The organism is Enterobacter cloacae complex sp. SYL003, assembly GCF_049236925.1.
Taxonomy (GTDB): domain Bacteria; phylum Pseudomonadota; class Gammaproteobacteria; order Enterobacterales; family Enterobacteriaceae; genus Enterobacter; species Enterobacter intestinihominis.
In genome coordinates this window covers 1-50,469 of the sequence record NZ_JBMKJK010000025.1, presented here as the reverse complement: position 1 = coordinate 50,469, position 50,469 = coordinate 1, and the positions used below count along the sequence as shown (strand labels likewise).

Sequence of the window (50,469 nt, the reverse complement as noted above, 5' to 3'; positions counted from 1 at the left end):
GGGCATCGCTGACAGCCCTCAGTCATTTAGAAAGCAACTTTATTGCTTCTGCATAAAAAAATTACTGGGGATCCCTCAGCCCATGGGGAGAGGGAGAAGGACACGTACCGTAGGCCGGGTAAGCGCAGCGTCACCCGGCAGGATTTTAAAAGCGCGTGTCCACGGCTGAAGCCAGCTTCTCCAGCAGCCGTTCGCTGTCTTCCCAGCTCAGGCACGGGTCGGTGATCGACTGGCCGTACACCATTTGCTGTCCGGCGACGATCTTCTGCGTGCCTTCTTTGATAAAGCTCTCCGCCATAATTCCTGCAATGGCGGTCGAGCCGCTGCGGATCTGCTGGCAGACTTCATCGCAGACGTCCAGCTGGCGGCGGTGCTGTTTCTGGCAGTTGCCGTGGCTGAAATCCACCACCAGATGCTCCGGCAGGTCAAATTCCGCCAGCGTTTCGCAGGCGGCGGCAATATCTTCTGCATGGTAATTCGGTTTTTTACCGCCACGCATAATGATATGTCCGAACGGGTTGCCGCTGGTCTGGTAGATGGTCATCTGGCCGTTTTTATCCGGGGAGAGGAACATATGGCTGGCGCGTGACGCGCGGATGGCATCAACGGCGATGCGGGTATTGCCGTCCGTTCCGTTTTTGAAGCCCACCGGGCAAGAGAGCGCCGACGCCATTTCACGGTGGATCTGGCTTTCGGTGGTACGCGCGCCAATCGCGCCCCAGCTAATGAGGTCGGCAATAAACTGTCCGGTCACCATATCCAGAAATTCGGTAGCGGTCGGCACGCCCAGCTCGTTAACCTGTAACAGCAGCTTGCGCGCCAGCGCAATGCCGTGATTCACCCGGTAACTACCGTTCAGATCGGGATCGGATATCAATCCTTTCCAGCCCACGACAGTACGCGGTTTTTCAAAGTAGGTACGCATCACGATCTCCAGGCGATCCTGATACGTGCCGCGCAGCGTCTGAAGGCGTTGTGCATAATCCATCGCCGCGTCCAGGTCGTGGATGGAGCAGGGGCCAATTACTACCAGAAGACGTTTGTCTTCACCATTGAGAATTTTTTCGATGCGGCGACGGGAGGCCGTCACATGGTCCGCCACCTCGGCGGAAACGGGGTGCAGCCGGGCCAGTTCAGCCGGGGTGACCAGGCTATCAATGCGCGCGGTGCGCAGTTCGTCGGTTTTGTTCATGGAATGTCTCAGAAATTTTTTGCTTCATCGGCAGACTACCGGGAAGTGATGGGCATCACCTTAAACCAATCCCTGCTGATTTCAAGTTCGGGGCACGTCGCCCCGAGGATGGCATGATAATAACTGAAACTGGATTAATGTACTAGCATATTAGTACATGCGGCGATTCAGTCCCATGATATCGAGGATCTTGGTGGCAATTTCTTCTACTGAATAGTTGGTACTGTTCAGCCAGGGGATCTGATTTTTCCGGTACAGCGCTTCGACTTCGGAGACTTCCATTCGGCACTGGCGCATTGAGGCGTAGCGGCTGTTCTCGCGACGTTCTTCGCGGATCGCCGCCAGTCGTTCCGGGTTGATGGTCAGCCCAAACAGCTTATGCTGAAGCGGCTTGAGCGCGGCAGGCAGCACCAGGTTGTCCATATCATCGGCAATAAAGGGGTAGTTGGCGGCGCGAATGCCAAACTGCATTGCCAGGTAAAGGCTGGTGGGGGTTTTACCGCAGCGCGACACGCCAAGCAAAATGACCTGCGCCTGGTCCAGATTGCGCAGCGAGATCCCGTCGTCGTGCGCCAGAGTGTAGTCAATGGCGGCAATACGCGCATCGTATTTGGTCAGGTTGCCGGGGTTCAGCCCGTGGGTACGGTGAGCGATCGGCGTCGGGTCGAGCTTCAGCTCGCTTTGCAAGGGTGCAACCAGCGCCTGCACGATATCCTGACAGAAGCCCTCGCTTTGCAGAATGATGTTGCGGATCTCAGGGATCACAATGGAATAGAACACCAGCGGACGAACACCGGTCTGCTGGTAAATGGCGTCGATCTGGTCCTTGACCGCTTTGGCCCGGCTCTCGTTTTCCACGAACGGCAGCGTGATGCTGTTTATCGACACGGGAAACTGCGACATCACCGCGTGTCCCAGCACCTCGGCGGTAATCGCCGTCCCATCAGAAATATAAAAAACGTGGCGATCGACAGCATTATCCATTTTATCCACCCTGAATAGCGTACGTAATTGCCTGAAAGCATAAATTAAAAAAGTTAATTGCACAGCAAAGAACTTATCTGAATTTAAAATGAAATGGTGTTTTTGGTTTTCCTGAAAAGTGGATTTCATTTTCTGATTAGCGGCGTTATTTCTATGGTTTTTGACGGAATCTATAGGAATCATCGGGTTAGCGAGTGCGGGGAAACTGTCCGAAAAGTTGAAAATTTAAATTGCTTACACGATTCACCGTTTTTTTAGCGGAAATAAATATGCCAGTATAAATACGTAGTCAGGTGTTTCTTACTCCGATCAAATATCACAAAAGGATTGTTTCGATGTCCAACAATGGCTCGTCACCGCTGGTGCTTTGGTATAACCAACTCGGCATGAATGATGTAGACAGAGTTGGGGGCAAAAATGCCTCCCTGGGTGAAATGATTACAAATCTGTCCGGTATGGGTGTCTCCGTACCAAACGGGTTTGCCACAACCGCCGATGCGTTTAACCTGTTTTTAGACCAGAGCGGTGTAAACCAGCGCATTTACGACCTGCTGGATAAAACGGATATTGATGATGTCACCGAGCTTGCCAAAGCCGGGGCGCAAATCCGCCAGTGGATCATCGACACACCTTTCCAGCCGGAACTGGAAAAAGCCATCCATGACGCCTACAACCAGCTCTCCGCTGACGACGCGCAGGCCTCCTTTGCCGTGCGCTCTTCCGCTACCGCGGAAGATATGCCGGATGCCTCTTTCGCCGGACAGCAGGAAACCTTCCTCAACGTCCAGGGTTACGAGGCGGTACTGGTGGCGGTGAAGCATGTGTTTGCTTCCCTGTTCAACGACCGCGCCATCTCCTATCGCGTGCATCAGGGCTATGACCACCGCGGCGTCGCGCTCTCCGCAGGCGTACAGCGCATGGTGCGCTCCGACGTGGGCTCTTCCGGCGTGATGTTCTCTATCGACACGGAATCCGGCTTCGACCAGGTGGTGTTTATCACCTCCGCGTGGGGTCTGGGCGAGATGGTGGTGCAGGGGGCGGTGAACCCTGACGAATTCTACGTGCACAAGCCTACGCTGGCGGCTAACCGTCCGGCAGTGGTGCGCCGCACCATGGGCTCGAAAAAAATCCGCATGATCTATGCCCCGACGCAAGAGCATGGCAAGCAGGTCACCATTGAAGATGTGCCGCAGGAGCAGCGGGATCGCTTCTCGCTCACCGACGCCGAAGTGGAAGAGCTGGCGAAGCAGGCGGTGCAGATTGAAAAACACTATGGCCGTCCGATGGACATCGAGTGGGCCAAAGACGGACACACCGGCAAGCTGTTTATCGTGCAGGCGCGTCCGGAAACCGTCCGTTCGCGCGGTCAGGTCATGGAGCGCTACACCCTGCACGCGCAGGGCAAAATTGTCGCGGAAGGCCGCGCAATCGGTCACCGCATCGGTGCCGGTCCGGTGAAAGTGATCCACGATATCAGCGAGATGAATCGCATTCAGCCTGGCGACGTGCTGGTGACCGACATGACCGACCCGGACTGGGAGCCGATCATGAAGAAAGCGGCTGCTATCGTCACCAACCGCGGTGGCCGTACCTGTCACGCGGCTATCATTGCCCGTGAGCTGGGGATCCCGGCCGTAGTCGGCTGTGGTGACGCGACCGAACGCATGAAGGACGACCAGAACGTGACGGTCTCCTGTGCCGAAGGCGATACCGGTTACGTGTATGCCGATATCCTCGACTTCAGCGTGAAGAGCTCCAGCGTGGATACCATGCCGGACCTGCCGCTGAAAATCATGATGAACGTCGGTAACCCGGATCGCGCGTTTGACTTCGCCTGCCTGCCGAACGAAGGCGTGGGCCTGGCGCGTCTGGAATTCATCATCAACCGCATGATCGGGGTGCACCCGCGCGCGCTGCTGGAGTTTGACGACCAGGACGCGAAGCTGCAAAACGAAATCCGCGAGATGATGAAGGGTTACGACTCGCCGAGAGAGTTCTATGTCGGCCGCCTGACGGAAGGCATCGCCACGCTCGGCGCGGCCTTCTACCCGAAACGCGTGATCGTGCGTCTGTCGGACTTTAAGTCCAACGAATATGCCAACCTGGTGGGAGGCGAACGCTACGAGCCGGAAGAAGAGAACCCGATGCTGGGCTTCCGCGGCGCCGGACGCTACGTGTCGGAAAGCTTCCGCGACTGCTTCGCGCTGGAGTGCGAGGCGGTAAAACGCGTGCGCAACGACATGGGGCTGACCAACGTGGAAATCATGATCCCGTTCGTCCGTACCGTGGATCAGGCGAAAGCGGTGGTGGATGAGCTGGCGCGTCAGGGGCTGAAGCGCGGCGAGAACGGGCTGAAGATCATCATGATGTGTGAAATTCCGTCCAACGCCCTGCTGGCCGAGCAGTTCCTGGAGCACTTCGACGGCTTCTCCATTGGTTCGAATGATATGACGCAGCTGGCGCTCGGCCTGGACCGCGACTCCGGCGTCGTCTCTGAGCTGTTTGATGAGCGTAACGAGGCGGTGAAAGCGCTGCTCTCCATGGCCATCCGTGCGGCGAAGAAACAGGGTAAATATGTCGGGATCTGCGGGCAGGGTCCTTCTGACCATGAAGACTTTGCGGCCTGGCTGATGGATGAGGGGATTGATAGCCTCTCCCTGAACCCGGACACCGTGGTGCAAACCTGGCTGAGCCTGGCAGAGCTGAACAAGTAAAACCTGCATAACCTGAAAAAGGCGAGGATATCTGTCCTCGCCTTTTTTATTTTCCTGCGAATATGCTCACCATCACAAATAAAGCAAAAAACCAAATATCATAATTTATCTGTTAATTTAGACAATTGTTAGTGGGCAGGGCGTTGCTAATACTTGAGCCTTACCGCGTACATCCGTCGGGATGATGCGCGACTGGTTGAAATACGTTTTAACCTGATAAAAAGGCAAATAACAATGACAATCTCCTCTGTATTACGTACCAAAGATAAAATAGGTTATGGCCTCGGTGATATGGCCAGCGCGCTGGTCTGGCAAACGGCAACGTTATTTCTCGCGTATTTCTATACGGACGTATTCGGTTTGCCGGCGGCCATTATGGGCACCATGTTTTTAGTGGTGCGCGTGATCGATGCGTTTGTCGATCCGTGTATTGGCGCGCTGGTGGACCGCACTCAGACCCGCCACGGTCGTTTTCGTCCCTGGCTGCTCTGGTTTGCCATTCCGTTTGGCGTGAGCTGCCTGATTACCTTCTACGTACCGGATGCCGGGCAGACGGCGAAAATTGTCTATGCCTGCGTAACCTATGCCATCCTGAGCCTGATCTACTCCGCGATTAACGTTCCATACTGCGCCATGCCCGGCGCGCTGACGCTCGACCCGCGCGAGCGCCACTCGCTGCAATCCTGGCGCTTTGGCCTGTCGTTTATCGGCGGGTTGATTGTAACGGTCATCGCGCTGCCGCTGGTCTCATTATTAGGTCAGGGGAATGTGCAAAAAGGTTATTTCTATGCCATGAGCCTGATGGGGCTGCTGGGTATTATTTTATTCTTCTGCTGCTTCTTTATGACCCGGGAGCGTTACTCGCCGCGCAATGACACCTCCGGCTCGATGCTGACGGATTTAAAACTGCTGGCCGCCAACAGCCAGTGGCGAATTGTTTTTCTGTTTAATATTTTACTGTTAACCGCCGTCGTGACGCGTGGCTCTGCGACCATGTATTACGTTAACTATGTTCTGTTACGTCCTGAACTGGTCTTTGCCTTTATTGTTTCCGGCATGGTGGCATCCTTAAGCGGCGCATTATTATCTGAACGCCTGCTGGGGAAATTTGATCGCGTACGTGCCTATCAGTGGACCATTATTTCTTTCGTTATTTTTGGCGCGTTGATTTTCTTCATTCCTCCTTCGCAGGTGTGGCTGATATTCGGTCTGAATATTGTGTTTAGTTTTATTCAGAACCTGACCACACCGCTGCAATGGACCATGTTCTCCGATGTGGTTGATTATGAAGAACACCGCAGCGGCCGCCGTCTGGACGGGCTGGTCTTTTCTACCGCCCTGTTTGCCATCAAGTTTGGGCTGGCGCTGGGTGGGGCGGTAGTCGGTTGGGTGCTGGGCATGGTGGATTACGCGCCCGGACAGGCAAACCAGGCGCCTCACGTCCTCGCAACCATCAATGCCCTGTTCACCCTGATCCCCTGCGCGCTGTTCCTCTGCATGGTGGCGCTCCTTGCTATCTACAAACTCAACAGCCGACTGGTGGATTCCATTGCCCGTGAGCTGGCCAGCAAGCGAGACATTCGAAACGATGCGGGGCAGCTCAGCCCGGTAACCCAATCCGCACTACAGGAGTAAACCATGACTGTGATCTACAAGGACGCGGGACGTCCCGTACACGAGCGTGTCGCTGATTTACTGGCGCGTATGACGCCGGAAGAGAAATTTGCCCAGATGCACGCGTACTGGCTGATCCTCGATGAACACGGCAACCACCGCGAGCGCAGCGATTTGAGCGATGAGTTCGCCGGCGTGAGCGAACAGGCGTCCCTCAGCGAAAGGCTGAAGCTGGGCGTCGGGCAGATCACCCGTCCGCTCGGCACGCACATTGTTGATGCAAAAACCGGCGTGCGTGCCGCTAACCGCCTGCAACGTATGATGATGGAGGAGACCCGGCTCGGCATTCCGGCGCTGTTTCATGAGGAGTGTCTGGTGGGGCTGCTGTGCAAAGATGCAACCCTGTTCCCGTCGTCGCTGAACTACGGTTCCACCTGGGACCCGGCGCTGGTGCAGCGCGCGGCGGAGCAGATTGGCAACGAGGCCCGGTCTGTCGGATGCCAGCAGGGGCTGGCCCCGGTGCTGGATGTCTCGCGCGATGTGCGCTGGGGACGGACGGAAGAGACCTTTGGGGAAGATCCGTGGCTGGTAGGGGTGATGGCGACGGCGTACGTGAAGGGGTTGCAGGGCGATAAGCGCGATCTGCTGGCGACCCTGAAACATTACGTGGGGCACTCCTTCAGCGAAGGGGCGCGCAACCATGCGCCGGTCCATCTGGGTTTCAGCGAGCTAAACGATACCTTCCTGCTACCGTTTGAGATGGCGGTGAAGCTGGCCAACGCCGGTTCGGTGATGCCAGCCTATCATGACATCGATAATCAGCCAGGGCACAGCGACCATTTCCTGCTCACCACCGTGCTGCGTGAACAGTGGGGCTTCGACGGCATTATTGTCGCGGATTACGGCGGCGTCAGCCTGCTGCACCAGCACCACGGGATTTCTCACGATCCAGCAGAATCGGCGGCGCTGGCGTTTAACGCCGGGCTGGACGTGGAATTGCCGAAGGATGACTGCGCGCGTCATCTGGCGGAAGCGGTAGAGCGTGGGCTTATCTCAATGGCGAAAGTGGATGAGATTGTGGCGCGCGTGCTAAGTGAAAAATTCCGTCTCGGGCTGTTTGAAAAACCGTACGCCGACGAAAAAGGTATCGATTTGCAGAATGAGGCGACCCGGCAGGTGGCGCGCGAGGTGGCAACAAAATCGATCACGCTGCTGGAAAATAACGGCATTTTGCCCCTCGGCGGAAAACCCCGTGTAGCGGTAGTGGGGCCGACGGCGGACGATCCGCTGGCGTTACTGAGCGGCTACAGCTTCCCGGTTCACCTGATCATCAGCGATATGGTTGAAGAGACCTCGCAGGTGACAACCCCGCGCGCGGCGCTGGAACAGTACCTTGGTGCATCGCAGATACGTTACGCCAAAGGGTGCCACATTATCGAAAAACGGATGGCGGGTGCGCCGGTGTTCCCGGGCGACAGCGGCGGTAAACCGATGCAGCAATCGCCGGTTTCACAACGCACGGATTTGATCCCCGAAGCCGTGAGCGCGGCAAAAGAGAGTGACGTGGTGGTGGCCTGCGTGGGCGACCTCGCCGGGCTATTCCAGAGCGGCACCGTGGGGGAAGGATCGGATACCGATTCGCTGAATCTGCCGGGCGTGCAGCAACAGCTGCTGGAGGAGCTGGTGGCAACCGGCAAGCCGGTAATTGTCGTCATGACGGGCGGGCGTCCTTATAACCTTCAGGGGCTGGAAGAGAAGGTGGCCGCGCTGATGATGGCCTGGGCGCCGGGGCAGGAAGGGGGCTGGGCGATTGCCGATATCTTAACCGGCCGCGCGGAGCCGCAGGGCAGGCTGGTAGTCAGCGTGCCGAAAAACGCCGGGGCGATGCCGTACTACTATAACCACAAGCTGAAAAGCGGCGGTACGCCGTTTGCGTTCCATTTTGGCGCACTTTACCCGTTCGGTTACGGTCTTGGCTGGACGCAGTTTCGCTGGAGTGCGGCGCGTCTCGCTGAAAGCCACGTCCCGGTCGACGGAGAGGTGGTGTTAAGCGTCGATGTCAGCAACATCGGGGAGCGCAGCGGCAGCGAAGTAATACAGGTGTACGTGCGTGACAAAGTCGCGACGCAGGTTCGTCCGCTTCAGGAGCTGAAAGCGTTTCAACGCGTTACGCTTTCACCGGGAGAAACCGCCACCCTGACCTTTACCTTGCCGGTGGAGATGTTTAATTTCACCCGCCGGGACGGGAAGCGAATTGTCGAGCCAGGTGAATTTGAGCTACAGGTTGGCGCGTCCTCGGCGGATATTCGCGAGGTGGTGAACGTGCAGGTGACCGGGGAGACGCGGGTGCTGGAGGGGGAATGGCAGATGTTGAGTAGGAGTGAAATTTGTAAAAATTAATATTCAGGACTCGCCTGGCCACAAAGGCGAGTCCTCTTTCAAGCAATTAAAAGAAGAAAATGAACTTACAAAGCACTAATAACTTAAAAAAATAGTTCGCATAAGAATAGTCTTAGCCGCCTTGCTCTGAGCCTGGAACTGATATAGCTACTCCTCACCGTCTGCTGGTTGCAGGACTGCGCCAGATAGCCTGATAGGTTTGATGAGCTATAAAAGATGAAATTTAAATGAAGATACGGACTCTGTCTGATTTAAGTTCCCTGTGCAACGGCTACATGACAACGCAATGCAGGGAAAACGAAGACCTACAGTGCATAGCGTCAGAACTCAGGATTCAATAAGTAACTGGAGAGGTTAAGTGGTTGTAGATATTTCGGTGTTATTCATTATTCTTTTAATGATTGTGTGCGCCCTGATTTATCGCCTTTCTGTCATGGAAGATAAGTTGTTAGCAATGGAGTTAAGACACGCTACGGAAGTCAACGCAGCGCGTAGAGAAGGGTATATAAACTGCATGAATCTTCATGCTCAGGTTGAAAAAAGTATAAAAGATAAAGCTAAATGATGGCGTTTTTAGGAACGCCAATTGGCTGTTGGTACGAGAAAGATATTCAGTTGATAGTGAAATGGCATATGCTTATGACGAATGGAACTAAACAGTAAAACTCTTTCATCGCTATTCATCCGTCTGTAATGAACGGTTGTTTCGTTTAAAACACGCCTAAATCCTGTGCGCTCAGCATAAGGTAAATAAAAAAAAAGCCCATCGTGGGAGATGGGCAAAGACTACACACAGCAATTCGTTGTTTCACTCAGGGGATTTCCATGCTTATAAATCAAGGTGTTGATTTATAACCGTGTCTTAATAGTAGGCATGCCAACTTTATGAGTCGATCGGATTCGTCTCAATAGTTAAAGGGAGGTAAAGATTTCTTGAAGAGAATGACGGTTTTAGGCATGAAAAGGCGGGTCTGACCAGTGCGCAGAGAATAAATAGTTTAGCAACGTTTAAGTATTCCTGCGAAGAGTGTAGGCCGGGTAAGCGCTAGCGCCACCCGGCAAAGGTTATTACTGCGCGTTCTTATCTTCCAGCTCTTCAAGTTCGCTTAAGATGAGGTCCGGATCGGTTCCGGGTGGCGGCACTTCATGCACCCAGGCAGAGAAGAGACGCCAGGTTACCGCAAGCAGCACCGGACCGATAAACAGGCCAATCATGCCGAAGGCAATCAACCCCCCGATCACCCCGGACAGGATCAGAATCAGCGGCAGATCAGCGCCCATGCGGATGAGGAGAGGACGAATCACGTTATCCATGGTGCCCACCACGCAGCTCCATACCAGCAGCACCGTGCCCCAGGTCGTGTCCCCCGTCCAGTAAAGCCAGATAATGCAGGGAACCAGCACCAGCAGCGGACCAAGCTGTGCCAGACAGGTCATCAGCATGACAACGGTGAAAATAGTGGCATAAGGTACGCCGGAAACAGCCAGCCCGATGCCGCCAAGCACCGCCTGCACCAGCGCTGTGACCACCACGCCGAGCGCCACCGCGCGAACGGCCTGGGCTGCCAGCAGCACGGCCGCATCGCCGCGTTTACCTGCCAGTCGGGTGGCGAAATGGCGTACCCCCAGCGCAACCTGCTCGCCGCGCCAGTACAGCAGGGCGCTGAAGACCAGCATCAACGTACAGTGCATCATGAAGCGACCAATATGCGCAGCCTGCCCGACAAACCAGGTGGTGGTTGTGCCGATGTACGGGCGCACTTTGGCCATCAGGGCGCTACCGCCCATCTCCAGCAGGCTGTGCCAGCCGCTGTATAGTTTTGCGCCCACAACAGGAATGCTGTTCAGCCACGCGAGATCCGGCAGCGTCATGTCACCGCTGGTGACCGCGCGAATAACCGGGCCGCTGCTGTCAACCAGGCTGTTAACCAGCAGCGCAATGGGAATAATAAACAGCAGGAACAGCAGCAGCGTCATCACCAGCACGGCAAGGCCGCGGCGACCAAACAGCAGTTTCTGCAAACGTAAGAGTAAAGGCCAGGTTGCGACCACGACGGTCGCGGCCCAGGCAAATCCGAGCACGAAAGGACGAACAATCCACAGACACGCAATAATCATAATGGCTAAGAACAGCACCGACAGCAGTATCTGTGCGACATCCCTGGGCTGACGAAGATTGACCATAAACGAAACTTTCCTTAAATGAACACCAGCAAGGCTGATGGGAATATAAACCGCATCTCTCTAATCATTAGTGATTTCAGCGATTTTTGACAGGCGGATTTTGCCCGTAATTCTACGAAGCACATAAGAAAAAAATGTGATAAAACTTTCCAGACACAACGCAAACGATTTCACACTCTTCTCATTAGGGTCGACAGCAATGATCCCACAGATTTCTCAGGCACCGGGCGTCGTTCAACTGGTGCTTAATTTTTTGCAGGCACTGGAGCAACAGGGTTTTACAGGTGATACCGCCACCGATTATGCCGACAGGCTGACGATGGCAACCGATAACAGTATTTACCAGCTTCTTCCCGATGCCGTCGTTTTCCCGCGCTCTACCGCCGATGTGGCCCTCATCGCCCGTCTGGCGTCGCAGGAGCGTTTCAGCTCCCTGGTCTTTACCCCGCGCGGCGGCGGGACGGGCACCAATGGGCAGGCGCTGAACCAGGGCATCATCGTTGATATGTCCCGCTATATGAATCGCATCATTGAGATCAACCCGGAAGAGGGGTGGGTGCGTGTGGAAGCGGGGGTAATCAAAGATCAGCTGAATCAGTTTTTAAAACCGTATGGCTATTTTTTTGCGCCCGAGCTTTCCACCAGTAACCGCGCAACCCTTGGCGGGATGATCAACACCGATGCCTCAGGGCAGGGCTCGCTGGTCTACGGCAAAACCTCCGATCACGTCATGGGTGTGCGGGCGGTGCTGCTGGGGGGCGATATTCTCGATACCCAGCCGTTGCCGGTCGAACTGGCTGAAACGCTGGCAAAAGAGAGCACCACCAGCGGACGGATTTATCGCACCGTGCTGGAGCGCTGCCGCGAAAATCGCGAACTGATCCTCGACAAATTCCCGAAGCTCAATCGCTTCCTGACGGGCTACGATCTGCGCCATGTCTTTAATGACGATCTGAGCCAGTTCGATCTTACCCGCATACTGACCGGGTCAGAAGGTACGCTGGCCTTTATCACCGAAGCGCGTCTGGATATCACCCCGCTGCCGAAGGTGCGCCGTCTGGTGAACGTCAAATACAACTCCTTTGACTCCGCGCTGCGTAATGCCCCGTTTATGGTGGAGGCGCGGGCGCTGTCGGTGGAAACCGTTGATTCAAAAGTCCTGAACCTGGCCCGGGAAGATATTGTCTGGCATTCGGTGAGCGAACTGATTACCGACGTGCCGGATAAAGAGATGCTCGGTCTGAACATCGTCGAGTTCGCCGGCGATGACGCAGAGCTGATTGAGAGCCAGGTGAGCACGCTCTGCCAGCGTCTGGACGAGTTGATTGCACAGGGTGAGGGCGGCGTCATTGGCTGGCAGCTGTGTAACGACCTCTCCGGCATCGAGCGAATCTACGCGATGCGTAAAAAGGCGGTGGGGCTGCTCGGTAACGCGAAAGGGGCGGCGAAGCCGATTCCATTTGCGGAAGATACCTGCGTGCCGCCGGAGCATCTGGCGGATTATATTGTGGAGTTTCGTGCGCTGCTCGACAGCCATGGTCTGAGCTATGGCATGTTCGGGCACGTTGACGCGGGTGTGCTACACGTGCGCCCGGCGCTGGACATGTGCGATCCGCAGCAGGAGATCCTGATGAAGGAGATCTCCGACGAGGTCGTGGCCCTTACGGCCAAATATGGCGGTTTGTTATGGGGAGAGCATGGCAAAGGATTCCGCGCCGAGTACAGCCCGGCGTTTTTTGGCGAACAACTCTACGCCGAGCTGCGTAAGGTGAAAGCCGCTTTTGATCCTGATAACCGTCTTAACCCGGGTAAAATCTGCCCGCCAGAGGGCGTTGATGCGCCGATGTTGCAGGTAGACGCCGTCAAGCGCGGCACCTATGACCGACAAATTCCGATTGCGGTTCGCGCTTCCTGGCGCGGCGCGATGGAGTGCAACGGCAACGGGCTGTGCTTCAACTTCGATGTGAAAAGCCCGATGTGTCCGTCGATGAAAATCACCAGCAACCGCATCCACTCCCCAAAAGGACGTGCGACGCTGGTGCGCGAATGGCTGCGCCTGCTGGCTGACCGCGGCATTGACCCGCTCAAGCTGGAACTGGAGCTGCCGGAAAAACGCGCCAGCCTGCGCAGGCTCATCGAACGGACCCGCAACAGCTGGCATGCGAATAAAGGCGAATACGATTTCTCGCATGAGGTGAAAGAGGCGATGTCCGGCTGCCTGGCGTGCAAGGCGTGTTCAACCCAGTGTCCGATTAAAATTGACGTGCCGGAATTCCGTTCCCGCTTCCTCCAGCTGTACCACACGCGTTATCTGCGCCCGATGCGCGATCATCTGGTGGCAACGGTGGAGAGTTACGCGCCGCTAATGGCTCGTGCGCCAAAAACCTTTAACTTCTTTATCAATCAGCCGCTGGTGCGCAAACTGTCTGAAAAACATATCGGCATGGTGGATCTGCCGCTGCTGTCGGTGCCATCGCTCCAGCGTCGGCTGGTGGGGCACCGCTCGGCGAACATGACCCTGGAACAACTGGAAGCATTAAGCCCTGAGCAGAAAGCGAAGGTGGTGCTGGTGGTGCAGGATCCGTTTACCAGCTATTACGATGCGCAGGTGGTGGCTGATTTTGTCCGTCTGGCAGAGAAAATTGGCTACCAGCCGGTGGTACTGCCGTTCTCGCCGAACGGCAAGGCGCAGCACATTAAAGGTTTCCTGACCCGCTTCGCGAAAACCGCGCAGAAAACTTCAGATTTCCTGAATCGCGTGGCGCAGCTCGATATGCCAATGGTGGGCGTCGATCCGGCGCTGGTGCTCTGTTACCGGGATGAATATAAGCAGACGCTCGGCGATAAGCGCGGTGATTTTCAGGTCTTACTGGTGCATGAGTGGCTGCCTGCGGTGCTGAAGCAAACGGCCCCTCAGGAGGTCAGCGGAGAATCCTGGTACCTGTTTGGGCACTGCACTGAAGTGACCGCGCTGCCGACGGCGCCTGCCCAGTGGGCTTCTATCTTCGCCCGCTTTGGCGCGAAGCTGGAAAGCGTCAGCGTGGGCTGCTGCGGTATGGCCGGAACCTACGGTCATGAAGTCAAAAACCACGCTAACTCGCTCGGCATTTACGAGCTGTCGTGGCACCAGGCAATGCAGCGCCTGCCGCGTAACCGCTGTCTGGCGACGGGCTACTCCTGCCGCAGCCAGGTGAAACGGGTGGAAGGTAACGGCGTTCGCCATCCCTTGCAGGCTTTACTGGAGATTATCGGATGATCTGGAAACGTGCGGTCACTCTGCAGGCCTTAAATGCCATGGGTGCGGAAAACATGGTCGGTTTGCTGGATATCCAGTTTACGCGCATTGGCGATAATGAACTTGAAGCGACGATGCCAGTAGACAGTCGTACTCATCAACCGTTTGGCCTGCTGCACGGCGGTGCGTCCGTCGTGCTGGCCGAAACGCTGGGGTCGGTCGCGGGTTACCTGTGTACGGAAGGGGAGCAGAAGGTGGTCGGGCTGGAGGTCAATGCCAACCACATCCGCTCCGTTCGCAGCGGGCGCGTGCGCGGTGTTTGCCGCGCACTGCACGCCGGAAGTCGTCATCAGGTGTGGCAGATTGATATTCTGGACGAGCAGGATCGCCTGTGTTGTTCATCCAGACTGACGACGGCCGTTGTGTAAAGTTTCCGAATGTCTTGCTTTTGGTCAAAAATTAGCCGCCTGATTGTGATATACTGGTCACGTTTTGAACATAAGCGAGGACATCATGGATACTGAAATAACCCCAACACAGCTGGCAATTGAATATTTACGTCGCGATAAAAGCAATCTGTCTCCGGCGCAGTACCTGAAAAAGCTGAAACAACTTGAGCTGGAATTTACGGATTTGCTGGCGCTCTCTTCAAACGAGCTGAAAGAAGAGATCTACTTTGCCTGGCGGTTGGGCGTTCACGTCCATTGAGCAGTGAAGAAAAGGCCGCCCGCGCGGCCTTTTTTGTGTCTGAAACTCAGTATTTGGCAGGCAGTTTGTTAATTTTAATGAGCCGGCCTTCTTCCATTTCGATGAACCCGCCCGTTTTCAGGTCAGCCAGTATCCGCATTACGCCGCTGCGGGAAAGCCGGGTTTTATCCCGGATGTACCTTTCCGCCGTCACGCTGCGTCGGTAGTTGTCATCTTCCTGCATCAGCATCATGAGCTGCTGACGAATCATCTCGTAAGCCGTTGGCGCACCTTTCGGCATGACGTTGTGATAAAGGCGGTTATAGACAAACATCAGATGATTAGAAAGCAGCCCCCATAACGCCTTCTCTTTGATAACTTCTGCCACCCGATCGGTTGCTAGCACGCCGATCAGGCATGGCGTCACCGTTTTGAGATAATCGTTAAAATATATGTCCGTCAGGTTAGCGAGGCCAAACAGGGCGGGACTGCGCGCGGTGGTAAGCATCATGTCGTCGCTTCTTCTGTATATCGCGATTGTGCCCTCTAGAATTAAATAACACATACTCTGCCCGTTAACCTGGAGATCAAGTTGCTCACCGGGATCGGTTTTATGCGTGGTGCAGTGCGGCTGTAAGTGGGAAATCAGTTCCTGGGCATAGGGAGAGCCGCGATGCGATGGTTTGTCAGAAGACATAGCGTTAACCTGGAAAGAGACTGTACTTTCTATAGTGTCGCTCTTATTTTCCACCTTCTCCAGAGATAAAAACAGCCTCAGTACTTGCGGGGTAAGTGATGGATCTCGATTAGCACGCCGCGCTCCATAGTGATGTATTTCCCCGTCCGCAACTCCGCCAGGATCCGCATAATGCCGCTGCGTGAAAGATAGGTGCGGCTTTTGATATAGGCTGCGGCGGTAATGCTTTGTCTTATGGCTTCCGGCTCCTGCATCAGTTCTACCAGCTGAAAGCGGATAATGTCGTAAGCCGACATCTGCGATATCTGGGCACAATGTTCGTAAACCCGCGATGCGGTATAGATCAGCAGGTTCGAGAAGGACTCCCATAAATTCTGTTGTGCGACTACGTGATTAAAACGCTCCAGCGTAACGCTAGCCACCTCTGAAGTTTCCAGCGCTCTGACGTAGAGGTGCTCAGAAGAAAACTGGCTGCTCACGCCGAGTATAAAAGGTGCGGATTCGGAATTTAAGACGATACCGTCACCTCGACGATGCAATGCCACGCTGCCATGTAACAGTAAAAAGCACTGGCGGATATCACCGGAATAATAATGGATGACTTCACCTTTAGCCATGATGCATCTTTCCGTATGCGGCAAAACATTATCGATTATTTTTTCAATGTGCTTAAGAGGCTTAGCGCCAAGCACTGTTGTTATTTCATTGCCTGAAACGGGCGCAATACGGGTGTTCATAAGAGGCCTCATACACTGATGCGATCATTTTTTGATCGACATAAAGAATTATCTTAAAAAACAGTTAGTCAGGGAATATTTTCGTCGAGTCTAATTATAGACTTGCCTATTAATGAGTGTTAATTAGTTGAATTTGAAACATTTTTGACTTAGGTCTAAAAGTAGACCGGGGACTTTATTGTTAAGATATTTCCAAAGTAATTTGTTTTGTTTTTGTTAAAAGAGAGTCTACAGCTAGACCCTAAAATCGATTGTGCGTAGAAAAAGAGTTGTATAAATTTTGATTCGTCGAAAGGGGTTTTATTTCTGCAATTGAATATCGGTAATAAATAAAGTAATACAGGAAAGATAATTATGAATAAAAAATTGATGATGGCAATGTTAGCGGCAGGTTCTGTACTCACCATGACCAATGCATTTGCAGCGGCAGGTACCGTTAATTTTAACGGAAATATTCTGGATTCTGCCTGCGACGTAGATGTGGCATCTCAGAACCAGGTGGTGGTATTGGGCGATTATTATAAAACGGAATTCCCGACGGCGGGAGCCAGAACGGCTGCGACGCAGTTTAATATTATTTTGAAAAACTGTCCTGTGACGGTCACCAATGCAAAAGTCCGTTTTGACGGTACGCCGGATTTAACCAACGCCAGCCTGCTGGCGATTGATACGTCCGTGGCGGGGGCGGCCACAGGGGTAGCGATTAACCTGATGACTGCAGATAAAGCCGATCTGCCGCTGTACGGCAGCAACAGCTATACCTACGCGCTCAGCAGTACGGCTGATAATACACTGAACTTCTACGCGCAGTATATCTCCACCGCAGCGTCCGTGACCGCGGGCCCGGCTAACTCGGTCGCGAACTTCTCAGTGGTTTACAACTAAGTCATTGGCAGTAATTAGCAGGGGGCTTCCCGGCCCCTTGTTTTATGAGGTATTGAAATGCGTTTTATAACGACAACTGGCCTGGCGATGGCGCTGTTATCGCTGACGTTAACATCCGCCAGTGCTGGAGTAGTTATTGGCGGCACCCGCATTATTTTCGATGGGGCAAAAAAAGAAGCGTCAATAAGTATCACCAATCCTGATGACGTTCCTTATTTAATCCAGTCGTGGATTGATGTTCAGGATGGGCAATCCGGTAAAGCGCCTTTTATTATTACGCCTCCGCTGTATCGGCTGGATGGCGGGCAAAAAAACCTTGAGCGTATTGTCATGACAGGCTCGCTGCCTCAGGGGCAGGAGAGTTTATTCTGGCTGAACATTAAAGCTATTCCATCAGCTTCAAAGCAGATGAACTCGCTGCAAATTGCCGTCAAAACGCGGATTAAACTTATTTATCGGCCAGAGAGCCTTCGTGCGTCTACCCCTGAGGAACAAACCAACAAATTAACCTGGCATCGTGCGGGAAATGCTCTGCAGGTAAATAACCCTACGCCGTACGTTATCAATTTCAATGAAATAACGGTCGGGGGTAAAAAACTTGACGATGTCACCTACGTAATGCCTTCAGGCTCAGTTCGTTTCCCGTTACCGAATGGGACCAATGGCAATACGCTGACGTTTAAAGTCATTAACGATTATGGCAATCCTGGCGAATTACACCGGGCCAGTTTGTGATCACTTTGCATTAATCGGGTGCTCGTCATGACAACGGCATTTAATACAGTGCAGCCTGCGCGCCTGGCAATATTCATTGCCCTCGCGCTTGCGGGTTTCTCTCCCACGCTGTATGCCAGTGAGACGTTTAATACGGAACTGGTAGAACTGGATAATCCCGGAATGGGAAAAGCGGATTTATCTGCCTTTGAATCCGGCTCGCAGGCGCCCGGGACGTACCTCGTTGATATTATTCTTGACGATCGGCTGCTGGAAACGCGGGATATTCGTTTCATGGCAGTGAAGGATGCTAACGGCAGTGAAACGTTGCAGCCGTGCCTGAGTATCAGGCAGTTAAAAGCGTGGGGCGTGAAAACGGCGCTTTTCCCGCAGCTCGACGCCGGGCAAGGTGAATGCGCCGATCTCAAGGCGATTCCACAGGCCAGCGCGGACTTCCAGTTTGGCGCCCAGCGTCTGGCAATCAGCATCCCACAGGCGGCCATAGATCTGCCAGCGAGAGGTTACGTTCCGCCGGAGATGTGGGATGAAGGCATTACCGCGGCCATGCTCAACTACAGCCTGAGCGGCGCGAACAGCCGGGCAAGAAGCGGGGCAGGCACCCGCAGCGACAGTCAGTATGCAAACCTGCGACCGGGGATCAACGTCGGTCCCTGGCGGTTACGCAACTACACCACCTGGTCCCGCGATGCGTCCGGCCAGGATAAGTGGGACAATGTCTATACCTTGATGCAGCGCGCGATTATTCCCCTGCAAGCCCAGCTTACGCTCGGAGACAGTTCCGCCCCTGCCGATGTCTTTGACAGCATGCCTTTTCGCGGCGTCCAGCTGGCGTCCGACGACGACATGCTACCGGATTCTCTGAAAGGCTATGCGCCGGTGGTGCGCGGTATTGCGCGAACTAACGCGCAGGTCGTGGTGCGTCAGAATGGCTATCAAATCTACCAAAGCTATGTGGCGCCGGGCGCGTTTGAGATCGCGGATATGTATCCCACCGGCGGCGCGGGCGATCTTGAAGTCACGATCGTCGAAGCCGATGGCAGTGAGCAACATTTCACCCTGCCGTACGCTTCGCTGCCGGTCCTGCAACGGGAGGGGCGCCTGAAATATGCCCTTACCGCCGGGCAGTATCGATCGTATAACCGTAGCGTGGAGAAAACCCCCTTCGGGCAACTGACCGGAATCTACGGCCTCCCTTACGGCCTCACGCTCTATGGCGGCGTTCAGGGGGCAGATAAGTACCAGTCGGCGGCTCTGGGGGTGGGCAAGAACATGGGCGTTCTCGGGGCGATATCCGCAGACCTCACCCAGGGCTGGTCAACGCCGGAGCATGCCGCGAAAACAAGCGGTCAGTCGTGGCGGGCCCGATACAGCAAGAATTTTATTAATACCGGGACGAACTTTTCGATTGCCGGGTATCGCTACTCGACCCGCGGCTATTACGGGATGCAGGAGGTCCTCGATTCGTACGGCGACAGCAGCGCGCTTCAGGACAGGCGACGTAACCGTGCCGAGCTGACAATGAGCCAGACGCTGGGGGACAACCTGGGCGCGCTTACCCTCAGTGCGGCGCAGGAAGATTACTGGAATGACGGTAAGTCGATGGCTTCGTGGAGCGTCGGCTATAGCAACTACTGGCACAACATCAGCTATGGCCTGACATGGACCTACAGCAAAAATGTCCGCTCAGCGTCAGAAACCCGCGACAACCAAAAAAACGCTGTTCACGACCAGCTTCTGGCGTTCAACATCAGCATTCCGCTGGATAAATTTTTGCCGCAGACATGGGCGAACTATGGCATGAACGCCAGCAGGAATAACGGGACGACACACAGCATCGGTCTGAACGGGGTGGCACTCGAAAACCGAGCCCTGAACTGGAACGTGCAGCAGGGATACGGCACAGAGGGCGTGGGCTATACCGGCAACGTTAACGCGGACTACAGAGGCACCTATGGCGAAGCCACGGCGGGGTATGGTTATGACAAAAACAGTGAACGCCTGAATTACGGGCTACAAGGCGGCATTCTCGCCCATGCTGATGGCATCACGCTTTCTCAGCCGCTGGGGGAGACCAACGCCTTAATTAAAGCGCCTGGCGCCCACGGCGTGGATATCCGCAATCAGCCCGGTGTACGGACAGATGTTCGCGGTTATACGGTCGTGAGCAACCTTTCGGTCTACCGAAAAAACGATCTCACTCTCGATCCGGAAAATATGCCGGAGGATGTCGAACTGGAGATCAACACCCGCACGGTAACGCCGACACGGGGAGCGGTGGTGAGAGCCGATTATTTGCCGCAGTCAGGTCGCCGGGTGCTGATGACCTTGACCGACAACGAACGCGCCGTTCCGTTTGGGGCGGTGGTCACCCTTGTCGGTGATGAGAGCAGCAGTTTTATTGTGGGCGATCGCGGCCAGGTTTATTTAACCGGTATGCGCGAGGAGGGGACGTTAGTCGCAACATGGGGGAGTCAGCCCAGCCAGCAATGCCGCGCTGATTTCAGCCTGCCGACACACTCAACATTCGGTGGGATCGCTGACATGCGCGCCTCCTGCCGTCAGGAACGTTAACATGAAATGGCTTATCGTGATTTTGCTTCTCTGTTTGCTCGCGGCGGGAAACCTCGCCCGTGCCGGTACGTGCACCACCATCACGCCGCAGCTGTCAACCCTGTCCGTGGGGACGATTAACGTGCAGCGTGATGCGCCTGTCGGCACGGTGGTCTTTTCCGGCGCGGCGACAGCCACAGGTTCCTATCTTACTGGATGTGCTAATCCGCTGATGCTGGGATTCAGCATGCGCTACAACAGCGCCACGTTGAGCAGCTACGGCAATCATGTGTACAACACTAACGTCAGCGGGATAGGCATACGCTTTTCCTCCAACGCCTATTTTGAAAACCCGAGCAATACGTTCTCGTACAATGCGCAGACCTCCTATGTCGACTGGTATGGCGGGAGGATTGAGCTGGTGGTGACTGGCCCGGTCTCATCGGGGGCGTTAACCCCGGGGGCGATCGGCGTCGTGACGCTTCAGGGGAGCGACGGCATCTATCGTGACGGCCTGACCACGCAGCTCACCGCCGGAACCATTAATGCCATGGCGTGCACGGTGAATACGTCACAGCTGACGTTTCCGATCGGGGATATCCCCGCCTCGGCGTTCGGCACCGTGGTGGGCACCACGCCAGCGGGAGCACAGAACACGCAAAACCTGGGCTTAACCTGCGCCGCCGGAACCAATATTACGGTCTCGCTCAGTGGAATACAGAATCCGGACAGCGCCAATACCAGCGTGATGGCCTTAACCGGGCAGGGAAATGCCGGCACCGCAAAAGGGGTTGGGGTGCAGCTTATCTATAACGGTGTGCCGCTGGTGATGAACAGCCGACTATTCTTGCGGCAGTCTGCCGGCGGGCAAGAGACATTGCCGTTAACGGCCCGATATTACCAGACGTTGAACCGCGTGGAGTCAGGTTCAGCAAATGCCTCCGCCACCCTTAATTTGACCTATCAGTAGCAGGTACGAAGATGAAAATAATATACGGGACACTGCTGTTACTGGCTTTACTCAGCGGGAAGGCTTTCACCGCTGATAGCGTCAACATCGGTGTGACGGGAAATATCGTTGCGTCGCCGTGCATATTTAATGGCGGGAGTAACAGCCTCGATGTCAATCTGGGCAATATTCAGGCAACCAATATGGCGACGCCGGGCTCAACATCGGATCCGGTGCCATTTAGTCTGCTGTTCACCCAGTGCCCAACGGGAACGCAGAGTGTGACCGTCTCTTTTACCGGCAGCCCCGATCCCGCGGCGGGCGCGGACTATTTTATGAACAGCGGTTCGGCCACGCACGTGGCGATAGCCATGCGCGATGCCCAAACGGGTACGCTTAAAGGAACAGGCTCTGGCATGACTCAAACTATTGGTGCCGACAGAACCGCGACAATGGCTATGCAGGCCTCGGTTAAATCCGTGACGGGTGGCGTCACGCCGGGAAGCATCAGTGCAGTTGTGGTGATGACGATGCAGTACAACTGAGCGCCGGTGATATGCCTTTTTTAAAGACGTTGGTATGAGCTATGTTAAATATTCTGATTCAGGAAACCGATCTATTTTTTCAGGCTGGGCTACATGAATTTTTCGAGGATTTTTTTAAACATAACTTTCATCGTGCCATCACATTTAACCTGGCGCTGACCCATGAAAACGTCAGTCAGGCCGATATTATTGTCCTGTCATTATGCCAGGGTGAAACACTGACCTGTTTTCCCGAGTTACTCGCCCGGCAAAAAGGGATTGTGCTAGGGTTTGTCGACGATGAACTGCGCTTTTCGGCGTTGCCCTCCTGCTTTCAGGACATTATTTTTCTCCCTCGACGTGCATCGCTTGATCGTATCAGTGGCGTACTGTTTATCGCGTGGTTCAGGACGCAATTACCGGGTTATACATGGACTAAACATAACTGCTTCGACTGCCAGCATAAAGGGTTATCCCGGCAACAAATTCGTATTTTGGTCAATTTTTACCGAGGGCTGTCGGTAGTGCAGACCGCTCAGGCGCTGGAGATGAGCCAGAAAACGGTCTTCACCCATAAATATATGCTGATGCAAAAATTTAATCTGCGAAGCGATTACGAGCTGATCGTACTGTTGAGAAGGTTGATGGAGAAAAAGAGCCGTCCGAACCTGCTTCGCGATTACCTGGAAAATAATTATGCAGAACAGATAGCGTAAAACGCCAGCGGATAGCTGGCCGGGCAGTGATAGCCACCACCCGGCAATGTATTTAAACGTTAACCGCAGCGATCAACCGCGTCTTCATGGTCTGGTATGCAGAAGCCGCAAAATCCTCCGCCCAGCGCTGGTCCTCGATCGCCTCCATCTGCACGGCGCAATATTTCGTTTCAGGCGTTCTGGAGATCGGGTCTAGATTATCCTGCGTCAGCTCATTACAGGCGCCAATCCACCACTGGTAGGTCATATAGATTGCTCCCGCATTGATGCGCTCGCTGATGCTGGCGCGCGTGATCACTTTACCCCGGCGTGAACGTACCCAGACCAATTGGCCGTCGGCGATCCCACGCTCATCCGCGTCGGCCGGGTTCATTTGCACCCGGCCTGGCTCGTCGGCCAGGCTTTGCAGCGCCGCGCAGTTCCCGGTCATTGAGCGACAGGAGTAGTGACCGACTTCGCGCACCGTGCAAAGTACCAGCGGGTATTCCGTATCCGGTGTCTCGGCCGGAGCGCGCCAGGGGGCAGCAAACAGCTGGCCTTTGCCAGTGGGGGTGTCGAACTGATTATCCCTGTACAAATAGGGTGTGCCGGGATGATCAAGGGTTGGGCAGGGCCACTGGACATGGCCCATCTCGCCCATTTTTTCGTAGGTCACGCCGTAGAAGAGGGGGCACAGCTCGCGCATTTCGTCCCAGATCTGCTGGTTATTCTCGTAATGCATGGGATAGCCCATCTCCGTGGCCAGCAGGCTGATGATCTCCCAGTCGCGCTTGACGTTGCCGCTGGCCTCAATGGCCTTGCCAAAACGCTGGAAGCCGCGATCGGCACAGGTGAACACGCCAGCATGTTCTCCCCATGACGTGGTAGGGAGCAGTACGTCAGCCACCTCTGCCGTTTTGGTCATAAAGATGTCCTGAACCACCACAAAATCGAGGGACTCAAAGCCGCGGCGGACCAGGCCCAGATCGGCTTCTGTCTGAAGCGGATCTTCCCCCATGATGTAATAGGCTTTGATCTTACCTTCCAGCGCGAGATGCGGCACTTCGGTGATACGCGTCCCGACGCGATCGTCCATCCGGCTGACATTGATTTTCCACGCATCGGCAAATTTCAGTCTGACCGCCGGGTCAGTGACATCCTGGTAGCCGGGGAACATATTGGGCAAAACGCCCATATCGCAGGCACCCTGAACGTTATTTTGCCCGCGAACCGGACCTACGCCGACGGCAGGGCGGCCCAGGTTGCCGGTGAGCAGCGCCAGGCTGGAGAGACCTTTCACCACATCAACCGCCTGACCAAACTGCGTAACGCCCATTCCCCACATTACCGTTGCTGAAGGCGCCGCCGCGAACATGCGCATTGCCTGACGAACATCCCGCGCGGGAATGCCCGTCAGATGATCAACCTGCTCGGGTGCGTAATCTTTTACCGTCAGTCGGTAAGCCTCAAGCCCTTCTGTGAAGCGGGCAACGTAGTTTTTGTCGTACAGTTCCTCTTCAAGCAGGACATAGCCAAAGGCATTGACCAGCGCCATGTTACTGCCGTTTTTCAACTGAAGATGAAGATCGGCAATGCGTGCCGTTTCAATATGACGCGGATCGCAGACGATGATTTTTGCGCCATTTTCACGTGCTTTAAGCACGCGTCGGGCGACGATGGGGTGAGAGTCGGCGCAGTTATAGCCGAACACCAGCAGGCATTTTGAGTTTTCAATATCGTTAATGGAATTGCTCATGGCACCGTTGCCGAGGGTCTCCTGTAAACCGGCAACGGACGGACCGTGACAGACGCGGGCGCAGCAGTCGACGTTGTTAGTGTTCAGCACCGCACGGGCAAATTTTTGCATCACATAGTTGGTCTCATTGCCCGTTCCACGCGAGGACCCCGTGGTCATAATGGATCGAGGGCCGTACTGATCTTTGATGCTTTTAAGCCTGTGAGCAGTATAGCGAATGGCCTCTTCCCAGGTAACAGGGGTAAAGGACTCGCCTTTGCTGTAGCGGATCATGGGCTGCGTAAGACGGGGGGTAAGCAGCCGTGTGTCGTTAAGAAAGTCCCAGCCGTAGAATCCTTTCAGGCAAAGCGTGCCCTGATTGGTTACGCCATCAGCGGCTTCGGCACGGATAATCCGGTTGTTTTTAACGACGAGGTTTAGTTTGCAGCCTGCACCACAGTAAGGGCAGACGCTGGCGATTTTTTTCATCAATAACAGACCTGTTAAGAAATGAAGCAATGTTTACTGGAAAGCCCAGTCCCTTAGCGGACTAAGCAGGATCCATGCCACATTCAGCGTGCTTGATTAACAGGGCGTCAGGGAAGAGAGGGTGTGTCATCGTCAGTCTGTTCGTCAGAATTGACGATGACACGCTATCCGTACGGATGGGAAGGGAGAGGCGTTAAAGATCGTCCATGGTATAACCGACAACAATTTCCAGCGTCTTGCGGATCACGTCCGCCTTAACGACATCGTCGGTGGTTTCCAGCGTCTGGATCAGCCAGAGAATGATCGCTTTGTTGGTCAGATGACCTTCAGAAGCGAGAACACAACGAACCGCAGTCGAAAAAATGGCAGACTCTTCAGCAAAGCGATCGCCTGCGTGACGGAAATACTCCGACAACGCGCTATCTAAAAAGGCGGAGTGGTATTCGGGTTGAAGCTGAATATTTTGTCTCATTTGTTCTCACCGTTGCTGTAAAGTTGTAGTCAATGCATCTTTTTGGGATCGGACGGTTTTCCATTTCCAAATAACGGCACTACATTGTCTCGATTATTTTTGAGAGATCCCTCTCTCTGTATTCGTCCTTGTGCGGTTCTGCGACCTTTAAAAGCGACCGTGCCTGAGCTGATTTCAGCTATCACCCTCGCTAATGTCTCCCGCCGCTGGGGATCCGTCTCACAGGCTTGCATGTTACGCAGACGCTGAACCAATCCCTCGGTCGTCACGGGACCGCGCTCCTTCAAAAGTGAAAGAGCGGCTTCTCCAATGAGCTGGTCGATCAGTCTGTCCGCATCACTGCTGTTCATAACATTAACGTTCGAAGAGCAGACCAAGAAGCAGGTGATAATGATGTTCCTCTTCCGGACCATTGGCCCTTTCAAGGCGACTCAACAGTTTTGTGCAGAGCGATTTGCGATTCAGATTCCGCCCATCGCTAAGGATTTCAACAACAACCTGACCCAATGTTTCCTGTTGGGTTGGAAGCGCGGCTTTTTCGAAGTACTGCGCAATCGCTGTTGCTGAGTCTGCGACGTATCCGTTCTGCTGCATGTTTCGCTCCTGTAAAATTCTGTAATCAGTAACGTTACATTTAAGGTATACATAATTTTCAAATCTGTACATTTAAAATGTACAATTTTTTAAATATTTTATAATATATTTTATAAAATCTTTATTTATCATAGTGTTATGTGCGCACACTTTACTGCGTGATTCACAAAATATATTGTACAATCCAAAGCGGCGTCGCAGAGTTGTACAAGCTTGGGAAAGGCGCAAAGAAGCCGTGTAAATCGTTGAGATGTAAATTATTTGTTGGGAAATTAATGTGCTATAACAGAGTTCTCCCCACGTGTTTTCGTGGTCACCCCTTCAATCTTCAGGATTAGCATGCTCACAACCATCATTTACCGCAGTCATATCTGCGAGGACGTTCCAGTGAAAGCGCTGGAAGATATGGTCGCTGCTGCAAATTGTAGAAATCGCCAGTTCGATGTGACGGGGATTTTGCTGTTTAACGGCACACACTTTTTTCAGTTACTTGAAGGGCCCGCTGATAACGTTAAGGAGATCTATGAGCTCATTTGCCGTGACCCACGGCATCACAACGTGGTCGAATTGTTGAGCGATCACGGGCCTTCAAGACGTTTTGGCAATGTGGGTATGGAGCTCTTCGACCTTCGTCAGTACGACACCAACGAAGTGCTGCAACAAGTTCTTGATAAAGGCACAAGCCGCTATCAGCTGACCTATAACGATCGCGCCCTGCAATTTTTCCGCACCTTCGTTGAGGCCACTGAAAAAGCCAACTACTTTGAGCTGCCTCCTGCTGACGCCTGGGAGTTTGTCACCGAAAACACGCCGTTATCCTCCCAGCCGACGGTAGTGGCAAAGGGAGCGGACTGTAGTTTCGCGTTTCAACCTATCGTCGATCCGTTTATGCAGCAGGTTGTTTCCTGGGAAGCCCTGATCCGCACGCCGTCCGGTGAGTCTCCGGAAAGCTATTTTGCCAACCTGTCGCGTGAGGCGCTGTACGAATCGGATCTGAAGAGTAAACAGGTGGCTTTGTCGATGGCCAGCGCGCTGGGCCTACAGACTCAAACGTTGTCCATTAATCTGCTGCCGATGACGCTGGTCAATGTTCCTGGCGCCGTCGATTTTTTACTGACGGCAATTGAGGCGAACGGTTTTGTGCCGGAGCAAATTGTGGTCGAGTTCACCGAGAGCGAGGCGATCTCGCGCTTCGAAGAGTTCACCAGCGCGGTCAGACAGCTTAAAAGCGCCGGGATCAGCGTGGCCATCGATCACTTTGGCGCGGGATTCGCCGGTCTGCAACTGCTGGCTCAGTTCCAGCCGGACAGAATCAAGATCAACCGTGATTTGATTGCCAACGTGCACAAGAGCGGCCCGCGTCAGGCGATCATTCAGTCGATCATTAAATGCTGTGCGTCCCTGGAAATTCTGTTCTGTGCGGTTGGCGTAGAGCTGGCTGAAGAGTGGATGTGGCTGGAATCCGCCGGGATTTCTCAGTTCCAGGGCCACCTTTTTGCCAGCCCGCGTCTGGGGGCCATTCCGGCGATTGCCTGGCCCGAGAAAAAGTACGATTTATAAAAACCTGTACGTAACTCTTAATAGTGACCTGTACGTACGGCTAAATTTATACAACAATACATTAACGAGTGAGGGGTTCTTTGAGCCATTCACTTGTCTCATAACGAGGAGTTAGTTATACAAATGATTTGTACAATCTGATAAGGTTGGTTTGGTTAGGTATGGAAGTATTGTGCGTGAGGGAGTTAATGGCCTATTACAGTATCGGCGAAGTGGCCGAACGATGCGGTATCAACCCCGTTACGCTGCGTGCCTGGCAGCGCCGTTATGGATTGTTGAAGCCGCAGCGAAGTGAAGGGGGTCATCGTCAGTTTGACGATGAAGATATCCTGCGTATCGAAGAGATCAAACGCCTGATGAAAACGGGTGTTTCGGTCGGTAAAGTAAAAGCGCTTCTTGAAAATACAGAAGTGATGACGCATGGGAACTGGGCATCGTTTCAGGAAGAGATGTTAACCGTTCTGCGCTATGCCAATCCGGCAAAACTGCGCGCCAAAATCAGTGAGTTCCGCCGCGACCATGCGATGGATGTTCTGATAGATAACATCATCACCCCTGTGCGTCAGCGAATGAATCAGGATCAGAATACGGTGCGTCATATGGCGAGCCTGCTCGACGGTGTCCTGATTGAGTTTGCCGTTACTAGCCTGGTTGAATCACGAAAAAAAGCAGGAAAAGATGCGCTACTGGTTGGATGGGAGTGCGACGACCGTACGCATTTGTGGCTGGAAGCGGCCCGTCTTGCCTACAAGGGCTGGCATATCGACGTGCTGGCTGAACCCATTGATTCTCCACGTCCGGAACTTTTCCCTGGACAAAAAATTTTCGTCTGGACCGGTAAAGCACCTACGCCTCGTCAACAGGAGCAGCTCGACCACTGGCGTGAACAGGGTTTCGCCGTCTCGTTCCATCACTGATGTTAAGGGGGCCAACGGTAAACCGCCAGCGCGGGATTTTTGCTTTCTGGCGATACGACAGGGGTATCCGCGAAGATGCATAGCATCAGTACCCCTGTCATATCGTCGGTTTATTCCATCATCAGGTTGTCTGAAATATTCATACTGGCCACGGATTCAACTTTCCACACGCCATCTTCCTTGAGCATGCAGTCAATCACGGTGTGATCCCGCTTTTTGCCGAATGAGATATAAACCTGCATACAGGCGGCATCGTAATCCAGCGCCCGCGCACTGACGATGTCCCAGTCATCTTCATATCCCTGAGCCTTGATGAACAAATCGACGTCAGGCACGTCATATTCATCTGGATCCAACTTATCCATGGCTTTGAGTTTGCTGATGGTTTCGCGGGTCACATATGGCCTCAGCGCTTCATAGTTTTTCAGGGGCTCTTTCCCGGTAATAATTTGCGAGATGTACCACTTATTAAACTGAAGGGCAGCGGATACCTCAGGGGGTAACTCCTGTGCAGCTGATGCGAGAGTGGGCAGAAGCAGGATCGCCAGAATTAAATTGCTTTTCATATCCTTAGCATAATGTGTGTTCTGTAGATTAGCACCGCCGGCGCGAATGGATTTTGAAACAAATTCTGCACATCTTTTCTGGCTATACTGACCTGCATGCTGGCGAGCATGAACTGCGGCTTTATGGGCACTCCACATCATTTAATCCCTTACTGAATAAATGGTTAACAAGGGAAACATTACGCCGAAAAGGGACGAGTTTATGTAATTAATCATGATCGGAATTTAACCACTATCAGACTGATAAATAATGGTTAACTTATCCATCAAACGTCTTTATGCGCGCCCAGGTAAGGCAAAAAAGAATTAAAAAGAACCTGGCTTAAGGGGGAGGCATACGTAAAAAATGTATATGATGCCTGGGCGTACTTTAGCTATCTCAAAAATAGGTATTTTCAATACAATTTTTATTATTGCCCGCCACCTTACCGCCTTTCTTATGAAATGCATTATTTATCAATGCATTGAACAAAACTAACCCTCCCATCCGCATCCCGTCACAGGGTCTATGCTTAATGAAAGTAGCCAAAAAGGGCGGTTTAGCCCAAAGCCCCTGCTCGCAGGGGGTTGAAGTGATAATCGTTATCACTAACATGGTGTTATGCCCTGGTGGCTTATCAGATGAGGTGGACCTATGGAACTGCATTCAGAAACCTTCAATCCGGCCGATTTTGCCTGGCGTGGCTTAACGCTGACGCCCGCGGCGGCGGCGCATATTCATGAGCTGGTGGCAAAAAATCCCGACATCCTCGGCGTACGCTTAGGCGTTAAGCAGACGGGCTGCGCGGGATTTGGCTACGTGCTGGATACCGTAACCGAACCCAAAAAGGACGATCTGGTCTTTGAAACCGACGGTGCAAAGTTATACGTCGCGCTACAGGCTATGCCGTTTATCGATGGAACCGAAGTCGACTACGTTCGGGAAGGTTTAAACCAGTTATTCAAATTTCATAACCCGAAAGCCCAGAACGAATGCGGCTGCGGCGAAAGCTTTGGGGTATAGGCGGTACTATGTCTCGTAATACTGAAGCAACGAGTGATGTAAACACCTGGAGCGGCGGACACCTCAACTATAAAGAGGGTTTCTTCACGCAGCTGCAAACCGATGAGCTGGCGAAAGGCATCAACGAAGAGGTCGTGCGCGCCATTTCGGCGAAACGTAACGAGCCGGAGTGGATGCTAGAGTTTCGCCTGAGCGCATTCCGCGCGTGGCTGGAGATGGAAGAACCCCACTGGCTGAAAGCGCATTACGATAAGCTGAACTATCAGGATTACAGCTACTACTCCGCGCCCTCATGCGGCAGCTGCGATGATACCTGTGCCTCGCAGCCCGGCGCGGTACAGCAAACCGGTGCCGAGAACAGCTTCCTGAGTAAAGAGGTGGAAGAGGCCTTCAATCAGCTCGGCGTGCCCGTGCGCGAAGGTAAAGAGGTGGCGGTGGACGCCATTTTTGACTCCGTCTCGGTGGCAACCACCTACCGTGAAAAGCTGGCGGAGCAGGGGATAATTTTCTGCTCCTTTGGGGAAGCCATTCACGATCACCCGGAGCTGGTGAAAAAATACATTGGCACCGTGGTACCCAGTAACGATAACTTCTTCGCGGCACTGAATGCGGCGGTGGCGTCAGACGGCACCTTTATCTACGTGCCTAAAGGTGTGCGCTGCCCGATGGAGCTCTCAACCTATTTCCGCATCAACGCGGAAAAAACCGGCCAGTTTGAACGCACCATCCTGGTGGCCGATGAAGGCAGCTACGTCAGCTATATCGAAGGCTGTTCGGCGCCGGTGCGCGACAGCTACCAGCTGCACGCGGCGGTGGTAGAGGTGATCATCCATAAAGACGCGGAAGTGAAATACTCTACGGTACAGAACTGGTTCCCGGGCGATGGCAACACCGGTGGTATTCTGAACTTCGTCACCAAGCGTGCGCTGTGCGAAGGTGAAAACAGTAAGATGTCCTGGACGCAGTCAGAAACCGGCTCCGCCATTACCTGGAAATACCCGAGCTGTATTCTGCGCGGCGACAACTCCATCGGTGAGTTTTACTCCGTGGCACTGACCAGCGGTCATCAGCAGGCCGATACCGGCACCAAGATGATCCACATCGGTAAAAACACCAAATCGACCATCATCTCCAAAGGGATCTCTGCCGGTCACAGCCAGAACAGCTATCGCGGGCTGGTGAAAATCATGCCGACAGCCACCAACGCACGTAACTTTACCCAGTGCGACTCCATGCTGATTGGTGCGGACTGCGGGGCGCATACCTTCCCCTATGTCGAATGCCGCAATAACAGCGCCCAGCTCGAGCATGAGGCGACTACGTCACGTATCGGTGAAGATCAGCTGTTCTACTGCCTGCAACGCGGGATCAGTGAAGAAGATGCGATTTCAATGATTGTTAACGGCTTCTGTAAGGACGTGTTCTCTGAACTGCCGCTGGAATTTGCCGTTGAAGCCCAGAAACTCCTCGCCATTAGTCTTGAACACAGCGTCGGTTAAGGAAAGCACATGTTAAGCATTAAAGATTTACAGGTTAGCGTGGAAGAGAAAGAGATCCTGCGTGGGCTCAATTTTGACGTCAAACCGGGTGAAGTTCACGCCATCATGGGGCCAAACGGCTCCGGGAAAAGTACGCTTTCAGCGACGCTGGCAGGACGCGAAGATTATGAGGTCACCAGCGGCTCCGTTGAGTTTAACGGCAAGGATCTGCTGGAGATGTCGCCTGAAGAGCGTGCCGGTGAGGGCATCTTTATGGCCTTCCAGTATCCGGTGGAAATCCCGGGCGTCAGCAACCAGTTCTTCCTGCAAACCGCGCTGAACGCGGTGCGCAAGTATCGCGGGCTTGAGGCGCTGGATCGCTTTGACTTCCAGGATCTGATGGAAGAGAAAATCAAGCTGCTGAAAATGCCCGAAGATCTGCTCACCCGCTCGGTGAACGTGGGTTTTTCTGGCGGTGAGAAAAAACGTAACGATATTCTGCAAATGGCGGTTCTTGAGCCGGAGCTGTGCATTCTCGATGAAACCGATTCAGGGCTGGATATTGATGCCCTGAAGATCGTTGCCGACGGCGTAAACTCTCTGCGTGACGGTAACCGCTCATTTATTATCGTGACTCACTACCAGCGTATTCTGGACTACATCAAACCGGACTATGTCCACGTGCTTTATCAGGGGCGCATTGTGAAATCCGGTGACTTTACGCTGGTTAAACAACTGGAGGAGCAGGGTTATGGCTGGCTTACCGAACAGCAGTAATGCACTCCAGCAGTGGCACCGACTGTTTGAAGCCCAGGGTGGAGCGCGCTCTGAACAGGCTCAGCACCATCTCCAGCAGATGCTGCGTCTCGGTTTACCGACGCGTAAGCATGAGAACTGGAAATATACCCCGCTGGACGGCCTGCTAAACGGCGAGTTTGTCACCCGTCTGGCGCAGGTTAGCCCCGGCCAGCGCGATGTGCTGGCGCTGAGCGTGGATGCCGTGCGTCTGGTGTTTGTAGACGGGCAGTTTCGTGAGGAACTCAGCGACAGCGTACAGGAGAGCGGGTTCGATATCGCCATTAACGACGAGCGCCAGTCGTTGAGTGCTCCGGTCCAGCCTGACGTCTTTCTGCACCTCACAGAGAGCCTGTCTCAGTCTGTCACCCATATTCACGTTAAGCGTAACCAGCGCCCGGCGAAACCGCTGCTGCTGATGCATATCACCCAGGGTGTTGAGGGCGACGAGATCAACACCGCCCACTATCGCCACCATCTCGAGCTGGCAGAAGGGGCAGAAGCGACGGTAATTGAGCATTACGTTAGTCTGAACGACACCCGCCATTTTACCGGCTCGCGTCTGACGATGAACGTGGCGGCCAACGCCCAGCTGCACCATATCAAGCTGGCGTTTGAGAATCCGCTCAGCCACCACTTCGCCCACAACGATATTCTGCTGGGCCAGGATGCCGCGGCTTACAGCCACAGCTTCCTGCTTGGCGGCGCGGTGCTGCGCCACAATACCAGCACCCAGCTGAACGGTGAGAACACTACGCTGCGTATTAACAGCCTGGCAATGCCGGTGAAGTCAGAAGTATGCGACACGCGCACCTGGCTTGAGCATAACAAAGGCTACTGCAACAGCCGTCAGCTGCACAAAACCATCGTCAGCGACAAAGGACGTGCGGTGTTTAACGGCCTGATCAATGTGGCGCAGCACGCCATCAAAACTGACGGGCAGATGACCAACAACAACCTTTTGCTGGGACGTCTGGCAGAGGTGGACACCAAACCACAGCTGGAAATTTATGCGGACGACGTGAAATGCAGCCACGGCGCAACGGTCGGGCGTATTGACGATGAGCAGATGTTCTACCTGCGCTCTCGCGGGATAGACCAGCAGGCCGCGCAAAAGATGATTATTTACGCCTTTGCGGCTGAGCTGACGGAAGCGCTGCCCGATGGCGGACTTAAACAGCAGGTGCTGGCCCGTATCGGTCAGCGGCTGCCTGGAGGCGAAGCATGACATTTCCCGTAGAGAAAGTCCGGGCAGATTTTCCGGTACTGACCCGTGAAGTGAACGGTCTGCCGCTGGCCTATCTCGACAGTGCGGCCAGCGCGCAAAAACCAAATCAGGTGGTGGATGCGGAAGCCGAATTTTACCGCCACGGTTATGCGGCGGTCCATCGCGGGATCCACACTCTGAGCGCCGAGGCGACCCAGCGCATGGAAAACGTGCGCACGCAGGTTGCGGCGTTTCTCAACGCGCGTTCGCCGGAAGAGCTGGTGTTCGTGCGTGGCACCACCGAAGGGATCAACCTGGTGGCTAACAGCTGGGGCAATGCGCAGGTGCACGCGGGGGATAACATCATCATCACCCAGATGGAGCACCACGCTAACATCGTGCCCTGGCAGATGCTCTGTGAGCGTATGGGGGCGCAACTGCGGGTGATCCCGCTAAACGAAGACGGTACGCTTCAGCTTGAACAGCTGGACGCCCTGCTTGACGACAGAACGCGGCTGCTAGCGGTGACCCACGTTTCAAACGTGCTGGGGACGGAAAATCCGGTGGCGCTGATCGTCGACAAAGCCCATCAGGCCGGTGCGAAAGTGTTGATTGATGGTGCCCAGGCGGTGATGCACCATGCGGTTGACGTTCAGGCCCTGGACTGCGATTTCTACGTCTTCTCCGGGCACAAGCTGTATGGTCCGACGGGCATCGGCGTGTTGTATGTGAAGGAGGATATTCTCCAGGCCATGCCGCCGTGGGAAGGGGGCGGGTCAATGATTGCCACCGTCAGCCTGACGGAAGGCACAACCTACGCCCGGGCGCCCTGGCGCTTCGAGGCGGGCACGCCAAACACAGGCGGGATCATCGGGCTGGGTGCGGCCATTAGCTACGTATCTGAAACGGGGCTGGCGGCGATTCAGGAGTACGAACAGCTGCTGATGCAATATGCCTTGCAGGAGCTTGCCGGCGTCCCGGATCTGACCTTATATGGCCCTGCTGACCGTCTGGGTGTGATAGCCTTCAACCTCGGCAAGCATCACGCTTATGATGTGGGCAGTTTCCTGGATAATTACGGCGTCGCCGTACGTACCGGGCATCACTGCGCGATGCCACTGATGGCGTATTATCAGGTACCGGCCATGTGCCGCGCATCGCTGGTGATGTACAACACAACGGAAGAGGTCGACAGACTGGTGGCGGGACTGAAACGTATTCACCAGCTGCTTGGCTAACGGAGAGGCGTGAGATGGCAGATTTGCCGGACAGAGATAAATTGCTGCGTAACTTTGGGCGTTGCGCAAACTGGGAAGAGAAATACCTTTATATTATCGAGCTAGGTCAGCGCCTGCCGCCGCTCAGCGAAGAGGCGCATAACCCGGACAACATCATTCAGGGCTGCCAGAGCCAGGTCTGGATCCAGATGCAGCAGACGGATGATGGCGTAATCGATTTACAGGGTGACAGCGATGCGGCCATTGTGAAGGGGCTTATTGCCGTCGTATTTATTCTTTATCACCAGATGTCGGCGCAGGATATTGTCGCCTTTGACGTTCGCCCGTGGTTTGAAAAAATGGCCTTAACCCAACACCTCACCCCGTCCCGCTCCCAGGGACTGGAAGCGATGATCCGCGCCATACGCGCCAAAGCCACAATCCTTAGCTAAACTGACAGAACAGCATTCATTCTGTTTCGCGGGGTGGTTTCCACCTCGCTGGTTTTTCAGCTTTCTGACGTTTGGTCAGTGAATAAGGAATCTCAGCATGAAGCGCGCGTCTCTAATAACTCTATTACTCCTTGGTTCGCTCAGTGCTGTTAATTCAGCCAGGGCGGTTGATTATCCTTTACCGCCCGCAGGCAGCCGCCTGATTGGGCAAAATCAGACATACACCATTCAGGAAGGCGACAATAAGCTCCAGGCTATCGCTCGTCGGTTTAATACCGCCGCACAGCTTATCCTTGAAACCAATAATACCATTGCACCGGTAAACCCTGCGCCAGGAACGGTCATTACCATTCCTTCCCAGATGCTGCTCCCGGACACCGAGCGTGAGGGCATTGTGGTGAATCTGGCGGAGCTGCGTCTTTACTTCTATCCGCCTGGCGAAAATATCGTGCAGGTCTATCCGCTGGGTATTGGTCAGCTTGGGCTGGAAACACCGGTCAGCACCACCCGTGTGAGTCAGAAAATCCCTAACCCTACCTGGACCCCCACAGCGGGCATCAGAGCGCGCTCACTGGCGCAGGGCATTAAACTGCCGCCTGTGGTACCCGCAGGGCCAAATAACCCGCTGGGGCGCTTTGCGCTGCGTCTGGGCATCGGGAATGGGGAATATCTTATTCATGGCACCAGCGCGCCGGACAGCGTAGGGCTGCGGGTCAGCTCGGGCTGTATGCGAATGAACGCGCCGGATATCAAAGCGTTGTTTGAACGAGTGCGCGTCGGCACGCGGGTGCAGATTATCAATGAGCCGGTGAAGTTCTCCGTCGAGCCGGACGGCAAACGTTATATCGAGGTGCACAGGCCGCTGGCGCAGGCTGAGGGCGAAAACCCACAGACGGTGCCGTTCACGCACTCGGCGGCGTTTACCGCCTTCGCAGCGGAATCAGGTAGCGATAAAACGCTAATCAACAAAGCTCTGGCGCGCAGAGCCGGGATCCCGGTTGCCGTTTCAGCAGGCAATGGTTCGTCAGCCAGCAATTCTGTCCTGTCGGTTCAAAACAGTCGTGTCTCAGCGGCGGTGACGGAAGGCGAGGGAGAGAAAGCGCTTCAGTAGAGGTTTGACGAAGGCAAAAAAAATGGCGCACAATGTGCGCCATTTTATTAACAGGTACTATTACTTACGGTATTTAGTAGCCTGGTTGTCCAGACGCTGGTTAGCGCGAGCTGCGTCGTCTTTAGCAGCCTGAACGTCGGAACGCATTGCGTTCACGTCGTTGCTCAGCTGGTCAACTTTAGCGTTCAGAGTCTGAACGTCAGAAGACAGCTGATCGATTTTAGCGTTGCTGGAGCAACCTGCCAGCAGAGTAGAACCCAGGATTACCGCGCCCAGTACCAGTTTAGTACGATTCATTATTAATACCCTCTAGATTGAGTTAATCTCCATGTAGCGTTACAAGTATTACACAAAGTTTTTTGGGTTGAGAATATTTTTTTGATGGGATTACGCCTATTTTTGATCGTTCGCTCAAAGAAGCAACGAAATCGGCAATTTTGACGAAAAAGCTATGTTAAAAAAGGCATTTTTCATCGGATTCATCTTAGATAAATCGCGATTAAATAGAAAAACCCGATTTGCTTTTTGAATAGTTCTGGTTAATGGCGGGAATAAAAAAAGCGCCCCGAAGGACGCTTTTTAACAAAACAATAATTTGTTCGTGAAATATTACAGTACGTGGACAGATGCAGTGTTGGTTGTACCGCTTGGTACCAGTGCACCAGAAACCATAACCACCACGTCGCCTTTCTGAGCCAGGCCACAATCAACCAGTTCCAGAGCCACTTCTTTACCCAGACGATAGAAATCATCGGTAGAGGCAATCTCTTTCACCAGGTGTGGGATCACGCCTTTGCTCAGCACCAGCTGACGCGCGGTGGTTTCGTTCGTGGTCAGCGCCAGGATGGTTGCATCCGGGAAGTATTTACGCACGGCACGCGCAGATTTACCGCCTTGGGTCGCCACGACAATCAGTGGGGCTTCCAGTTTTTCAGCGGTTTCTACCGCACCACGGCACACGGCTTCGGTGATGCGCAGTTTACGGCTGTCGTTGTTGTAATCCAGACGGCTTTTCATCACGCGGTCGGTACGCTCACAGATGGTCGCCATGATGCCGACCGCTTCCAGAGGGTATTTCCCTTTTGCAGATTCGCCAGACAGCATAACGGCATCGGTACCGTCGAGGATGGCGTTCGCCACGTCGCCGGCTTCAGCACGGGTAGGGCGTGGGTTTTTGATCATGGAGTCCAGCATCTGCGTTGCGGTGATAACCACTTTACGCGCGCGAACGCATTTCTCGATCATCATCTTCTGCGCGAAGATCACTTCTTCAACCGGGATTTCTACGCCCAGGTCGCCACGCGCTACCATGATACCGTCAGACGCTTCAAGGATTTCGTCGAAGTTGTTCAGGCCTTCCTGGTTTTCGATCTTGGAGATGATCTGAATGTTCTCACCGCCGTGCGCTTTCAGGTGCTCACGGATCTCAACCACGTCAGAACGTTTACGGATGAAGGACGCCGCAACGAAGTCCACACCTTGTTCGCAGCCGAAGATCAGGTCTTGTTTGTCTTTTTCAGCCAGCGCTGGCAGAGCAATGGACACGCCCGGCAGGTTAACGCCTTTGTTTTCGCCCAGATCGCCGTTGTTCAGCACTTTACAGATAACCTTGTTACCTTCAATCGCGGTCACTTCCATGCCGATCAGGCCGTCATCTACCAGCACGGTGTTGCCAACGGACAGATCGCTGGTGAAGCCTTCGTAGGTCACGGCAACGATTTCGTTATTACCTACAACGGATTTGTCGGTGGTGAAGGTGAAGGTCTGGCCCGCTTTCAGGGAAACGTCGTTACCGCCTTCCAGTTTGATGGTGCGGATTTCAGGACCTTTGGTGTCGAGCAGGATTGCCGCTTTTTTCCCGGTCTTGCTCATCACGTTGCGCAAGTTCTGAATACGCTGACCGTGTTCAGCATAGTCGCCGTGGGAGAAGTTCAGACGCATCACGTTCATGCCGGCATCCAGCATTTTGCTCAGCATCTCTTCGGATTCGGTTTTCGGGCCGATAGTACAAACAATTTTCGTCTTTTTCATGACAGTCTTAGTCTTTAAGTTGGGAAGGATATGGAAATCTCGCTCCGGGGGCGCACCGCCGCGGAGTCAAACCTGTGTTGCGAAAGAGTATATGACACGCACTAAGAATAGGTGACATCAAATGAGCGTGCAGAAGAAAGTGTGCCTGAGTGCCAGCCCAACGAAGGAGAGGAGAAGTTGTACGTTGTTTTTTGTATTCCAAGCGCTGAAACCATTCACCAGGGATTTGGCGCGCATTATACGCTGATTCACAGTAAAAAGGAAAATGGAAACAGCGTTTCAAAAACAATCTGTGCAGATTCACATAAGTTTGTTATCAAGGCGTTAAGGCCTAATGTCATCTTATGACGGCAGGCGCAACGCCCGCCGTTTTTTGCTCACTTTTCCAGCGCCTGCTGAAGGTCGGCGATCAGATCCTTCGCATCCTCAATCCCCACCGACAGGCGTATCAGCTGCGGCACAATGCCGTTTGCAAGACGCTGCGCCAGTGGAATGGAGGCGTGGGTCATGCTGTAGGGCTGGCTCACCAGACTCTCCACCCCGCCCAGGCTTTCCGCCAGGGTAAAGAGCGTAAGATGACGAATCACCTCTGTCGCGCGTTGCGCATCGCCTTTAATCACAACGGAGATCATGCCGCCCGGCAGCGCCATTTGTCTGCGGGCAAGCGCATACTGGGGGTGTGACTCCAGCCCGGGATAGAGCACGCTCTCTAACTGCGGATGCTGCTCCAGCCATTGCGCAATCGCCAGCGCGTTGGCGCTGTGCTTCTCAACGCGCAGGGCGAGGGTGTGAATCCCCCGTAGCGTCAGGAAGCTGCTGAACGGATCCAGAACGCCGCCAACCGCGTTTTGCAGATAGCCCAGACGCTCCGTGAGATCCTTATTTGCCCCGACAACAGCCAGCCCGGCAACCACGTCTGAATGACCGTTGAGATATTTGGTGGCGGAGTGAACCACAATGTCGAACCCCGCCTCCAGCGGCCGGTGAATGACCGGGGAGGCGAAGGTATTATCCGCCACGCTGATCGCATTATGGCGCCGGGCAATGTCTGCGATGGCCTCCAGGTCGGCCAGTTTCAGCAGCGGGTTCGTCGGCGTTTCCACCCAGATCATGCGGGTGTTCGGGCGAATGGCGGCCTCAAGTCCGGCTATATCGTCCGGCTTAACCCAGCTCACCTGTAACCCGGTGCTGCGCTTGCGCACGTTTTCGATCAGGCGATACGTACCGCCATACACGTCGTCAATGGCAACGATATGGCTGTCTTTATCCAGCAGTTCGAGCACGGTGGAAATGGCCGCCAGCCCTGACGCGAAGGCGTACCCGCGCGTGCCGCCTTCCAGTTCGGCGATGGCGGTCTCCAGCGCATGGCGGGTTGGGTTGCCGCTCCGGGAGTATTCGTAGCCGGTATGTTCACCCGGTGCCGGTTGCGCAAACGTCGACGTGGCGTAAATTGGCGGCATCACGGCGCCGTGCGTGTCGTGATACTCACCGCTGTGAACGCTGAGGGTGGCCAGGTTTTTCATCTTTTGCTCCTTTTATTTCGTCAGGCGGTTACGCCAGGTGGTGAGTACGTCACTGCGTGTGATCAGACCCAGAAAGCGGTCTTCGTCATAAATAATCGCCACCAGGCCACGGTCAAAGATGGTGTACAGGGCGCTCTCCGGGGCCAGCTTATCCAGATATTCGACCTGACGCGTCATGGCCGCCGTCACGGGGAGAGAGAAGCGATCGGCATCTCCCCCGATGTGCCGCAGCAGGTCCCACTCGTCGATGATGCCGACAACATTGTTGTTATCGAGCACCGGCAGCTGGGAGATGTCGTACAGGCGCATGCGGGCCAGCACGGTGGAAAGCGTGTCGTCCGGGGCGACAGTCACCGTCGCGCCTTCATCGTGGCGCAGGGCAATATAGTCCGAGAGATCGCCTGCCTGCGGACGTGAAATCAGCCCCTGCTGGCGCATCCAGTCGTCGTTGAACATCTTTGAGAGGTATTTATTGCCGCTGTCGCAGGCGAAGGTGACCACACGTTTTGGCGTAGTCTGCGCCTGGCAATATTTCAGCGCCGCCGCCAGCAGCGTGCCGGTGGAGGAGCCTGCCAGGATCCCTTCCGTTTTTAGCAGATCGCGGGCGGTGGTGAACGCCTCGCGATCGGTAATGCGCCAGGCGCGTTTAACCCCTTCGATGTGCGCCAGCGGAGGAATAAAGTCTTCGCCAATCCCCTCAACAAGCCACGATCCGGCATCGTGATGACGTCCGGTCTCAACCTGGTCCGCCAGCACCGACCCGGCCGGATCGGCAAGCACAAATTTCGTCTGCGGCGAATGTTCTGCAAACCACGCCTGTAAGCCACCCAGCGTACCGCCGGACCCCACGCCGACGACGATGGCATCGATCTGGCCGTCAAGCTGTTCAAACAGTTCCGGTGCGGTAGTGGTGCGGTGCGCCAGCGGATTGGCCGCGTTATTGAACTGGTCGATATAAAACGCGCCTGGCAGTTCGTTCGCCAGCCGCCGGGCATAATCCTGGTAGTAGGCCGGATGCCCTTTATTCACATCTGAACGGGTCAGCACGACCTGCGCTCCTAACGCGCGCAGGTGGAAAATCTTCTCGCGGCTCATTTTGTCCGGCACCACCAGGATCAGCGAGTATCCCTTTTGCGCCGCAATCAACGCCAGCCCCAGGCCGGTGTTCCCCGCCGTGGCTTCAATAATGGTGCCGCCGGGCCGTAGCTGCCCCATACGCTCGGCTTCGTTAATCATCGACAGCGCGACGCGGTCTTTAATCGAGCCGCCTGGATTCTGATTTTCCAGCTTCAGAAACAGCGAGCAGGGGCCGGTATCCAGCTTGTGCAGCTGGATGAGTGGCGTATGGCCAATTAGTTCGGTGACGGAGTGGTAAAGCGTCATGGTCATGTCCTGTGAAGAGGTGATGACCAGATGATAGGACCACGAAATTTTCTCTATAAAGAACGTTTCACTAGGTTTTAGAACAGAAAGGAATAATCCTTATGTTTTTGGGTGGAAAGACAGCAAGACGTAAAGTTGTCCGGATGTGAGGATGGCTATATCAGCACATAGTGCTGAAAAATTAACCAATTTCGTCGGATGAATGAGACCTGATATGCAAAAGGCAGATAATTATTGCAGATATTCATCTAAATGCTTTTCACCCGCCAGTTCGCTGCTTATTCCGCCGCATTATAAGAAATTCTTTTTTGGTCATTTAAAAGCTGATAATGGCTGTTTACTATCTTTTGGACATCCATACTGCTAAACCGCTATATGCGTAACGGATAACGAATAAGAATGATCGTACTCAGTAATATTTCGAAGGTTTTTGACAACGGGAAGCTGGCGCTGACAGCCGTTGATAACGTCAATTTGACGATAGAGCAGGGACAGATTTACGGGATCATTGGTTACAGCGGGGCCGGGAAAAGTACGCTTATCCGTCTGCTGAACGGTCTGGAAAAGCCCAGCGCCGGCAGCGTCACTATTAACGGTCAGGATATCTCCGCCGCGAAGGGAGAAGCGCTGCGTCAGGCACGCCTGAAAATCAGCATGGTGTTCCAGCACTTTAATCTGCTCTGGTCGCGCACGGTGAAGGAAAACATCGCCTTTTCAATGCAAATTGCCGGTGTGCCAAAAGCGCAAATCCAGGCTCGCGTTGCCGAGCTGGTGGAGCTGGTCGGCCTGAAGGGGCGCGAGAATGCCTACCCGTCGCAGCTGAGCGGCGGGCAAAAACAGCGTGTGGGCATTGCCCGTGCGCTGGCCAATCATCCGGACGTACTGCTGTGTGACGAAGCCACCTCGGCGCTGGATCCGCAGACCACCGATCAGATCCTCGATCTGCTCCTGGACATTAACCGTCGTTTTAACCTGACCATCGTACTCATTACGCATGAGATGCATGTGGTGCGCAAAATCTGCGACCGCGTGGCGGTAATGGAGAACGGCAAGGTGGTGGAAGAGGGGGAGGTGCTGAGCGTGTTTACGCATCCTCAGCAGCCGATCACCCGGCAGTTTGTCCGCCAGGTGAGCCAGTACGCGGAGGAAGAGACCTTCAATACCGAACTGGCAAATGAGCTGGAGGGCGCGGTCATCAAGCTCACCTTCACCGGGCACAGCACGCACAGGCCGATCGTCGGTGAACTGACCCTGCGCTACGGCCTGCCGTTTAACATCCTGCACGGCAAAATGACGCAAACCGCCCACGGTGTTTTCGGGCAGCTCTGGGTGCACGTGGTGGCATCGGATGAACAACTGAACAATATCCTCGCCGACCTGAAGCAAAGCGATATTGAAGGCGAGGTAATCAAGCATGGCTGAAGAACTCTTTCCGCACCTGAAGTGGGATCAGCTTTGGGCTGCAACCCAGGAGACGCTCTACATGACCGCGCTTTCCGGCGTGGCGACGTTTGTTCTGGGGATCGCGCTCGGTCTGGCGCTGTTTTTAACCGCCCGCGGCGGGTTATTCCACAACCGCACGGTCTACAGCGTGATGTCGATTGTGGTGAACGTGTTCCGCTCGATTCCGTTCATCATTCTCATTGTTCTGCTGATCCCGTTCACCAAGACCGTTGTGGGGACCATTCTCGGCGCTAACGCTGCGCTGCCCGCCCTGATTGTGGGCGCCGCGCCGTTCTACGCCCGTCTGGTCGAGATTGCCCTGCGGGAAGTGGATAAAGGGGTAATTGAAGCCACGCGTTCGATGGGCGCGCGGCTGAGCACGTTAGTGTTTCGGGTTTTACTGCCGGAATCTTCACCCGCACTGGTTTCAGGTATGACGGTGACGCTGATTGCGCTGGTGAGCTACAGCGCAATGGCGGGGGTGATAGGTGCCGGCGGTTTGGGAAATCTGGCTTATCTGGAAGGATTCCAGCGCAACCATGGTGACGTCACGCTGGTGGCAACGGTGACCATTCTGATCATCGTGTTCATTATCCAGTTCTGCGGCGATGCCATTACTTCACTGTTAGATAAACGCTAATAAATACACACAGGAACCACATCATGAAAAAGACACTGACACTGATCGCCGCAGCCACCCTGAGCGCCCTGAGCTTTGCCTCCTGGGCGGACACGCTCACCGTGGGGGCGTCCAACACCCCGCACGCGGAAATTCTGGAGCAGGCTAAGCCGATTCTGGCGAAGCAGGGTATTGATCTGGAGATTAAACCGTTCCAGGACTACATTCTGCCAAACACGGCGCTGGCAGGGCATGACATTGATGCCAACTATTTCCAGCACATCCCTTACCTGAACAGTGTGCTTAAAGACCATGCGGGCGATAAGGATTATGATTTTGTCAGTGCAGGCGCAATCCACATTGAGCCGATCGGTATCTATTCAAAAAAATACAAATCGCTGAAGGATCTGCCGGAAGGCGGCAAAATCATCATGCGTGATGCGGTTTCCGAGGAAGGGCGTATTCTCTCCATCTTCGAAAAAGAGGGCGTGATCAAGCTGAAGCCAGGCATCGATAAAGTGACCGCGCGCATCAGCGATATTGTGGAGAACCCGAAAAAGCTGCAATTCACCCCTAACGTCGAGGCATCTCTGCTGCCGCAGATGTACAACAACGACGAAGGTGCTGCGGTGGTGATCAACGCCAACTACGCAATTGATGCCGGTCTGGATCCGGTCCACGATCCAATTGCGGTTGAAAGCGGTGAGAATAACCCGTACGCCAACATCATTACCGTTCATCGCGGTGATGAGAAGAAGAAGGATATCGTCGCGCTGGTGAACGTGCTGCACTCCAAAGAGATTCAGGACTGGATCCGCACCAAATACAAAGGCGCGGTCATCCCGGTAAACAACTAATCGCCTGATTTTCCAGACGAAGCCCGGCGAACAACACGCCGGGCTTCTTTTTTGTATCCAGCCGACGAATGATTTAAGCTGACGGTTTAGGGCAACGGAGTGATGGCAATGGGCAATGTGACCAAAGACGAAGCGCTGTACCAGGAGATGTGTCGGGTGGTAGGCAAGGTCGTTCTGGAGATGCGTGACTTAGGGCAGGAGCCCAAGCATATCGTGATTGCCGGGGTACTGCGTACCGCGCTGGCGAACCAGCGCGTTAAGCGCAGTGAGTTGACCACCAAAGCGATGGAAACGGTGGTTAAAGCGCTGGCCGGTTAGGACGAAGCGTCTCGCGAGTTTTTCAGATCCCGCATATCAACAGTCATTATTGTTATTTCCTCTTCATGATGAAGGCGTGTTTAACTGAGTCCAGGTTAAGCGAGAAGGGTAATGACGATGAAAAAATGGATAAGCACGTTACGGCGGTTTTTTGCGCCCCGACCAGCGAATGCGGAGAACAGCGCGCAACGTGTTCTTGAGTCAATACTGCCTGTCGCCAGCCTCTATGGCGTGGACGTAGCCAACATCGACCCGGAGTGGTTCTATGTTAAAACGTCACGCTGAACTTCGCCGGACGCGCGAAATGTACTGGAATGAGCTGTGCGTGATGCGTGTAAAGTGAGAATGAAGGGAAAAATGCCCTGGCTAATCCTCGGTAAACGATAGCCGTTTTGTTACCACTATCTCCTTTCTCAGATGGAGATGATAATGAAACGGACAGTATTAACCCCCGCGCTTTCTGCCACCGTGCTATTGCTTGCCATGCAGGCGGCACACGCTGGTCCACAGGCGCATGTTGTATGCAGTTATTCCCATACCCTCGGCGATGATGCCATTATGATGTACGGCATGCCCAACGAGGCCATGCTGCACGATTTTTTTGGTAACGTGCAAACGGATGCTTACTCCAGCCGTGAATCGCTGCGTACCCAGGAAAAGACCACCTGCGATAACAAAGCAGACAGCTCGGCCTACTGGGCTCCGTCGCTAAAATTACCGGACGGAACGGTGGTCAAACCCGCCTATCAAAAAACCTATTATCAGGCATCGAACGTTGACGCCTGGCCGCTGCACCCGTTCCCGGCGGGGCTGTCGCTGCTGGCGGGCGATCATCACGGCACCGCGCCAAATCCACATATCACCTTTTTATGCGCCAACGGCAAGGGCTACACCACCAGAACGGGTGAAGTCTGCGGCTTACGCAAGGCGAAGGATGCCGTGCAGTTTAATATCGGCATTCAGTTCCCGAACTGCTGGGACGGGGTCAACCTGAAGCCCGCCCACGGCCTGGCTAACGCCACCTACGATACGAAAGGACAGTGTCCGTCCGCCTTCCCGGTGAAGATCCCGACGGTGAACATGAATATTGCGTACGTGCTTCCGACAATTAGCTCTCTGGATACCAGTAAAGTCCAGCTTTCCCTCGACCCCACCATGCATGGCAGTGAACGTGAAGAGCGATGGGGGAGCCTGTATACGGCGCATGCTGACTTCATGAACGGCTGGACGGAAGATGCCGCGCGCTTTATGACCGACCTGTGCATGAACCGCGGAATGGATTGCGGCACCACCGTGCCGTATGGTTATTCAAAAGCGAAGGCCAACGTCTGGCTCAGCAGCATGGAACCCGCACTTTCACAACCCGATCCCCAGCTCTTACTGGTGCAGGATAACTGGAAGAACGGTGGACGCACGAAAAACAGCGAAACATTGTCGCTGGTGAAGTTCAACATTCCTCCGCTGCCTGCCGGACAGGATCCTGCCCAGTTTAAATACCGCGTGAGAATTTATGGCGGGAAAGTGGAAACCAACGGCGCTGATCAAATCTTCTTCTATCCGGCGAGTAACGACTGGGATCCGGCCACCGTGAGCTGGCATTCACGGCCGTCCTGCAACTATCGCTCGGATGCGGTGCTTTACCTGAACCACTCCCGCGAATACCGGATGGTGGACGTGGATAAAGCGGTGCGCAAGGCGCTGGCAGAAGGGAAAACCGAAATTTCGTGGTATATCGGCGGCGATCGTCAGGGAAATCACTATCAGTTTGAGACGGGGTCATCTCAACAAAGCCTGATCCTGATGCTGACCGGGTTTAGCAAAACGCCGGAGATCTGATAACGCGTGAAACCCTCATGCATAAAAAAAGCACCGGGGCTTCCGGTGCTTTCTCGTCAGATCTTGCAGGCATCGCCGCAGTCGTCATTGGCGACAATCGCCTGGGCTTTTTTATCCGCATCGTCGAGACGTTCCGCGTTGCGCTCTTCTGCTTCATCCAGCCCGTTAAAGACTAAGTTATCGAGATCAATTTCCATGTGCCACCTGCGTTATTCAGTTTTTGATACTGGCACAGTATAAGTCAAAAAAAGCGGGCCAGGCACCCCTCAGCACATATGGTTAATCCCTGCCATACTCAGTGCTTTATTGCTGAGGAAAGCCGATGATTACACTCTGTAAAACCTGCGGTACCGCTTACGATAAACAGCCCAAAAACTGCCCGATTTGCGACGATGAGCGCCAGTATGTCCCGGTGACGGGCCAGGCATGGACGGACTTCGACAGCCTTACGACCACGCACACCAACAAATGGCAACAGCTGGAGCCGCAGCTGTTCAGCATCAAAACCGTTCCCGCTTTTGCCATCAACCAGCGGGCGCTTCTGCTGAGTACGCCGCAGGGCAATGTTCTGTGGGACTGCATCGCCAACCTCGATCCGGCGACCAGAGCGTTAGTTGACGCGCTCGGGGGCATCAGCGCGATCGCGATTTCGCACCCACATTACTACACCACCATGCAGGAGTGGGCCGCCGCGTTTAACGCGCCGATCTATCTGCACGCCAGCGATCGGCAGTGGGTGATGCGTGACAGTCCGGCGATACGCTTCTGGGAGGAGGACGCCCTGGAGATTATGCCGTCGGTGACGCTGCTGCGTCTGGGCGGGCATTTTGCAGGCGGCACGGTGCTGCACTGGCAGTCAGGCGACGGCGTGCTGCTGGCCGGTGATATTTTGCAGGTTACGCCTGGTAAGGACGCCGTGTCGTTTATGTGGAGTTATCCGAATATGCTGCCGCTGCCTGCCCGCACCGTTGAGGCGGTGATCGGTCGACTGACCGGGAAAACGTACCAGCGACTGTACGGGGCCTTTGAAGGGCAAAACATCCCGGCGAACGCAGATGAGATTGTGCAGCGGTCGGGCCAGAAATATATTGCTTGTCTCCGCTAAGGCACGGTGGTTAAATTTTACGAGTGTGATCGCGATCATACCTAAACTAAAACAGATAAAAGAGAAATGGCTATGCAACATATCATTGAAGGTTTTCTCAGCTTTCAAAAAGAGATTTTCCCGCAACGTAAAGAGCTTTTTCGTAGTTTAGCGTCCAGTCAGAATCCCAAAGCGCTGTTTATCTCCTGCTCCGACAGCCGTCTGGTTCCGGAACTGGTCACGCAGCAGGAGCCAGGACAGCTCTTTGTCATTCGAAACGCGGGCAACATTGTGCCACCGTTCGGGCCGGAGCCTGGCGGTGTCTCTGCAACCATCGAATACGCGGTAGTGGCCCTTGGCGTGACCGATATTGTTATTTGCGGCCACTCCAACTGCGGCGCGATGAAGGCGATTGCTGACAACGCCGATCTGGAGCCGATGCCAGCCGTTTCCCACTGGCTGCGCTATTCTGATGCGGCAAAAGCGGTGGTTGAGAAGAAAACCTGGGATCAGCCAATCGATAAAGTGAATGCGATGGTGCAGGAGAACGTCTTTGCTCAGCTGAGCAACATCAAGACCCATCCGTCGGTGGCGGTAGGCCTGCGCAACAACGCCATTCGCCTGCACGGCTGGGTATATGACATCGAAAGCGGCAAAATCCTTGCCCTGGACAAGAACACTAAATCCTTCGTGTCGTTGTCGGAAAACCCGGAAGTCTTCTTCGAGTAATCCGACACCGCAGGGCAGGGAAGCCCTGTTAAAACTCCGTGTAAGGTAACTTCCGTCGCACGCCAGATGCAGGATTCCCCGCCGCTTTCGCCATCGCTTTACCAATTTCAGCGCACTCAGACAACCCCTGAACAAACGGATGATCGTGCATCAGCCAGGGGATCGCCCCAAAAGCGATACGTCCGCGCAGAGACGCAGGTGACAGCAACGTGTAGTCTTCCCCCACGTCCGGTATTTCATCCCCCGTTTCCTCAAGCTGTTTGCGCAGTGTCGGGAAGGGAATATCCTTATTTCTGAGCGGTTTCTGCCCGCGGGCATCGATAAAGACGTCGAAGCGATAACGCTTTTCTTTCGTGGTGATGACGGTCTGATCGCTGCCGATATCCAGGTCGTAATCATCACCGAGTGCGACTACGCTAATGATCCCTGCCTCGCGCAGTGCCAGTAACCGGCGGATAGACTGCGGTGGAATGGCGGCATAGTTATCAATAAACACACGCTCCAGCCCGGATTTAAACCGTTCTCTGTCACGTTCATTGAGTGAAGGGACAATGGCCTGAACTACTTCATGCAGACGAAGCACGGTATAGCGCCAGGCAACGGTGCGTTTCTCGCACTTGTTGCGCTCCACTTCTTTCAGATTCGCTTCGGCCCAGGTGAAAGGACCATGCTTTTTACGATCCTCAAACCAGACATCACGAAGCGTGTCAGCATTCAGCGTGCCGATCGCTATCGCCTGGCACCAGCGCGGATCGGCCAGCTCAAGCTCTTTCACCATCAGCGCAAAGATGCGGTCAAGCAGCCCGTCAGGGCCTTTGGCAATTTCGCTTTCTGCCACAGACTCCGTTAACACCGACAGCGGTTCATAAGGGATAGGGCAGTAAAAGTCGGCCTCCGGAAGAACGCCCGAGCGGGACATCAGCGTGATGTTTAGCCCCTCACTACCTTTATTGACAACGAACTGCTCCCCGCTAAAGCGACCATGCTGCATTACTACCGCCATAGCAGCGTCCAGTCCGCTGAGGGAGGTACCCATAATCCCCACCTCACAGGCTCGGATATCCGCGTCCATCAGCCCCGACCATGGGCTTGGGAAATAGTCGCGGGTGGATTCATCTTCATCAGGCCAGACGTGACCGGTGGCGACCACTGCAAGATCAAACCGCCTTGAGAAAGGGGCATCGTTCACTGACAGGGCCACGCCGTCTGCATCAGCCTTAATATCTGTGACTTCTGCGTTGGGATGAACCTCGATATGAAACCCAGCCTTTTTCGCCTCGGCAACGACGGCGAGAAAGCGGTCGTGGAAATATTCACCCAGCAGAATACGCGGCAGAAACTGCCGTTCATTCAGTCTGTCTTTGTCGACGTTATAGCGGGCAAGATGGGCTTCACTCTGCTGTTTGAGCCAGTCGAGGTAGGTGATAAAAATGGGCGGGATTTCGATACTGGCGATATTCGCCAGCATTAGCCGGGAGTTATCCTCGTCGCTGTAGGGCATCCCTACGCCGGGTTGGTCTGCTTTTTCGAACACGGTGACCGACAGCGGTGCTGCGTTGTTAAGAAGTGAGTAAAAGGTGTAAATCCCTGTTGGGCCTGAGCCGATAATGGCGATTTTTTTCATCGAAAGCGTTCCTGCGTTTCTGAACCATACAACAAGCGTAGCAGGAGAAAGGTTAAGCCGTTTAATTAAGGGAGAAATTAAGACGTTTTGAAGAGGGCATGGCGTACCCCCTCCTGAACTTAGAGGAAAGTTATATGCTGTTATCGCCTGGTTGAGTAGATATAATTCTGCCTGATATGGTGAAAGGAAAGATTGTTTTGGTTCCAGGCTTATCGATAATATGTAGGCCGGGGATTTTAACAAGAGATGGATTTTTGAATATATGGCGAGCCAATATTATTCTTGTTTTTATAACAGCGAGTGATGGAATAGTCCAGAATTGTACTATTCCATGCCTTCTATAAAGTAACAAAATAATCTGATTTCCAGCTTTTAAAACAACTTTCTGTGAGACTCACAAAAGGGTCGTGAGGACGTTTAGGCTGGTGCTGAGTGGCGTTCTTTTTCACCCTTATCAGTAGAAAATTCTTAAGAAAAATCAATATGCAGATCTTTGATCTGAAAAGTTGATCATGAATGGGCTTTTGCTCTAATATGGTTTTGTAAAGACCCGTCACTCAATTAACTCGTATTTCTTGCAAAGAAAGGGACTGCTATGGCCGATTCATTTCAGAATGAGGTGCCCAAGGCACGCATAAATTTAA

47 protein-coding genes and 1 other RNA gene are annotated in these 50,469 nt (G+C 54.1%); 30 read left to right on the top strand and 18 right to left on the bottom strand.

Translation table 11 applies throughout. From position 1 onward, the window contains the following. Window positions 1-145 precede the first annotated feature (145 nt). Both aroH and ppsR read right to left on the bottom strand, forming a co-directional pair. Entirely contained in the window at window positions 146-1,192 is a 1,047-nt protein-coding gene (aroH, locus tag ACOT1A_RS22190; RefSeq protein WP_023299917.1) for a 3-deoxy-7-phosphoheptulonate synthase AroH, read from the bottom strand. A 150-nt stretch (window positions 1,193-1,342) separates the two neighbouring features. Beyond that, complete coding sequence (gene ppsR / locus ACOT1A_RS22185) at window positions 1,343-2,176, bottom strand: posphoenolpyruvate synthetase regulatory kinase/phosphorylase PpsR (RefSeq protein WP_017384644.1); 834 nt, start codon at window positions 2,174-2,176, stop codon at window positions 1,343-1,345. Window positions 2,177-2,511: 335 nt separating this feature from the next. Here ppsR and ppsA point away from each other — a divergent pair, with 335 nt between their 5' ends. The 4 genes from ppsA (at window position 2,512) to ACOT1A_RS22165 (ending at window position 9,469) form a co-directional block, all read left to right on the top strand. Continuing rightward, the gene (gene ppsA / locus ACOT1A_RS22180; protein WP_023305974.1) at window positions 2,512-4,890 is read left to right on the top strand and encodes a phosphoenolpyruvate synthase; all 2,379 of its coding nucleotides are present in this window, start codon (window positions 2,512-2,514) and stop codon (window positions 4,888-4,890) included. A gap of 234 nt (window positions 4,891-5,124) precedes the next feature. Beyond that, window positions 5,125-6,525, top strand: coding sequence for an MFS transporter (locus ACOT1A_RS22175; RefSeq protein WP_038415905.1), 1,401 nt, complete (start codon window positions 5,125-5,127; stop codon window positions 6,523-6,525). Window positions 6,526-6,528: 3 nt separating this feature from the next. Then, window positions 6,529-8,904, top strand: coding sequence for a glycoside hydrolase family 3 N-terminal domain-containing protein (locus tag ACOT1A_RS22170; RefSeq protein ID WP_058677983.1), 2,376 nt, complete (start codon window positions 6,529-6,531; stop codon window positions 8,902-8,904). A 358-nt stretch (window positions 8,905-9,262) separates the two neighbouring features. Then, on the top strand, window positions 9,263-9,469 hold the full coding sequence (locus ACOT1A_RS22165) for a hypothetical protein (RefSeq protein ID WP_022647855.1): 207 nt from the start codon (window positions 9,263-9,265) through the stop codon (window positions 9,467-9,469). 186 nt (window positions 9,470-9,655) lie between these two features. Here the strand turns inward: ACOT1A_RS22165 and rprA are convergent. Together rprA and ydiK are read right to left on the bottom strand one after the other, a co-directional pair. Continuing rightward, an RNA gene (gene rprA / locus ACOT1A_RS22160) (antisense sRNA RprA) lies at window positions 9,656-9,763 on the bottom strand. 209 nt (window positions 9,764-9,972) lie between these two features. Beyond that, window positions 9,973-11,088 carry an AI-2E family transporter YdiK gene (gene ydiK, locus ACOT1A_RS22155; protein ID WP_022647856.1) on the bottom strand — a complete coding sequence of 372 codons (1,116 nt, stop codon included), beginning with the start codon at window positions 11,086-11,088 and terminating at the stop codon, window positions 9,973-9,975. Between the two features lie 199 nt (window positions 11,089-11,287). Between ydiK and ydiJ the strand changes: the two genes are divergently transcribed. The 3 genes from ydiJ (at window position 11,288) to ACOT1A_RS22140 (ending at window position 15,031) form a co-directional block, all read left to right on the top strand. Beyond that, window positions 11,288-14,344, top strand: coding sequence for a D-2-hydroxyglutarate dehydrogenase YdiJ (gene ydiJ, locus ACOT1A_RS22150; protein ID WP_105322688.1), 3,057 nt, complete (start codon window positions 11,288-11,290; stop codon window positions 14,342-14,344). Beyond that, entirely contained in the window at window positions 14,341-14,751 is a 411-nt protein-coding gene (gene menI / locus ACOT1A_RS22145; protein ID WP_023305978.1) for a 1,4-dihydroxy-2-naphthoyl-CoA hydrolase, read from the top strand. Before ydiJ ends, menI begins: the two co-directional genes overlap by 4 nt. Window positions 14,752-14,836: 85 nt before the next feature. Next, window positions 14,837-15,031 (top strand): YdiH family protein, encoded by a 195-nt coding sequence (locus tag ACOT1A_RS22140; RefSeq protein ID WP_003857766.1) that lies wholly within the window; start codon window positions 14,837-14,839, stop codon window positions 15,029-15,031. Window positions 15,032-15,077: 46 nt separating this feature from the next. On the opposite strand, the gene ACOT1A_RS22135 is transcribed toward ACOT1A_RS22140, so the two are convergent. Both ACOT1A_RS22135 and ACOT1A_RS22130 read right to left on the bottom strand, forming a co-directional pair. Continuing rightward, window positions 15,078-15,707, bottom strand: a complete 630-nt coding sequence (locus ACOT1A_RS22135; RefSeq protein WP_038415908.1) for a helix-turn-helix domain-containing protein — start codon at window positions 15,705-15,707, stop codon at window positions 15,078-15,080. 77 nt (window positions 15,708-15,784) lie between these two features. Further along, entirely contained in the window at window positions 15,785-16,444 is a 660-nt protein-coding gene (locus ACOT1A_RS22130) for a winged helix-turn-helix transcriptional regulator (RefSeq protein WP_022647860.1), read from the bottom strand. 354 nt (window positions 16,445-16,798) lie between these two features. Here ACOT1A_RS22130 and ACOT1A_RS22125 point away from each other — a divergent pair, with 354 nt between their 5' ends. The 6 genes from ACOT1A_RS22125 to ACOT1A_RS22100 are packed head-to-tail and all read left to right on the top strand — an operon-like array spanning window position 16,799 to window position 22,803. Then, window positions 16,799-17,329, top strand: coding sequence for a fimbrial protein (locus tag ACOT1A_RS22125; protein WP_022647861.1), 531 nt, complete (start codon window positions 16,799-16,801; stop codon window positions 17,327-17,329). 57 nt (window positions 17,330-17,386) lie between these two features. After that, window positions 17,387-18,064: a fimbrial biogenesis chaperone gene (locus ACOT1A_RS22120; protein ID WP_022647862.1), complete on the top strand. Its 678-nt coding sequence runs from the start codon at window positions 17,387-17,389 to the stop codon at window positions 18,062-18,064. Between the two features lie 27 nt (window positions 18,065-18,091). Next, window positions 18,092-20,635, top strand: a complete 2,544-nt coding sequence (locus ACOT1A_RS22115; RefSeq protein WP_105322689.1) for a fimbria/pilus outer membrane usher protein — start codon at window positions 18,092-18,094, stop codon at window positions 20,633-20,635. A gap of 1 nt (window position 20,636) precedes the next feature. Then, on the top strand, window positions 20,637-21,584 hold the full coding sequence (locus tag ACOT1A_RS22110; RefSeq protein ID WP_032676314.1) for a fimbrial protein: 948 nt from the start codon (window positions 20,637-20,639) through the stop codon (window positions 21,582-21,584). Between the two features lie 11 nt (window positions 21,585-21,595). Beyond that, window positions 21,596-22,108, top strand: a complete 513-nt coding sequence (locus ACOT1A_RS22105; RefSeq protein ID WP_022647865.1) for a fimbrial protein — start codon at window positions 21,596-21,598, stop codon at window positions 22,106-22,108. Between the two features lie 41 nt (window positions 22,109-22,149). After that, window positions 22,150-22,803, top strand: coding sequence for a helix-turn-helix transcriptional regulator (locus tag ACOT1A_RS22100; RefSeq protein WP_022647866.1), 654 nt, complete (start codon window positions 22,150-22,152; stop codon window positions 22,801-22,803). 52 nt (window positions 22,804-22,855) lie between these two features. Here ACOT1A_RS22100 and fdhF read toward each other — a convergent pair whose 3' ends face one another. The 4 genes from fdhF to ycgZ form a co-directional block, all read right to left on the bottom strand. Beyond that, entirely contained in the window at window positions 22,856-25,006 is a 2,151-nt protein-coding gene (fdhF, locus tag ACOT1A_RS22095; protein ID WP_276170375.1) for a formate dehydrogenase subunit alpha, read from the bottom strand. A gap of 193 nt (window positions 25,007-25,199) precedes the next feature. Next, the gene (locus tag ACOT1A_RS22090; protein ID WP_022647868.1) at window positions 25,200-25,478 is read right to left on the bottom strand and encodes a biofilm/acid-resistance regulator YmgB/AriR; all 279 of its coding nucleotides are present in this window, start codon (window positions 25,476-25,478) and stop codon (window positions 25,200-25,202) included. Between the two features lie 29 nt (window positions 25,479-25,507). Beyond that, a complete protein-coding gene (locus ACOT1A_RS22085) occupies window positions 25,508-25,828 on the bottom strand; it encodes a hypothetical protein (protein ID WP_045309075.1) in 321 nt (106 codons plus the stop codon). Between the two features lie 4 nt (window positions 25,829-25,832). Next, window positions 25,833-26,072, bottom strand: a complete 240-nt coding sequence (gene ycgZ, locus ACOT1A_RS22080) for a regulatory protein YcgZ (protein WP_022647869.1) — start codon at window positions 26,070-26,072, stop codon at window positions 25,833-25,835. 339 nt (window positions 26,073-26,411) lie between these two features. Between ycgZ and ACOT1A_RS22075 the strand changes: the two genes are divergently transcribed. Next, window positions 26,412-27,632 carry a diguanylate phosphodiesterase gene (locus tag ACOT1A_RS22075; protein ID WP_046620265.1) on the top strand — a complete coding sequence of 407 codons (1,221 nt, stop codon included), beginning with the start codon at window positions 26,412-26,414 and terminating at the stop codon, window positions 27,630-27,632. Window positions 27,633-27,820: 188 nt separating this feature from the next. After that, the gene (locus ACOT1A_RS22070) at window positions 27,821-28,549 is read left to right on the top strand and encodes a MerR family transcriptional regulator (RefSeq protein ID WP_023299929.1); all 729 of its coding nucleotides are present in this window, start codon (window positions 27,821-27,823) and stop codon (window positions 28,547-28,549) included. Between the two features lie 110 nt (window positions 28,550-28,659). On the opposite strand, the gene ACOT1A_RS22065 is transcribed toward ACOT1A_RS22070, so the two are convergent. Further along, window positions 28,660-29,256, bottom strand: coding sequence for a DUF3828 domain-containing protein (locus ACOT1A_RS22065; RefSeq protein ID WP_276170376.1), 597 nt, complete (start codon window positions 29,254-29,256; stop codon window positions 28,660-28,662). Window positions 29,257-29,749: 493 nt separating this feature from the next. Here ACOT1A_RS22065 and sufA point away from each other — a divergent pair, with 493 nt between their 5' ends. The 7 genes from sufA to ldtE all read left to right on the top strand — a co-directional run bounded on the left by sufA (window position 29,750) and on the right by ldtE (window position 36,378). Beyond that, window positions 29,750-30,118 (top strand): Fe-S cluster assembly scaffold SufA, encoded by a 369-nt coding sequence (sufA, locus tag ACOT1A_RS22060; RefSeq protein ID WP_022647873.1) that lies wholly within the window; start codon window positions 29,750-29,752, stop codon window positions 30,116-30,118. 8 nt (window positions 30,119-30,126) lie between these two features. Next, entirely contained in the window at window positions 30,127-31,617 is a 1,491-nt protein-coding gene (gene sufB / locus ACOT1A_RS22055; protein WP_003857739.1) for a Fe-S cluster assembly protein SufB, read from the top strand. Window positions 31,618-31,626: 9 nt separating this feature from the next. Continuing rightward, a complete protein-coding gene (gene sufC / locus ACOT1A_RS22050; protein ID WP_022647874.1) occupies window positions 31,627-32,373 on the top strand; it encodes a Fe-S cluster assembly ATPase SufC in 747 nt (248 codons plus the stop codon). Continuing rightward, window positions 32,348-33,619 (top strand): Fe-S cluster assembly protein SufD, encoded by a 1,272-nt coding sequence (gene sufD / locus ACOT1A_RS22045; RefSeq protein WP_058647191.1) that lies wholly within the window; start codon window positions 32,348-32,350, stop codon window positions 33,617-33,619. The genes sufC and sufD overlap by 26 nt, the downstream gene beginning before the upstream one ends. Further along, window positions 33,616-34,836, top strand: a complete 1,221-nt coding sequence (gene sufS / locus ACOT1A_RS22040; RefSeq protein ID WP_276170377.1) for a cysteine desulfurase SufS — start codon at window positions 33,616-33,618, stop codon at window positions 34,834-34,836. The genes sufD and sufS overlap by 4 nt, the downstream gene beginning before the upstream one ends. Before the next feature lie 14 nt (window positions 34,837-34,850). Continuing rightward, complete coding sequence (sufE, locus tag ACOT1A_RS22035; protein ID WP_045309081.1) at window positions 34,851-35,267, top strand: cysteine desulfuration protein SufE; 417 nt, start codon at window positions 34,851-34,853, stop codon at window positions 35,265-35,267. 97 nt (window positions 35,268-35,364) lie between these two features. Next, window positions 35,365-36,378, top strand: coding sequence for a L,D-transpeptidase LdtE (ldtE, locus tag ACOT1A_RS22030; RefSeq protein WP_276170378.1), 1,014 nt, complete (start codon window positions 35,365-35,367; stop codon window positions 36,376-36,378). 60 nt (window positions 36,379-36,438) lie between these two features. Here the strand turns inward: ldtE and lpp are convergent, their stop codons facing one another. From lpp to ACOT1A_RS22005, 5 genes are all read right to left on the bottom strand, one after another. Beyond that, the gene (gene lpp, locus ACOT1A_RS22025) at window positions 36,439-36,675 is read right to left on the bottom strand and encodes a murein lipoprotein Lpp (protein ID WP_001082307.1); all 237 of its coding nucleotides are present in this window, start codon (window positions 36,673-36,675) and stop codon (window positions 36,439-36,441) included. A 312-nt stretch (window positions 36,676-36,987) separates the two neighbouring features. Beyond that, entirely contained in the window at window positions 36,988-38,409 is a 1,422-nt protein-coding gene (gene pykF, locus ACOT1A_RS22020) for a pyruvate kinase PykF (RefSeq protein ID WP_015570703.1), read from the bottom strand. Window positions 38,410-38,416: 7 nt separating this feature from the next. Then, a complete protein-coding gene (locus tag ACOT1A_RS22015; protein WP_418721914.1) occupies window positions 38,417-38,713 on the bottom strand; it encodes a hypothetical protein in 297 nt (98 codons plus the stop codon). A 73-nt stretch (window positions 38,714-38,786) separates the two neighbouring features. Continuing rightward, window positions 38,787-39,932, bottom strand: coding sequence for a trans-sulfuration enzyme family protein (locus tag ACOT1A_RS22010; RefSeq protein WP_276170379.1), 1,146 nt, complete (start codon window positions 39,930-39,932; stop codon window positions 38,787-38,789). A gap of 12 nt (window positions 39,933-39,944) precedes the next feature. Continuing rightward, entirely contained in the window at window positions 39,945-41,315 is a 1,371-nt protein-coding gene (locus ACOT1A_RS22005) for a pyridoxal-phosphate dependent enzyme (RefSeq protein ID WP_180260853.1), read from the bottom strand. A 399-nt stretch (window positions 41,316-41,714) separates the two neighbouring features. Between ACOT1A_RS22005 and ACOT1A_RS22000 the strand changes: the two genes are divergently transcribed. The 6 genes from ACOT1A_RS22000 to ACOT1A_RS21975 all read left to right on the top strand — a co-directional run bounded on the left by ACOT1A_RS22000 (window position 41,715) and on the right by ACOT1A_RS21975 (window position 46,388). Next, window positions 41,715-42,737 carry a methionine ABC transporter ATP-binding protein gene (locus ACOT1A_RS22000; protein ID WP_023299939.1) on the top strand — a complete coding sequence of 341 codons (1,023 nt, stop codon included), beginning with the start codon at window positions 41,715-41,717 and terminating at the stop codon, window positions 42,735-42,737. After that, window positions 42,730-43,398, top strand: coding sequence for a methionine ABC transporter permease (locus ACOT1A_RS21995; protein ID WP_017384621.1), 669 nt, complete (start codon window positions 42,730-42,732; stop codon window positions 43,396-43,398). The genes ACOT1A_RS22000 and ACOT1A_RS21995 overlap by 8 nt, the downstream gene beginning before the upstream one ends. Window positions 43,399-43,421: 23 nt before the next feature. Then, entirely contained in the window at window positions 43,422-44,234 is an 813-nt protein-coding gene (locus ACOT1A_RS21990) for a MetQ/NlpA family ABC transporter substrate-binding protein (RefSeq protein WP_003857677.1), read from the top strand. Window positions 44,235-44,342: 108 nt separating this feature from the next. Then, window positions 44,343-44,552 (top strand): fumarate hydratase FumD, encoded by a 210-nt coding sequence (gene fumD, locus ACOT1A_RS21985; protein WP_003857676.1) that lies wholly within the window; start codon window positions 44,343-44,345, stop codon window positions 44,550-44,552. A 117-nt stretch (window positions 44,553-44,669) separates the two neighbouring features. After that, window positions 44,670-44,837 (top strand): hypothetical protein, encoded by a 168-nt coding sequence (locus ACOT1A_RS21980; protein WP_022647883.1) that lies wholly within the window; start codon window positions 44,670-44,672, stop codon window positions 44,835-44,837. Window positions 44,838-44,981: 144 nt separating this feature from the next. Then, window positions 44,982-46,388: a DUF1996 domain-containing protein gene (locus ACOT1A_RS21975; RefSeq protein WP_276170380.1), complete on the top strand. Its 1,407-nt coding sequence runs from the start codon at window positions 44,982-44,984 to the stop codon at window positions 46,386-46,388. A gap of 56 nt (window positions 46,389-46,444) precedes the next feature. Here ACOT1A_RS21975 and ACOT1A_RS21970 read toward each other — a convergent pair whose 3' ends face one another. Beyond that, a complete protein-coding gene (locus ACOT1A_RS21970) occupies window positions 46,445-46,585 on the bottom strand; it encodes a hypothetical protein (RefSeq protein WP_171936064.1) in 141 nt (46 codons plus the stop codon). A 125-nt stretch (window positions 46,586-46,710) separates the two neighbouring features. On the opposite strand from ACOT1A_RS21970, the gene ACOT1A_RS21965 reads away from it, so the two are divergent. Continuing rightward, window positions 46,711-47,493, top strand: coding sequence for an MBL fold metallo-hydrolase (locus tag ACOT1A_RS21965; RefSeq protein ID WP_038415922.1), 783 nt, complete (start codon window positions 46,711-46,713; stop codon window positions 47,491-47,493). A 72-nt stretch (window positions 47,494-47,565) separates the two neighbouring features. Further along, a complete protein-coding gene (locus ACOT1A_RS21960) occupies window positions 47,566-48,201 on the top strand; it encodes a carbonic anhydrase (protein ID WP_022647889.1) in 636 nt (211 codons plus the stop codon). A gap of 28 nt (window positions 48,202-48,229) precedes the next feature. On the opposite strand, the gene ACOT1A_RS21955 is transcribed toward ACOT1A_RS21960, so the two are convergent. Further along, on the bottom strand, window positions 48,230-49,825 hold the full coding sequence (locus ACOT1A_RS21955) for an FAD-NAD(P)-binding protein (RefSeq protein WP_228338778.1): 1,596 nt from the start codon (window positions 49,823-49,825) through the stop codon (window positions 48,230-48,232). Between the last annotated feature and the right edge of the window lie 644 nt (window positions 49,826-50,469).

What these genes read in the sequence shown, in the direction of transcription:
- sufE (WP_045309081.1), top strand. Translation starts at nt 34,851, where the DNA reads ATGGCAGATTTGCCGGACAGAGATAAATTGCTGCGTAACTTTGGGCGT.
- ACOT1A_RS22065 (WP_276170376.1), bottom strand. Translation starts at nt 29,256, where the DNA reads ATGATGTGGAGTGCCCATAAAGCCGCAGTTCATGCTCGCCAGCATGCA.
- ACOT1A_RS22175 (WP_038415905.1), top strand. Translation starts at nt 5,125, where the DNA reads ATGACAATCTCCTCTGTATTACGTACCAAAGATAAAATAGGTTATGGC.
- ACOT1A_RS22100 (WP_022647866.1), top strand. Translation starts at nt 22,150, where the DNA reads ATGTTAAATATTCTGATTCAGGAAACCGATCTATTTTTTCAGGCTGGG.
- ACOT1A_RS21960 (WP_022647889.1), top strand. Translation starts at nt 47,566, where the DNA reads ATGCAACATATCATTGAAGGTTTTCTCAGCTTTCAAAAAGAGATTTTC.
- ACOT1A_RS22005 (WP_180260853.1), bottom strand. Translation starts at nt 41,315, where the DNA reads ATGACGCTTTACCACTCCGTCACCGAACTAATTGGCCATACGCCACTC.
- ppsA (WP_023305974.1), top strand. Translation starts at nt 2,512, where the DNA reads ATGTCCAACAATGGCTCGTCACCGCTGGTGCTTTGGTATAACCAACTC.
- ACOT1A_RS22110 (WP_032676314.1), top strand. Translation starts at nt 20,637, where the DNA reads ATGAAATGGCTTATCGTGATTTTGCTTCTCTGTTTGCTCGCGGCGGGA.
- ppsR (WP_017384644.1), bottom strand. Translation starts at nt 2,176, where the DNA reads ATGGATAATGCTGTCGATCGCCACGTTTTTTATATTTCTGATGGGACG.
- sufS (WP_276170377.1), top strand. Translation starts at nt 33,616, where the DNA reads ATGACATTTCCCGTAGAGAAAGTCCGGGCAGATTTTCCGGTACTGACC.
- ACOT1A_RS22115 (WP_105322689.1), top strand. Translation starts at nt 18,092, where the DNA reads ATGACAACGGCATTTAATACAGTGCAGCCTGCGCGCCTGGCAATATTC.
- ACOT1A_RS22075 (WP_046620265.1), top strand. Translation starts at nt 26,412, where the DNA reads ATGCTCACAACCATCATTTACCGCAGTCATATCTGCGAGGACGTTCCA.
- ACOT1A_RS22085 (WP_045309075.1), bottom strand. Translation starts at nt 25,828, where the DNA reads ATGAACAGCAGTGATGCGGACAGACTGATCGACCAGCTCATTGGAGAA.
- sufA (WP_022647873.1), top strand. Translation starts at nt 29,750, where the DNA reads ATGGAACTGCATTCAGAAACCTTCAATCCGGCCGATTTTGCCTGGCGT.
- ACOT1A_RS21990 (WP_003857677.1), top strand. Translation starts at nt 43,422, where the DNA reads ATGAAAAAGACACTGACACTGATCGCCGCAGCCACCCTGAGCGCCCTG.
- ACOT1A_RS22000 (WP_023299939.1), top strand. Translation starts at nt 41,715, where the DNA reads ATGATCGTACTCAGTAATATTTCGAAGGTTTTTGACAACGGGAAGCTG.
- menI (WP_023305978.1), top strand. Translation starts at nt 14,341, where the DNA reads ATGATCTGGAAACGTGCGGTCACTCTGCAGGCCTTAAATGCCATGGGT.
- ACOT1A_RS21955 (WP_228338778.1), bottom strand. Translation starts at nt 49,825, where the DNA reads ATGAAAAAAATCGCCATTATCGGCTCAGGCCCAACAGGGATTTACACC.
- sufC (WP_022647874.1), top strand. Translation starts at nt 31,627, where the DNA reads ATGTTAAGCATTAAAGATTTACAGGTTAGCGTGGAAGAGAAAGAGATC.
- ACOT1A_RS22130 (WP_022647860.1), bottom strand. Translation starts at nt 16,444, where the DNA reads ATGAACACCCGTATTGCGCCCGTTTCAGGCAATGAAATAACAACAGTG.
- ACOT1A_RS22010 (WP_276170379.1), bottom strand. Translation starts at nt 39,932, where the DNA reads ATGAAAAACCTGGCCACCCTCAGCGTTCACAGCGGTGAGTATCACGAC.
- fumD (WP_003857676.1), top strand. Translation starts at nt 44,343, where the DNA reads ATGGGCAATGTGACCAAAGACGAAGCGCTGTACCAGGAGATGTGTCGG.
- fdhF (WP_276170375.1), bottom strand. Translation starts at nt 25,006, where the DNA reads ATGAAAAAAATCGCCAGCGTCTGCCCTTACTGTGGTGCAGGCTGCAAA.
- ACOT1A_RS22135 (WP_038415908.1), bottom strand. Translation starts at nt 15,707, where the DNA reads ATGTCTTCTGACAAACCATCGCATCGCGGCTCTCCCTATGCCCAGGAA.
- ACOT1A_RS22170 (WP_058677983.1), top strand. Translation starts at nt 6,529, where the DNA reads ATGACTGTGATCTACAAGGACGCGGGACGTCCCGTACACGAGCGTGTC.
- ycgZ (WP_022647869.1), bottom strand. Translation starts at nt 26,072, where the DNA reads ATGCAGCAGAACGGATACGTCGCAGACTCAGCAACAGCGATTGCGCAG.
- ACOT1A_RS21980 (WP_022647883.1), top strand. Translation starts at nt 44,670, where the DNA reads ATGAAAAAATGGATAAGCACGTTACGGCGGTTTTTTGCGCCCCGACCA.
- ldtE (WP_276170378.1), top strand. Translation starts at nt 35,365, where the DNA reads ATGAAGCGCGCGTCTCTAATAACTCTATTACTCCTTGGTTCGCTCAGT.
- ACOT1A_RS22140 (WP_003857766.1), top strand. Translation starts at nt 14,837, where the DNA reads ATGGATACTGAAATAACCCCAACACAGCTGGCAATTGAATATTTACGT.
- lpp (WP_001082307.1), bottom strand. Translation starts at nt 36,675, where the DNA reads ATGAATCGTACTAAACTGGTACTGGGCGCGGTAATCCTGGGTTCTACT.
- ACOT1A_RS21975 (WP_276170380.1), top strand. Translation starts at nt 44,982, where the DNA reads ATGAAACGGACAGTATTAACCCCCGCGCTTTCTGCCACCGTGCTATTG.
- ACOT1A_RS22120 (WP_022647862.1), top strand. Translation starts at nt 17,387, where the DNA reads ATGCGTTTTATAACGACAACTGGCCTGGCGATGGCGCTGTTATCGCTG.
- ydiJ (WP_105322688.1), top strand. Translation starts at nt 11,288, where the DNA reads ATGATCCCACAGATTTCTCAGGCACCGGGCGTCGTTCAACTGGTGCTT.
- ACOT1A_RS21970 (WP_171936064.1), bottom strand. Translation starts at nt 46,585, where the DNA reads ATGGAAATTGATCTCGATAACTTAGTCTTTAACGGGCTGGATGAAGCA.
- ACOT1A_RS22105 (WP_022647865.1), top strand. Translation starts at nt 21,596, where the DNA reads ATGAAAATAATATACGGGACACTGCTGTTACTGGCTTTACTCAGCGGG.
- ACOT1A_RS21995 (WP_017384621.1), top strand. Translation starts at nt 42,730, where the DNA reads ATGGCTGAAGAACTCTTTCCGCACCTGAAGTGGGATCAGCTTTGGGCT.
- ACOT1A_RS21965 (WP_038415922.1), top strand. Translation starts at nt 46,711, where the DNA reads ATGATTACACTCTGTAAAACCTGCGGTACCGCTTACGATAAACAGCCC.
- sufB (WP_003857739.1), top strand. Translation starts at nt 30,127, where the DNA reads ATGTCTCGTAATACTGAAGCAACGAGTGATGTAAACACCTGGAGCGGC.
- ACOT1A_RS22070 (WP_023299929.1), top strand. Translation starts at nt 27,821, where the DNA reads ATGGCCTATTACAGTATCGGCGAAGTGGCCGAACGATGCGGTATCAAC.
- ACOT1A_RS22125 (WP_022647861.1), top strand. Translation starts at nt 16,799, where the DNA reads ATGAATAAAAAATTGATGATGGCAATGTTAGCGGCAGGTTCTGTACTC.
- sufD (WP_058647191.1), top strand. Translation starts at nt 32,348, where the DNA reads ATGGCTGGCTTACCGAACAGCAGTAATGCACTCCAGCAGTGGCACCGA.
- ACOT1A_RS22090 (WP_022647868.1), bottom strand. Translation starts at nt 25,478, where the DNA reads ATGAGACAAAATATTCAGCTTCAACCCGAATACCACTCCGCCTTTTTA.
- aroH (WP_023299917.1), bottom strand. Translation starts at nt 1,192, where the DNA reads ATGAACAAAACCGACGAACTGCGCACCGCGCGCATTGATAGCCTGGTC.
- ydiK (WP_022647856.1), bottom strand. Translation starts at nt 11,088, where the DNA reads ATGGTCAATCTTCGTCAGCCCAGGGATGTCGCACAGATACTGCTGTCG.
- pykF (WP_015570703.1), bottom strand. Translation starts at nt 38,409, where the DNA reads ATGAAAAAGACGAAAATTGTTTGTACTATCGGCCCGAAAACCGAATCC.